Genomic DNA, 56,537 nt, shown 5'->3' with positions numbered 1-56,537 from the left:
ACCACGCCCACGACATCCACAGCCCCACCTGGGACCCCGCCCAGTACCTGCGCCACTCCGGCCACCGCGCCCGCCCCTTCACCGACCTGCTCGCCCGGATCCCGGCCCTGCCCGCACGGCCGCCGGGGGACGCCCCCCGCATCGCCGACCTCGGCTGCGGCCCCGGCAACGTCACGGCGCTCCTCGCCGACCGCTGGCCCACCGCCCGCATCACCGGCTACGACAACGCGCCCGAGATGCTGGACAGGGCGACGGTGGAACACGCGGGCCCCACCCCGGGCGGGGGCCTGCTCGACTTCGTCCGCGCCGACGCCCGGACCTGGACGCCCCAGGAACCCTTCGACCTGATCGTCAGCAACGCCACCTTCCAGTGGGTGCCCGGCCACACCGGCCGCTTCGCCGACTGGATCGCGGCACTGCGGCCCGGCGGCACCTTCGCCTTCCAGGTCCCCGGCAACTTCTCGGCCCCCAGCCACCGGCTGATGCGCGCCCTCGCCCACGCCCCCCGCTGGCGCGACCGCCTCGGCGACGTCCTGCGGCACGAGGACGCGGTGCGAGAACCCGCCGCCTACCTGGAGGAGCTGACCGGCCTCGGCTGCACCGCGGACGTGTGGGAGACGACGTACCTGCACCTGCTGCACGGGCAGGACCCGGTCCTGGACTGGGTGAAGGGGACCGGACTGCGCCCCGTCCTCACCGTGCTCGCCGACGACCCCGAGGCCCGCGACGCCTTCCTCGACGAGTACCGGACCGCCCTGCGCGAGGCCTACCCGGCCGGTGCGCACGGCACCCCGTTCCCCTTCCGCCGCATCTTCGCCGTCGCCACCAAGGAGGCGTGAACCGTGCTCGCCGCGATCGACCACGTCCAGCTCGCCGCCCCGCCCGGCTGCGAGGACGCACTGCGGGCGTACTACGCCGGTGTCCTCGGCATGACCGAGATCCCCAAGCCGCCCGTCCTGGCCGCCCGGGGCGGCTGCTGGTTCCAGGCCGGCACCGTCCAGCTCCACCTGGGCGTCGAAGAGGACTTCAGGCCCGCGAAGAAGGCCCACCCGGGCCTGCGGGTCACGGGCATCGAGGCGTACGCCGCCCGCCTGGCCGCCCGCGGCGCCCCGGTCACCTGGGACGACAACCTGCCGGGCCACCGGCGCTTCTACTCCGAGGACCCGGCGGGCAACCGGCTGGAGTTCCTGGAACCGGTCAGGCCGCCCGCCCCAGGTGCGTGACCAGAATGTGGATCGTCTCGTCGTCGATGACGTAGAGGACGCGGTAGTCGCCCACGCGCAGGCGTCGGATGTTGACACCGTAGGCCGTGGAACCGGCGGGGCGTGGAGACTCGGCGAGCGCATCGACGGCCTCGTACACGGCGGCGAGGCCGGTGGGATCTTCCTTCAGGAAACGGACAGCCTGGTCGGTGGCGGCGGGTTCCCAGATGATGCGGTAGGTCACGGGCGCAGCCCGAGGATGCGTCCGACCTCTTCGTGGGGGATGCCCGGTCCCAGCGTCCCGGAAGCCTTGCGCAACTGGTAGTCCGCGACAGCCAGGGCGTCCTCGAGATCCTCTATCACCTGCGGGGACACCAGCAGCGCCGCCACGTGCCCGTGGTCCGTCAGGGCGATGGTCTCGCGGCTGTGGGCGGCCCGGCGGACCAGGTCACCGAGCTGGGAACGGGCGGCGCTGATCGCAATCTCAGTCATGCCCTGCATGGTTCCACAAGGTGCATCTTGTGGTCTATTGATGTCACCCGATGGGGTGCTCTCAGCTCTTGCGGTGCCCTATCAGCCGCGGCTTCGGCTCCAGGCCGTCCAGACCGTGCCAGGCCAGGTTCACCAGGTGGGCGGCTACCTCCGCCTTCCTCGGGCGGCGCACGTCCAGCCACCACTGGCCGGTCAGCGCGACCATGCCGACCAGGGCCTGCGCGTACAGCGGCGCAAGCTTCGGGTCGAAGCCGCGGGACTTGAACTCCCGGCCCAGGATGTCCTCCACCTGGGTGGCGATGTCCGAGATGAGGGACGCGAAGGAACCCGTGGACTGCGGGATGGGCGAGTCACGGACGAGGATGCGGAAACCGTCCGTGTACTCCTCGATGTAGTCCAGCAGGGCGAAGGCCGCCTGCTCGCACAGCTCCCGCGGGTGGCCGGCCGTCAGCGAGCCGGTCACCATGTCCAGCAGCCGCCGCATCTCACGGTCCACCACCACCGCGTACAGCCCCTCCTTGCCGCCGAAGTGCTCGTACACCACCGGCTTGGACACCCCGGCCTTCGCCGCGATCTCCTCCACCGACGTGCCCTCGAAGCCCTTCGCCGCGAACAGGGTGCGACCGATCTCCAGCAGCTGCTGGCGGCGCTCGGCACCGGTCATCCGGGTGCGACGCGCACGCCGCGGCTTGTCATTGCTGGGGGTGCTGGAGTCGGTCGCCACGGCGTCAATCATGCCGCCTCGGCGGTTTCCCTCCGGCGCCGGGAGCCGCCTTCACCGGTGTTGCGCCGCGAATCGATACGCGAGCGTGACGGCCAGCGCACGTCGTACGCCCAGCCCAGTCGCTCGCACCAGCGGATGATCCGCGCCGAGGAGTCGAGCTGGCCGCGCTCCACGCCGTGCCGGGCGGAGGTCGGGTCGGCGTGGTGCAGGTTGTGCCACGACTCGCCGCAGGACAGGATCGCCAGCCACCACACGTTGCCCGAACGGTCCCGCGACTTGAACGGCCGCTTGCCCACCGCGTGGCAGATCGAGTTGATCGACCACGTCACGTGGTGCAGCAGGGCCACCCGGACGAGTGAACCCCAGAAGAGCCCGGTGAACGCGCCCCACCACGACATCGTCACCACACCGCCGATCAGCGGCGGCAGCCCCAGCGACACGACCGTCCACAGCACGAACTGGCGGGAGATCCGCCGCATCGCCGGGTCCTTGACCAGATCCGGCGCGTACTTCTCCTGCGGGGTCTGCTCCTCGTCGAACATCCAGCCCACATGGGCCCACCACAGGCCCTTCATCAGCGCCGGGACCGTCTCCCCGTACCGCCACGGCGAATGCGGGTCGCCCTCGTGGTCGGAGAACTTGTGGTGCCTGCGATGGTCGGCCACCCACCGCACCAGCGGGCCCTCCACCGCCATCGAGCCGGCGATGGCCAGCGCGATCTTCAACGGCCGCTTGGCCTTGAAGGACCCGTGCGTGAAGTGCCGGTGGAAGCCGATCGTGATGCCGTGGCAGCCGAGGAAGTAGAAGAAGACCAGCAGACCGAGGTCCAGCCAGCTCACCCCCCACCCCCACGCCAGCGGCACGGCCGCCAGCAGCGCGAGGAACGGGACGGTGATGAACAGCAGCAGCGTGATCTGCTCGATCGAACGCTTCTGCTCGCCTCCCAGAGTGGCGGAGGCCAGCGCGCCGACGGCCGCCTCCGGGGCGTCGTCGATCACATCGGAGGAGCTTGAGGTCATGGGCGTCCCCTGTGGGGTCGAGGGTCGAGACAGGTGCCGGGGGCTTCGCAACCGTTCAGCTCCCTACGGTTCCGTAACCTACGGCGACGTAAGTATGGCAGTGCGTCGCCGCGCGGCAAGAGCCCCTGGCCTGCGCGTCCCACCCGGCACCTAGACTTGGTCCCGGTCGGACAGCGCGGTCCGCTGATGAAGATTCCTTCCCGGATGCCCGGCCCGTATGCGGCACCCGCCGCGCGGCACCCGTCCGGGTTCCCTCTCAGAAGAGCTTCCACACTGCAAGGAGCCGCACCTGTGAGCAGTGCCGACGACCAGACGACGACCAGCAGCGAGCTGCGCGCCGACATCCGCCGACTGGGTGACCTCCTGGGGGAGACCCTGGTGAGGCAGGAGGGCCCCGAGCTTCTCGACCTCGTGGAGAAGGTGCGCCGCCTCACCCGTGAGGACGGCGAAGCCGCCGCCGAACTGCTGCGCGGCACCGAACTGGAGACCGCGGCCAAGCTGGTCCGCGCCTTCTCCACCTACTTCCACCTCGCCAACGTCACCGAGCAGGTGCACCGCGGCCGCGAACTGCGCACCCGCCGCGCCGCCGAGGGCGGCCTGCTGGCCCGCACCGCCGACCAGCTCAAGGACGCCGATCCCGAGCACCTGCGCCAGACCGTCCAGCACCTCAACGTCCGGCCGGTCTTCACCGCCCACCCCACCGAGGCGGCCCGCCGCTCGGTCCTCAACAAGCTCCGGCGCATCGGCGCCCTCCTGGAGACCCCGGTCGCCGAGTCCGACCACCGCCGCCTGGACACCCGCCTCGCCGAGAACATCGACCTCGTCTGGCAGACCGACGAACTGCGCGTCGTACGCCCCGAACCCACCGACGAGGCCCGCAACGCCATCTACTACCTGGACGAACTCCACGCCGGCGCCGTCGGCGACGTCCTGGAGGACCTCACCGCCGAACTGGAACGCGTCGGCGTCAAGCTCCCCGACGAGACCCGCCCCCTCTCCTTCGGCACCTGGATCGGCGGCGACCGCGACGGCAACCCCAACGTCACCCCCGCCGTCACCTGGGACGTGCTGATCCTCCAGCACGAGCACGGCATCAACGACGCCCTCGACACCATCGACGAGCTGCGCGCCTTCCTGTCCAACTCCATCCGCTACAGCGGCGCCACCGAGGAACTCCTCGCCTCCCTCCAGGCGGACCTGGAGAACCTCCCCGAGATCAGCCCCCGCTACAAGCGGCTCAACGCCGAGGAGCCCTACCGGCTCAAGGCCACCTGCATCCGGCAGAAGCTCGTCAACACCAAGCAGCGCCTGGCCAAGGGCACCCCGCACGTCGCCGGCCGCGACTACCTCGGCACCGCCGAACTCCTCGCCGACCTGCGCCTGATCCAGGACTCGCTGCGCGAGCACCGCGGTGCCCTCTTCGCCGACGGCCGCCTCGGCCGCACCATCCGCACCCTGGCCGCCTTCGGCCTCCAGCTCGCCACCATGGACGTCCGCGAACACGCCGACGCCCACCACCACGCCCTCGGCCAGCTCTTCGACCGGCTCGGCGAGGAGTCCTGGCGCTATGCCGACATGCCCCGCGAGTACCGCACCAAGCTGCTCGCCAAGGAACTCCGCTCCAGAAGGCCGCTCGCCCCGACCCCGGCCCCCGTCGACGAGGCCGGCGCCAAGACCCTCGGCGTGTTCGAAACGGTCAAGCGCGCCCTGGACGTCTTCGGCCCCGAGGTCGTCGAGTCCTACATCATCTCCATGTGCCAGGGCGCCGACGACGTCTTCGCCGCCGCCGTCCTCGCCCGCGAGGCCGGCCTGCTCGACCTGCACGCCGGCTGGGCCAAGATCGGCATCGTGCCGCTCCTGGAGACCACCGACGAGCTGAAGGCCGCCGACACCATCCTGGAGGACATGCTCTCCGACCCGTCCTACCGGCGCCTGGTCGCGCTGCGCGGCGACGTCCAGGAAGTCATGCTCGGCTACTCCGACTCCTCCAAGTTCGGCGGCATCACCACCAGCCAGTGGGAGATCCACCGGGCCCAGCGCCGGCTGCGCGACGTCGCCCACCGCTACGGCGTACGGCTGCGCCTCTTCCACGGCCGCGGCGGCACCGTCGGCCGCGGCGGCGGCCCCACCCACGACGCCATCCTCGCCCAGCCCTGGGGCACCCTGGAGGGCGAGATCAAGGTCACCGAGCAGGGCGAGGTCATCTCCGACAAGTACCTCATCCCCTCGCTGGCGAGGGAGAACCTGGAACTGACCGTCGCGGCCAGCCTCCAGGCCTCCGCCCTGCACACCGCCCCCCGCCAGTCCGACGAGGCGCTCGCCCGCTGGGACGCGGCCATGGACGTCGTCTCCGACGCCGCCCACGCCGCCTACCGCAGGCTCGTCGAGGACCCCGACCTGCCCGCCTACTTCTTCGCCTCCACCCCCGTGGACCAGCTCGCCGACCTGCACATCGGCTCCCGGCCCTCACGCCGCCCCGACTCCGGAGCCGGACTGGACGGCCTGCGCGCCATCCCGTGGGTGTTCGGCTGGACCCAGTCCCGGCAGATCGTCCCCGGCTGGTTCGGCGTCGGCTCCGGCCTGAAGGCGCTGCGCGAAGCGGGCGTACGGCAGGAGGGCGAGAGCGTGCTGGAGGAGATGCACGAGCGCTGGCACTTCTTCCGCAACTTCATCTCCAACGTCGAGATGACGCTCGCCAAGACCGACCTGCGCATCGCCCAGCACTACGTCGACACCCTCGTCCCCGACGAGCTGAAGCACGTCTTCGACGTCATCAGGGCCGAACACGAACTCACCGTGGCCGAGGTCCTGCGCGTCACCGGCGAGCGTGAACTCCTCGACGCCCAGCCCGTCCTCAAGCAGACCTTCGCCATCCGCGACGCCTACCTCGACCCGATCTCCTACCTCCAGGTCGCCCTGCTCAAGCGGCAGCGCGACGCGGCGGCAGCCGACCAGGACGCCGACCCGCTGCTCTCACGGGCCCTGCTCCTGACGGTCAACGGCGTGGCGGCCGGCCTGCGCAACACCGGCTGACCACCCCGCACACGAGGGTGCCCCCGGCCCGCACGGGCCGGGGGCACCCCCCTGTCCTCACCGCCCGCGGCTCACAGCGCCACGAACGCCGCCGTCAGCAGGGCGGTCCCCGCCCCCGCCAGCACCCACGCCGCCCGCACCCGTCGCAGCCCGCCGGCCACCACCACCGAGGCCAGCAGCAGGGCCCCGCCCAGCGGCGCCCACGCGTACAGGACCCCGGCCGCACCCGAGCGCAGCACCTCGTCCGTGCCCGGCTTCACGACGACGTCGTACGTCTGCCCCCTGCGCACCGCCACCGTGTGCGCGATCTCCACCCGGCGGGCCGCCGACCCCGCCGACAGGGGCGTGTACGGGCCGCTGCACATGTCGTCCCCGCACCGCGTGACCTCGACCCTCCCGCGCTCGCGCCCCTTGGTCAGCATCACGTACGGCGCACTGCTCCAGGACGCCCACACGCCGGCGACCAGGATCAGCACCGCGACCGCCCCCATCGAGACCACCCGCCCGAAGCGCAGCGCGGCCCGGGAGGCCTGACGGGCCTGGCCCGAGGCGCGGGCCTGACGGGAACGAGGAGCACGGGCGGCGGCAGGCATGGCCGGGATCATTGGCCATGAGCCCGCACGCGGTCAACTCCCGCTGACGCGGGCGCGGCACAAGTCAGGAGTTGTACGCGCTTTGCGCCCGCTCCAGACCCTCCGCCAGCAGACACTCCACCGAGTCCGCCGCCCGGTCCACGAAGTAGTCCAGCTCCTTGCGCTCCGCCGACGCGAAGTCCTTCAGCACATAGTCCGCCACCTGCATCCGGCCCGGCGGACGCCCGATCCCGAACCGCACCCGGTGGTAGTCCGCGCCCATCGCCTTCGTCATCGACTTCAGCCCGTTGTGCCCGTTGTCGCCACCGCCCAGCTTCAGCCGCAGCGTGCCGTAGTCGATGTCCAGCTCGTCATGGACCGCCACGATGTTGCCGAGCGGCACCTTGTAGAAGTCCCGCAGCGCGTTCACCGGACCGCCCGACAGGTTCATGAAGGACATCGGCTTCACCAGGACCACCCGGCGGCTGCCCGGCCCCGGCGGACCGATCCGCCCCTCCACCACCTGCGCCTGCGCCTTGCTCGCCCGCTTGAACCGGCCGCCGATGCGGCCGGCCAGCAGATCCACCACCATGAAACCGACGTTGTGCCGGTTCATGGCGTACTCCGGTCCGGGATTGCCGAGGCCCACGATCAGCCAGGGCGCGCTCGCGGAAGTCGCCGGGGTGGTCACGTCCATCTCTCCTTGATACGCGCCGGCCGCCGCCCCCAGAAGGAAGCGGCGGCCGGCGAACTGCGCGGGGGTGCGGGATCAGGCCTCCGCGGCCTCTTCGCCCGCTTCCTCGCCCTCGGCGGACTCCTCGGCCTGCGCGGCCAGGACCTGAAGGACGACCGCGTCCTCCTCGACGGCCAGGGTCACGCCGTTCGGGAGCGCGATGTCCTTGGCGTGGACGGAGGCACCGGCCTCCAGACCCTCGACGGACACGGTGACCTGCTCCGGGATGTGCGTGGCCTCGGCCTCGACCGGCAGCGCGGCCAGGACGTGCTCCAGCAGGTTGCCGCCCGGGGCCAGCTCGCCCTCGGTGTGCACCGGGATCTCGACCGTGACCTTCTCGCCGCGCTTGACCAGCAGCAGGTCGACGTGCTCCAGGAAGCCCTTCAGCGGGTCGCGCTGCACGGCCTTCGGGATCGCCAGCTCGTTGGTCTTGCCGTCGATGTCCAGCGAGATCAGAACGTTCGGCGTACGCAGGGCGAGCAGCAGCTCGTGGCCCGGCAGCGTCAGGTGCAGCGGCTCGGAACCGTGGCCGTACAGCACACCGGGAACCTTGTTCTCACGGCGGACACGGCGGGCGGCGCCCTTGCCGAACTCGCTGCGGGTCTCGGCGGAGATCTTCACCTCGGACATGCTCTTCACTCCTCGTAGAAGTAGGGGACAGTGGTCACCCGGCCACACGAACGGCCTGCTACGAAGAGCGCGTCGATAACGGACCGCCGTATCCGTCCGAGAACGGCTACGGCCTCCCTCGCCGAGCAACTGCAGCAGTCTACTCGGCAGGGGAGGCCGAACCCAAAACGATCTCCAGCGGTCGGCGGAGCCGACAGAACGATCGTTACTGCGCGGTGAGTTCACAGCACGGCGGACGCCACCGTGCAGCGAGCGTCACCGTGCAGCGAGCGTCACCGCGCGGTGAGCATCACTGCTCGTCGAACAGGCTCGTCACCGAACCGTCCTCGAACACCTCACGCACCGCACTCGCGATCGTCGGCGCGATCGACAGCACCGTGATCTTGTCCAGCTCCAGCTCGCTCGGCGTCGGCAGCGTGTTCGTGAACACGAACTCGCTCACCTTCGAGTTCTTCAGCCGGTCCGCAGCCGGACCCGACAGCACACCGTGCGTCGCCGTCACGATGACGTCCTCCGCGCCGTGCGCGAACAGCGCGTCCGCCGCGGCGCAGATCGTGCCACCGGTGTCGATCATGTCGTCCACCAGAACACAGATCCGGCCCTTCACGTCACCCACGACCTCGTGCACGGTGACCTGGTTCGCCACGTCCTTGTCCCGGCGCTTGTGCACGATCGCCAGCGGCGCCCCCAGCCGGTCGCACCAGCGGTCCGCCACCCGCACCCGGCCGGCGTCCGGAGAGACCACCGTCAGCTTGTTGCGGTCCACCTTGCTGCCCACGTAGTCCGCGAGCAGCGGCAGCGCGAACAGGTGATCCACCGGACCGTCGAAGAAGCCCTGGATCTGGTCCGTGTGCAGGTCCACGGCGAGGATCCGGTCCGCACCCGCGGTCTTCATCAGGTCCGCCACCAGACGCGCCGAGATCGGTTCACGCCCACGGTGCTTCTTGTCCTGCCGCGCGTAACCGTAGAACGGCACGATGACCGTGATCGAACGGGCCGACGCACGCTTCAACGCGTCGATCATGATCAACTGCTCCATGATCCACTTGTTGATCGGAGCGGTGTGGCTCTGGATCAGGAAGCAGTCCGCGCCACGGGCCGACTCCTGGTAACGGACGTAGATCTCACCGTTCGCGAAATCGAACGCCTTGGTCGGGACGACCCCGATCCCCAGCTGGTGGGCGATTTCCTCGGCAAGCTCGGGGTGGGCGCGGCCGGAGAAGAACATCATCTTCTTCTCGCCGGTCGTCTTGATCCCGGTCACAGCACTGTCTCCTCAGAGGGTGTACGCAGCTGGGTGTCGAGAAGACCTCGTCAAACCGTGCAACCGTGCGCGAGAGGCCGTCTCAGCTGGTGGGGTGCGGGTGTGCACTTATCACGGTACGCCGTGTTCGGCGCGCCCGTTTCCGGTCAGTCTTCGCTCTCCGTCTTCGGCGAGGCCGCCTCGGCCGCCTTCGCGGCCGCGCTCCCGGGCCGCTTGCGCGCCACCCAACCCTCGATATTCCGCTGCTGGCCACGGGCCACGGCCAGCGAACCGGGCGGCACATCCCGCGTGATCACCGAGCCGGCAGCCGTGTAGGCACCGTCCCCGATCGTGACAGGAGCCACAAACATGTTGTCCGAACCCGTACGACAGTGCGAACCCACCGTCGTGTGGTGCTTGTCCTGACCGTCGTAGTTCACGAACACACTCGCCGCACCGATGTTCGAGTGCTCACCGATCGTCGCGTCCCCCACATACGACAGGTGCGGCACCTTCGTACCCTCACCGATCCGCGCGTTCTTCGTCTCCACGTACGTACCCACCTTGGACTTCAGCCCCAGGCGCGTCCCCGGCCGCAGATACGCGTACGGACCCACCGACGCCTCCGGACCCACCACGGCCCCCACCGACACCGTGTTGTCCACCCGCGCCCCCGCACCCACCCGGGTGTCCGTCAGCCGGCTGTTCGGCCCCACCTCCGCACCCTGAGCCAGGTGCGTCGCCCCGTGCAACTGCGTCCCCGGATGCACCACCACGTCCTGCTCGAACGTCACCGTCACATCCACCCACGTCGTCGCCGGATCCACCACGGTCACACCCGACAGCATCGCGGCCGTCAGCAACCGCTCGTTCAGGATCCGCCGCGCCTCCGCCAGCTGCACCCGGTTGTTGATCCCCGCGATCTCCCGGTGGTCCCCCGCCACACACGCACCGACCCGGTGACCGGCCGCCCGCAGGATCCCCAGCACGTCCGTCAGGTACTCCTCACCCTGACTGTTGTCCGTGCGCACCTGACCCAACGCCTCGGCGAGCAGCCGCCCGTCGAACGCGAACACCCCGGAGTTGATCTCCCGGATCGCCCGCTGCTCCTCGCTCGCGTCCTTGTGCTCCACGATCGCGGTCACCGCGCCGCTGCCGCCGTCGCGCACGATCCGGCCGTACCCGGTGGCGTCCGGGACCTCGGCGGTCAGCACGGTCACGGCGTTGCCGTCCGCGGTGTGCGCGGCGGCCAGGCTCGCCAGGGTGTCACCGGTCAGCAGCGGGGTGTCCCCGCAGACCACGATCACGGTCCCCTCGACGGCACCGCCCAGCTCCTCCAGGCCCATCCGGACCGCGTGCCCGGTGCCCTTCTGCTTCTCCTGCACGGCGGTACGCGCCTGGGCGTCGGCCTCGGCGAGGTGCGCGGTCACCTTCTCGCGCGCGTGACCGACCACGACGACCAGGTTCTCCGGCTTCAACTCACGCGCGGCGGCCAGCACATGACCGACCAGGGAACGGCCGCAGATCTCATGCAGGACCTTCGGTGTGGCCGACTTCATACGGGTGCCCTCACCCGCTGCGAGGACGACGACGGCTGCCGGGCGAATGGCGCTCACGGGATGCCCTTCGGCTCTTGGGTGGGGTGGACATCCGCAGGATACCGGGGCCGTTGAGGGGGGAGACGAGAGCGGGTCCCGGCTGGTGCAGCCAGGACCCGAACCGAGTGTGCTCCCCCGCCAGGACTCGAACCCGGACAGATGGCACCAAAAGCCACAGTGCTGCCAATTACACCACGGGGGACCATATCGGCTAAACCGGACATTCAGTCAGGTTGCCGAGTGGCACCTCCTACTATGCCGTACCAGGCGCCCTCCATGCGACGGTACAACTCGGCGCTCTGCCGAACGTAGATCATCAGGCAGCCGCGGTAGGCCTCGCCGGTGTTCTTGCGGGCGGTGCGGGGGTTGTGCTTTTTGAGAGTTGCCCCGCTGAATGACGTGACGTCCACCCCAGCGACATCGGCCCAGAATCTCTCAGCGGCTGCGACGTTCGCGCTCTCGTGGATGCTCACGCGTAGGGTCAGGCGTTCGCGCTCTACCTCCAGCAGGTCGAGCCAGCGGAGGAAGAGCCGGATCACGTTCGGGTCGCTATTGATGAACTGCAATCTCTCGCGACGGCTGTACGGCTTGTCCTTTGCGCCTTCGGCCCAGTAGAGGACGACGCCTGCCAGGAAGACTTCCCGGTCGGACAGGTCGCCGACGGCCTCCTTGGCGGCGGCCTTCGTGCGTCGACGTTCCTCTTCGCGGCTTTGCAGGGCTGCCTCCCAGCCCCGCTTGGCGATGGCCGCCGCCTCCTCGCTACTGCGTTTGCGCTCCGGCTTCGGCAGGTCCCGTACCCACAGTGAGATCGAGCTCTTCGAGCATCCCAGCTCCGTCTGGATCTGGTCGTACGTCCAGCCCCGGAGGCGTAGTCCCCGCGCCCTGTCGCGCAGGTCGTCCTTCGCGTTGGGGCGTTTCGTCCATTCCGGGGCCGGTTCGCCCTGGAGGAGGCGGTTGAGGATGTCGTTGTTGTCGACGTGCAGCCGATCGCGGATCTGCCGTCGGCTGAGTCCCGCCCGCCGCAGCGCGACAGCCTGCTTCCGCAGGCCCTCGAAGTCGGCGTATGTGCCGTGTGGATGTGCCATGTGCATACCGTCCGGCCGGAATGCCGCGTTCCGCGCTCGAACGATCGATGTTCACCAGTTCGAGGGAAATCGACTTGTTTCGATACTCTTCGGTCACCGTTCGTGATCAAGGCCTGTAGGCGAAACTCGCCGGAAAAGCCCCGACGGGCGCCCGTAGGCTGGACGCATGACCACGACGGGGGAAGCGCGCGCCACGGCTGTGACCGGGCCGTGGTGGTGGGCGCGGTGGCGCGGTGCGCTGTTCGACGGGAGTCTGGCGCTGGCGTCGGCGGCCGAGTGCGCGGCGGAGGGGGTGCCGTTCGCGCGGGACGCCGGGATCCCGGTGGCCGCCGGTGTCGTCTTCGGGCTGCTGTGCGGGACGGTGCTGCTGGTGCGGCGGCGGTGGCCGATCGCGGTCGTGCTGGTCGCGATCGCGGTCACGCCGGCCCAGATGGGTTTCCTGATGGGGATCGTCGGGCTCTACACGCTCGCCACCTGTGAGCTGCCGCGCCGGATCATCGGGGCGCTGGCCGGGATGTCGCTGGTCGGCACGATGATCGTGACGTTCGTGCGGGTGCGGCAGGACATGGCGCGGGGTGATTTCACCCTGGGTGACTGGTTCGTTCCGTTCGCCGCGGTCACCACGTCGCTGGGGCTCACCGCGCCTCCGCTGCTGCTCGGTCTCTATGTCGGTGCCCGGCGGCGGCTGATGGAGTCGCTGCGGGAGCGGGCGGACAGCCTGGAGCGGGAGTTGCAGCTGCTCGCGGAGCGGGCGGAGGAGCGTGCCGAGTGGGCGCGCGGTGAGGAACGCACCCGGATCGCCCGTGAGATGCACGACGTCGTCGCGCACCGGGTGAGTCTGATGGTGGTGCATGCGGCGGCGTTGCAGGCGGTGGCCCGCAAGGATCCCGAGAAGGCCGTGAAGAACGCGGCGCTGGTCGGGGACATGGGGCGCCAGGCGCTGACGGAGCTGCGGGAGATGCTGGGCGTGCTGCGCAGCGGGGAGGGGCCGGGGGCCGCCCCGCCCGCGCGCGGACCGGCCGCCGTGCCGCTGGTCGCGGTGGGGGTGGCGGCGGCCGCGGCGGCGTCCCGTGCGGCGGATGAGCCGGGGAGCGCGGCGGAGGGGCCGTCCCTGGCGGAGCTGGAGGAGCTGGTCGGGCAGTCGGCCGCGGCGGGCATGGTGGTGGACCTGTCGGTCGAGGGCGAGGCGCGTCCGTACGGGGCGGAGATCGAGCAGACCGCGTACCGGGTGGTGCAGGAGGCGCTGACGAACGTCCACAAGCACGCGGCGGGCGCGAAGACGCGGGTGCGGCTCGCGCACCGGGGCTCGGAGATCGCGATGCAGGTGGAGAACGGGCCGCCGCCGGAGCCGGGTTCGGCGGCGGCGGCGCGGCTGCCGTCCGGGGGCAATGGTCTGGTCGGCATGAAGGAGCGGGTCGTGGCGCTGGGCGGTGTGTTCGTGTCGGGGCCGACGGAGGCGGGGGGTTTCCGGGTGTCGGCGGTGATTCCGGCGTAAGGGGGCTGGGGGCTGCCTGCCTGCCGGCCGGTGCCGCTTCCTCCCGGCGGTCGCCTGTCGGTCGGCGCCGCTTCCTCGCGGCTGCCGCCTGGCGACCGGTGCCGCTTCCTCGCGGCTGCCGCCTGGCGACCGGTGCCGCCTCCTCGCGGCTGCCGCCTGGCGACCGGTGTCCCTCCGGGCGGGTGCCGTCCGCCGGTCGGTGCCGCCGGGCGGCCCGCGCGGTCGCCCGGCGCCCCGCGAGTCCGTCTCCCGCCCGGTCGTCCGCCGCCCGACGCGTCCGCCGGCACCAGGTACCGCCCCCTTTCTCCCCCCGTGGGCGTGGCGGCGGTGCTGCCCGGGGCGCCGGGTTGCCGGATGGCCGGGTGGCCGGGGGTGGTGGGGTGGTGGGGTCAGCCGGCGGTCAGGCGGACCGGTGCCAGGCCGGAGAGCAGGGCCGACAGGGCGTGGTCGATGTCCGGGCCGAGGTACCAGTCGCCGGTGTGGTCGAGGGCGTAGACGCGGCCCGAGGTGTCGATGGCGAGCAGGGTCTGGGTGTCGCTCTCGGCGCCGAGGGGGCACACGTCGGTGTCGAGGGCGCGGCCGAGGTCGCCGAGGGTGCGGGCCATGTGGAGGCCGTGCAGCGGGTCGAGGTCGAGCGTGGCGGGGGCGATCTGGCGGCCGGGGCCCGTGGGGGTGATCCGCAGGCCGCCGAATTCGGCCCAGGCCTCGACGGCGGCGGGGAAGACGGTGTGCCGGTGGCCGGCCGGGGAGGCGTGCTCGCGCAGGGTGTCGGCCCAGATCTCCGCCTGCTTTATGTCCCAGCGCCCGGGCTGCCAGCCGGCGGTGCGCAGGGCGGCGTCGACGGGAGCGGCGAAGCGGGCGGGGGGTCCCTCGGGACCGGCCGGGGGTGCGGGTTTCACCGAGGGGTTGGCGGTGCGCTTGGCAAAGGCGCGGCGGTCGGCTTGCATCGGCCCTTCGTTCGTCCTGTCGTCTCGTGCGGGTGTCGGGGTGCGGCCGCGGGGCGGGCGCCCGTCAGGCCTTGCCGCCGGCGGGGTCGACGATGTAGACGCCGAAGTGGGCGCTGAGCGCGGTGCAGGCGCGGCACGGGGCGGCGAAGCTGCCGTGCAGCGGGTCGCCGTCCTCGCGGATGCGGCGGGCGGTGAGTTTGGCCTGTTTGAGGGCTTTGCGGGCTTCGCCGTTGGTCATGGGTTTGCGGGAGGCGCGTTTGCTGCGGGTGGCGTCGACGGCGCTGATGTGCCGGGAGATGAGGATGGTCTCGGCGCAGCGGCCGGTGAAGCGGTCGCGCTGGGCGCTGGTGAGGGTGTCCAGGAAGTCCTGGACGAGCGGGTGCAGGGCGGGGGGTTCCTCGCTGCGCGCGGCCGTGCCGGTGAGGGTGGCGCCGCGCACGGAGAGGGCGGCGGCGATGGTGGGGAGTATGCCGTCGCGGCGGTGACGGAGGACCGGCGCGTGCGGCGCCTCGCTGCTGCTCCAGCCGATCCGCGGGTCGCCGGAAGCGCTGGTGTGCGGTCCCGTCTGCGTCGCGTTCATGATCATCGTCCCCTCCCGAGCATCCCCCCGAAGGACACAGAGTGCCAAATCGCGTGGCCCGTGGGGAAGCTGGGGCGGTGCGACACGCCCGGTTCTGGGCGGTGTGTCACCGCGGGGTGACGTCCGGTCACGGTCACGGGTGAGCCGGTGGCGGGGCGCCGGCCGGGGCGGGTGCGGGCGGCGGGCGGTGGCCCGGTGACCGGTGCCGTCGTACCGCATAGGCTGTCGGCACGCCGCGCTCGCGCGGTCGACGCGTTGGAGAGTAGTAGTCGATACGGGTCTCGGTGAGCGGAGCAGGAAGCCGCCGGCCGCGGGCCGTACAGAGTGCCGCAGGGGGCAACCGCCATGACGACAGGTCGGCTCGGGCTGGGGGTACCACCCGGCCGCCAGGCCGGAGGGCAGGCCGCACCGCCGAACGCGGCCTACGCCGGGCAGACCGTGCACTTCCCGGATCCGGTCCGGGCGGCCCGTCACCCCAGGGGTGTGCGGGTCGACGAGCGCGGTTACCCCGATTTCTCGCCGTACGCGCGCGCGGCGGCGCAGATCGCGGACCCGCCGGAGGGCTTCGGCGTGGACGAACTGCGGCTGACGGACTACGTGTCGGCGAACGCGGCGCTGGCGGCGACCGGCCACGACCTGTGGGACACGGTGCCGAGCGTGGCGACGCCGCACGGCTGGACGTGGCACCACGTGGCGGGCACCCGGCGTCTGGAACTGGTCCCGGTGGAGGTGAAGGCGCTGTTGCGCCACCACGGCGGGATCGCGACCGCGAATGTCGACCGGGCCAAGCGCGGCACCCGTCCGTTGCAGGAGACCCGGCCGGCTCATTTCGGACTGCCCAAGTCGGGGCCGGCGGTGACGGAGCAGCAGGTGCAGGGCGTCGAGGAGGACCTGGGCTACCGGCTGCCGGGTGCCTACCGCTCCTTCCTGAAGGCGGCGGGCGGCTGCGCCCCGGTGGGCACGGCGCTCGACGCGGAGCTGGGACTCCTGGTCGACCAGCCCTTCTTCACGGTCCGTGAGGAGGCGGCGGTCAATGATCTCGTCTACGTCAACAAGTGCCTGCGCGATCACCTCACCAAGGACTACCTGGGCGTCGGTTTCGTGCAGGGCGGTCTGCTCGCGGTGAAGGTGAAGGGTGACCGGCTGGGGTCGGTCTGGTTCTGCGCGTACGACGATGTGCGGGACGTGGATCCGGCGTGGCCGCAGGCGGAGCGCGTGGAGCGGCTGCTGCTGCCGTGCGGTGAGGACTTCGACGCGTTCCTGTCCCGGCTGGCGGGTTCGCCGCCGGAGCTGGAGACGGTGGCGAATCTGATGGTGGACGGCGGGTTCGCGCAGGCCGTCCCGGTCTCGTCCGTGTCCGCGGTGGGGGAGTGAACTCGGCGATGGTGACGTTCGCGCAGGCGCAGGAGCGCGCCGAGGAGTGGATCAACGGTGACGTGCCGGCGTACCAGCACCGGGAGGTGCGGGTACGGGAGTTCGAACTCGGTTTCGTGGTGTGGGCCGAGGACCGTGCGGAGGGTCCGCGTTCGGACGGGGGCAGGCAGCGGCTGGTCCTCGCCCGGGACAGCGGCGAGGCCACGCTGTGGCCCGCGCTGCCGGTGGGTGAGGTGATCCGCCGGTACGAGGAGGAGTACGGCCGTCCGGAGCCGGCCGCGGACACGCCGGCGCCGCCGGCCCGGGTGGACCTGAACCAGACGTCGTTCCTGCTCAGTCCGCCGGAGTGGCTGCAGGAGGCGGCGGACCGGATGGGTATCCCGGACCGCCGCGTCCAGGACGGCGGCACGGCGGGTGGCGCCGCGGGTGCCACGGGTGCCGGTGCGGGTACGGCGAGCGGCGCGGGCGCCGGGGCCGGCGCGACGGTCGGTGGTACCGGTGGTACCGGCGTCGCAGGTGCGGGTTTCGCCGGTGGGTCCGGTGCGGGTGCCGCCGGTGGGTCCGGCGCCGGTGCGGCGCGCGACGGGTCGCTGCCGGTGACGCAGGCCGGGGTGCCGGCGGGCGGGGCGGGCACGGCGGGTGGTCCGGCCGTGGCGGGTGCGCCCGGTACGCCGAGTGCGCCCGGTACGCCGAGTTCACCCGGTGCGCCGAGCGTGCCCGGTGCGCCGAGTACGCCCGTGGGAGCGACCCCGTGGGCCGGGACCGACACCAACGCGGATGTGGGGGAGGACCGTTCCGTACCGCTTCCCGCGACGGTGTTCGCGCCGCCGCTGAGCGAGTCCGACGACGGCGCGCCGCCGGCCACCGCGCCGGACGCCAAGACCGCGCTGATGGCGGGCGGCAGCCGCCTTCCCCGTACGGCGGTGGCACCGGCGCTCGACGGGACCGCCGCCCCCGGCACGTCCGCCCCGGCGGGCGCTCCCGGCGCGCCCCAGCCCGGCACGCCCGCGCCCCCGCCCGGTGCGACACCGCCGCCCGCGCCGGGCAGCGTCCCGCCTCCGCCGGGCAGCACACCGGCTCCGGTCGCTCCGCCGCCGCCCCCGGCCGGGGCGCCGTACGGCTACCCGCAGACGCCCGGTGCTCAGGGCGGCCCCGCCGCTGGGTCCCCCGGCGGCGCGGCCGGTTCCGGGCAGCCGCTTCCCCCGCACGCGGGTGACATCGCCGACGCCGCGACGAGCAAGGCGCCGCCTGCGCCGAGCCGTGGGCGGGGCGCCGCGCCCATGCCCCCGCCGCCGGGCGCACCCGGCACCCCCGGAGCGCGGCCGGCCCCCGCGGCCCCGCCGCCCGCCGCGCCCGCCGCGCCGGGTGGCGCGGGCGGGTACGTGCCGACGCAGCTCGTCTCGTCGCTGGGCCCGGACGGCCCCGGGGGCCCCGGCGTCCCGCAGGCGCCCGGAACGCCCCCTGCCCCGGCGGCCCCTGGCGCTCCCGGCGGTACGCCTCCGGGTGGTGTCCACCATGCGGCCACGATGCTCGCCGACCCCGGGCGGGCGGGTGGCGCTCCGCCGCCGCCGGGACCGCCCGGCGCCCCGGGCGGCACCCCTGGTGTTCCCGGCCCGCCGCAGCCACCCGGCGCTCCCGGTGCCCCGGGCGCTCCGGGTGCGGGGCAGGGCGGGGTGCACCAGGCGGCGACCATGCTGGCCCCGCCCCCGTCCGGTGGTCCCGGCGTGCCTCCGCCGCCCGCCCCGCCCGGCGTCCCGCAGCCCCCGCCCCCGCCTCCGGGTGCGATGCCCCCGTCCCCGCCCGGTGCGATGCCCCCGCCTCCGCCGGGCGCGATGCCGCCGCCTCCGCCGGGCGCGATGCCGCCGCCTCCGCCCGGCGCGATGCCGCCGCCTCCGCCCGGTGCGATGCCGCCGCCCGTCGCGGGGCAGCCCGTGCCCGGTCAGCAGCCCCCCGCCTACGGTTACCCGCCGCAGGCGCGGCCGACGGTCGGTCCGGGCTACCAGGCCGTGCTGCGCTACCGCGCGCAGGACGGCTCCGAGCAGCAGCTGATCCGGCGTTCGGCGCCGGGCACGCCGCACCCGGAGTGGCAGATCTTCCACGAGCTGCGTGCGATGAACGTGCCGCCGGACCAGGTGCTGGAGCTGCACACGGAGCTGGAGTCGTGCCAGTTGCCGGGCGCGTACTGCGCGCGGATGATCGGGGAGCAGTGGCCGCAGGCGCGGATCACGTCGATCGCGCCGTACGGCACCGACCACGCGAGCCGTCAGCAGGGCATGGCGCAGCTCCTGGCGCACCAGGGCGAGCTGCACCAGGTGGCCGACGGGCCCGCCCGTCCGGCGCCGGTGCGGGCGCCGCTGCCGCCGGTGCAGCCCGCGCCGCCCCTTCCGCCCGAGGGCATCGCCCAGGAGCTGGCCGCGGCCTTCGGGCCCGGCGTGTTCCGGTTCGAGCAGGCGGCGGTCTCCCGCCAGGGCGTGCCGCCGGTCGTGGCGCACACGCTGGTGGCGGCGGGCCTGCCGCTGGACATGGGCCCGTTCTTCTGGGCGCAGGCCCAGCCGGGACGCCCGGTGCCGACGCTGGCGGAGCTGGCGGCCGAGCGGGGGGTGCGGCCGGCGCCGGACGCGGGCTCGTACCTCGTCATGGGCAGCGACTTCGGCAAGGCGCTCTGTGTGCAGTACGGCACGGCGAACATCGTGGCCGTGCCGGTGGAGGCGGGCCTTGGCGGTACGTCGGTGCCGCCGCAGTTCGTGAACACCGGTCTGCCGGAGTTCGCGCGCTGCCTGGCCCTGCTCGGCCGGATGTGGCGGCTGCGCTACGGCCTGAACCAGGAGCAGGCGGGCCGCTGGACCGTCGACTTCCAGGCCCAGCTCGCCTCGCTCGACCCGGCGGCGCTCGGCTCGCCGGAGAGCTGGTGGTCGGTGCTGCTGGAGCAGATGTGGGACGGACTGCTGTGACCCGGTGAGCGTCCGGCGCAGGGAGGCCGGGCCCGGTCGAGTGACCGGGCCCGGCCTTTTTCTGTCCCCTCTTCTGCGCACCGTCGGCCGGATGTGCATCCGGAGTGTCGCGTTATGAACATTTCGTCCCTATAGCTGAGGATGTGCCCGCAGTCATCGTGTCGCATCCATTCGGCGGTGTCCGGCGGTGCACGACGGAGAGGGGTTCAGGATGGGCAGCACGGCGTCATCGGTCTCGCTCCACCGCTTCGCGGTCGTCCGGGGGCGCGGCTACCGGCCCGAACAGGTGGACGCCTGCGCGGCCGCGCTCTTCGCGGACCGGGACGCGGCCTGGGAGCGGGCCGCGCGGCTGACCGTGCTGGCCAAGAACATGGAGGCGGAGCTGGCGGCCCTGCGGGAGACCGTCGCGGCCCTCGGCGAGCAGACCTACGAGTCGCTGGGCGAGGGCGCGCGGCGGCTGTACGAGCAGGGGCGGCGGGAGGCGGGTGCGGTGCGCGAGCGGGCGCGCCAGGAGGCGCACGCGACGGTGGAGTCGGCCCGCGCGTACGCGGACCGACTGCTGCGCGACGCGCGGGCGTACGCGGACGCGGTGCGCGCCGAGGCCGACGAACGGGCCCGGCAGCGGCTCCTGGCGGCGCGCTCGGAGGCCGACGCGCTGCGGATCGCGGTCCGCAGCGAGGTGAAGGCGCGCCGCGGCGAGGCGCTGGCCGCGCTGCGCGAGGTGCGCCAGCGCACCTGCGGGATGCTCGCCGAGCAGTCCCGCGAGCACGCCGCCCGGCTGGGGGCGGCGGAGCGGGAGGAGCGGGCGCGGCTGGCCGCGCTGGAGGCGGACCACGCCCGGCGGCTGTCGGCCGCCGAGGGGGCGCTGGCCGCCGCGGAGCAGGCGCTCGCGCAGGCGCAGGAGGCGGCGCACCGGGCGCCGGAGGAGGCGCGGGCGTACGCCGCGGAGGTGCTGGCCGGGGCGCGGCTGCGGGCGGAGCGGATCGCCCGGGAGACGGAGCAGGTGCTGGTGGAGCACGGGGAACTCTGGGACGACGTACGGGCGCAGATGGACACCGTGCGGAGCGACATCACGGCGCTGACGGGGCGTGCGTCGGCGGAGTAGCCGCGGGCCGATGTCCCACTCCGGGCCCGCCCGCCCTCTTGTCCGTGGAGTCCGCCGCAGCCGCGCGGACCGGACAGGGCGGGGGAGACCCCTATGGACAGCGGCGGGCCCACGGAAGAGACGAACATCGCCGTCTTCGGCGCGAACAGCGCTAACGGTTCTAACGGCATGAACAGCGCGAACAGCGCCAACGCGATGAACGGCGCGAACGGTCCGACCGGGCGGCTGGTCGCCGCCCGGGCAACCGCGGCGGGGCACCGGGTCACCGCCGTCACACGGCACCCCGGGGCGCGGTGACCACCGGATCGGCACGGCCCGCCCGCCCGGCCGGTGCACGGCGCGCCCCGATCCGGCCGGGGAACTGCTGCGGCAGGCCGGCGAGGACCGCCACGCGGGCGCGTTCGTCGATGTGCGCACCACCGTGGGCACGCCCACCCTGGGCGTACTGCCGCGCAAGGAGGCGCTGGGCAGGCGGAACCGACGGCCGTCGGCTTGACCCTGACGCGGCGCGAGGGTGGAGGCTCCGTGGGCCGGTGGGTGGAGACAACCCTGAGACGGACTCCACCTGGCGGCGGACAGCCCCTAGGGGGAGGTCCGTACTTGAGGTCGGGGAGGGTTCGTACTGTCGGAGGACGAGACGGCCGCGCGCCGTCCTTAGTCTGGCTTTACGCCGCTGGGGGGCGGTGGACCGCACCGACGGGGGTGGGGTTTTCCCCAGCGGAAGACTGCGCTGAGCACCAGCGCGCCGGGGGGCACGCGCACAGCAGACTCGTCGTCGTGACGGGAGCACCGCTCCAGCACAGCGCACCCGCGGACACCCGCGGCGCGCGGACAACCCGCGGCACACGCTCCACACCGTGCGCCGCGCACGGCGGGGACCGCCCCCGCACCCGGCTCAACCGCCCACCGCCCCGCATCCCGCTCGAAGCATGACCGACATAGGAGACTTACCGTGACAACGGCTGTGACCATTCCCAGGCACGGGGGTACTGGAAATCCCACGGCCGTGGCCGCGCGGGCGCGGCAGGTCGTGAAGGCGTACGGATCCGGGGAGACCCGGGTCGTCGCCCTCGACCACGTCGACGTGGACATCGCCCGCGGCCAGTTCACCGCGATCATGGGCCCCTCGGGGTCCGGCAAGTCCACGCTGATGCACTGCCTCGCCGGACTCGACACCGTGACGGGCGGTCAGATCTACCTGGACGACACCGAGATCACCGGGCTGAAGGACAAGAAGCTCACGCAGCTGCGCCGGGACCGGATCGGCTTCATCTTCCAGGCGTTCAACCTGCTGCCGACGCTGAGCGCGATCGAGAACATCACCCTGCCCATGGACATCGCCGGCCGCAAGCCGGACCGTGCCTGGCTGGAGAGGGTGGTCGAGACGGTCGGTCTGGCCGGGCGGCTCAAGCACCGGCCCAACCAGCTCTCCGGCGGCCAGCAGCAGCGCGTCGCCGTGGCCCGCGCCCTGGCCGCCCGGCCGGAGATCATCTTCGGCGACGAGCCGACCGGCAACCTCGACTCGCGGGCCGGCGCCGAGGTGCTGGGCTTCCTGCGCCGCTCCGTGGACGAGCTGGGCCAGACCATCGTGATGGTGACGCACGACCCGGTGGCCGCCTCCTACGCCGACCGGGTGCTGTACCTCGCCGACGGCCGGATCGTCGACGAGATGTACCAGCCGACGGCCGACCAGGTCCTGGACCGCATGAAGGACTTCGACGCCCGGGGGCGTACGTCATGACCGTGCTGAGAACCTCCCTGCGCAACTTCTTCGCGCACAAGGGACGCATGGCGCTCTCCGCGGTCGCCGTGCTGCTGTCGGTGGCGTTCGTGTGCGGCACGCTGGTGTTCACCGACACCATGAACACGACGTTCGACAAGCTGTTCGCGGTGACGGCGGCCGACGTGACCGTCTCGCCGAAGGACGCGAAGAACGACGACAGCCCGCAGAGCGGTGTGCCCGAGACGCTGCCGGCCGCCACGCTGGACCGGGTCCGGCACGCCGAGGGCGTCAAGTCGGTCGAAGGCGGGGTCAGTTCGGCGAACGTGACGGTCGTCGACAGCCACAACAAGAACATGGGCTCCTCCAACGGCGCGCCGACGATCGCCGGCAACTGGGGCCCGGGTGAGCTGAAGTCGATGGAGATCACCTCCGGCCACGCTCCGCACGGGACGGGCGAGGTGATGGTCGACGCGGACACCGCCGACAAGCACGGCCTGAAGCTCGGCGACGAGCTGCGCACCATCGCGCAGGCCGGTGATCTCAGGGCCCGGATCGTCGGCATCGCCGCCTTCAAGGTGACCAACCCGGGCGCCTCCGTCGTCTACTTCGACACCGCCACCGCCCAGCGCGGCCTGCTCGGCGCGACCGGCCGGTTCACCCAGGTCGAGGTCACCGCGGCCCCCGGCGTGCCGGACGAGCAGCTGAAGCGGAACGTGGCGCGCACCCTGGACGGCGCCGGGACCCGGGCCACCGCGTACAAGATCCAGACGGCCGAGGAGAACGCCGACGAGAACCGCAAGAGCGTCGGCTCGTTCATGGACGTCATCAAGTACGCCATGCTCGGCTTCGCCGGGATCGCCTTCCTGGTCGGCATCTTCCTGATCATCAACACCTTCAGCATGCTGGTCGCCCAGCGCACCCGGGAGATCGGCCTGATGCGGGCGATCGGCTCCTCCCGCAAGCAGGTCAACCGGTCGGTGCTGGTCGAGGCGCTGCTGCTGGGCTTCGTCGGCTCCGTCCTCGGGGTCGGCGCGGGCGTCGGCATCGCGATCGGCCTGATGAAGCTGATGAGCGCGGCGGGCATGGACCTGTCCACCGACGACCTGACGATCAAGGCGACCACCCCGGTGGCCGGTCTGGTCCTCGGCGTCGTCGTCACCGTCCTGGCCGCCTACCTGCCGGCCCGCCGCGCCGGCAAGGTCTCCCCGATGGCCGCGCTGCGCGACGCCGGCACGCCGGCCGACGGCAGGGCGGGCTGGGTGCGCGCCCTGATCGGCCTGGTCCTCACCGGTGCGGGCACGGCCGCCCTGTACGCGGCGGCCACCGCCGACAAGGCGAGCGACGGCTCGGCGGTCCTCGGCCTCGGCGTGGTGCTGACCCTGATCGGGTTCGTGGTGATCGGTCCGCTGCTGGCGGGCGGGGTGGTCCGGGTGATCAGCGCGGTGCTGCTGCGGGCCTTCGGTCCGGTGGGCCGGATGGCCGAGCGCAACGCGCTGCGCAACCCGCGCCGCACCGGCGCCACCGGCGCGGCCCTGATGATCGGCCTCGCCCTGGTCGCCTGTCTGTCGGTGGTCGGCTCCTCGATGGTGGCCTCGGCCACCGACGAGCTGGACAGGACGGTCGGCGCGGACTTCATCGTCCAGGGCAACCAGCGCATCGTCCCGCAGGCCGAGCAGGCCATGCGGCAGACGCCGGGCCTGGACCACACCACCCGCTACAAGGTGCTCGACGCGACCCTGACCTCCCCGGACGGCAAGCGCGTCGACGACAACGTCACCGCCGCCGACCCGTCCTACGCCGACGACGTGCGCCGCACGGTCACCGAGGGCTCGCTGAAGGACGCCTACGGCCCCGACGCGATGTCGGTGGGCGCCGACTACGCCAAGGAGCACGGCATCCACGCCGGCGACACCCTCACCGTCGCCTTCAAGGGCGGCAGGACGGCCCACCTGAAGGTCGCCGCCGTCACCAGCGACGACACGGCCATCGACAAGGGCGCCCGCTACCTGTCCATCACCACCATGGAGAAGTACGTCCCCCAGGACCGCGTCCCGCCGAACATGATCATGTTCGCCAAGGCCAAGGACGGTCAGGAGAAGCAGGCGTACGCGGCCCTGAAGAAGTCCCTGGAGCAGTACCCGCAGTACCAGGTGCGTGACCAGACCGACTACAAGCAGGAACTGAAGGACCAGGTCGGCCAGCTCCTGAACATGGTCTACGGCCTGCTCGCCCTCGCGATCATCGTGGCGGTGCTCGGTGTGGTGAACACGCTGGCCCTCTCGGTGGTCGAACGGACCCGGGAGATCGGCCTGATGCGGGCGATCGGCCTGTCCCGCCGGCAGCTGCGGCGCATGATCCGCATGGAGTCCGTGGTGATCGCCCTGTTCGGCGCGCTGCTCGGCCTCGGACTGGGCATGGGCTGGGGCGCCACCGCCCAGAAGCTCCTCGCGCTGGAGGGCCTGGGTGTCCTGGACATCCCGTGGCCGACGATCACCGCGGTCTTCGTCGGCTCGGCCTTCGTGGGCCTGTTCGCCGCGCTGGTCCCGGCCTTCCGCGCCGGCCGGATGAACGTACTGAACGCGATCGCGACGGACTAGCGACGCGAGGGACCCCTCGTGAACGGGGGTCACGGGGAAATCCGCCCGGGGGCGGGAGGCCATGGGGCTTCCCGCCCCCGGGTGCGTGTGTCCGGCCGGTCCGGGGCCTGCTGCCCCGGGGGAGAGTTCGAGGACGAAGGCCGGCCAAGCCAAGCGGGGGCCGGGGCACGGCAGCCCCCAGGACGGGAAGGGGCGGCGGGCACGCCCCCGGTCCAGCCCCCCCGGTCCAGCCACCCCCCGGGTTACCGGACACGCGTTCGATACCCGCGCGTTATCCACAGGCCCGACCGCTCCCGCCCCGGCGTCGTACGCTGAAGGAACCCCCGGCCCGCACTCCGAGCCGGGCCCTTCGCGTTGCCCACCTCCGGACGGAAGCCCCCTCCATGAGCCTGCACGGTCTGCTCGACGCCGTCGTCAAGGACCCCGCCCTCGCGGAAGCGATCACCGCGGCCACGGACGGCAATCGGATGCACGTCGACCTCGTCGGCCCGCCCGCCGCCCGCCCCTTCGCGATCGTCGCCCTGGCCCGCGAGGCCGCCCGCCCGGTGCTCGCGGTGACGGCGACCGGCCGCGAGGCCGAGGACCTGGCGGCCGCCCTGCGCTCGCTGCTGCCGCCGGAGGGCGTCGTGGAGTACCCCTCCTGGGAGACGCTCCCGCACGAGCGGCTCAGCCCGCGCAGCGACACCGTGGGCCGCCGCCTCGCCGTCCTGCGCCGCCTGGCCCACCCCAGGCCCGACGACCCGGAGACCGGCCCGGTCTCCGTCGTCGTCGCTCCCATCCGTTCGGTGCTCCAGCCGCAGGTCAAGGGCCTGGGCGACCTGGAGCCGGTCGCCCTGCGCACCGGGCAGACCGCCGACCTGAACGGCATCGTCGAAGCCCTCGCGGCCGCCGCCTACGCGCGCGTGGAGCTGGTGGAGAAGCGCGGCGAGTTCGCCGTGCGCGGCGGCATCCTCGACGTGTTCCCGCCCACCGAGGAACACCCCCTGCGCATCGAGTTCTGGGGCGACGACGTCGAGGAGATCCGCTACTTCAAGGTGGCCGACCAGCGCTCCCTGGAGGTCGCCGAGCACGGCCTGTGGGCCCCGCCCTGCCGCGAGCTGCTGCTCACCGAGGACGTCCGCACGCGCGCCCGTGCCCTGGCCGAGCAGCACCCGGAGCTGGGCGAACTGCTGGGCAAGATCGCCGAGGGCATCGCGGTGGAGGGCATGGAGTCCCTGGCCCCGGTCCTCGTCGACGACATGGAGCTGCTCCTCGACGTGCTGCCCAAGGGCGCGATGGCCGTGGTGTGCGACCCGGAGCGGGTGCGCACGCGCGCCTCCGACCTGGTGGCCACCTCCCAGGAGTTCCTCCAGGCGTCCTGGGCCGCGACCGCGGGCGGCGGCGAGGCGCCCATCGACGTCGGCGCGGCCTCCCTGTGGTCGATCGCGGACGTGCGGGAGCGGGCGCGCGAGCTGGACATGATGTGGTGGTCGGTGTCGCCGTTCGCCGCCGACGAGGCGGCCGAGGACACCGACACCCTCAAGCTGGGCATGCACGCCCCCGAGACGTACCGCGGCGACACCGCGAAGGCGCTCGCCGACACCAAGGGCTGGCTCGCCGACGGCTGGCGCACGGTCTACGTCACCGAGGGCCACGGCCCGGCCGCCCGCACCGTGGAGGTGCTGGGCGGCGAGGGCATCGCGGCCCGCCTGGACGCGGACCTCGGTGAGATCTCCCCGTCGGTGGTGCACGTGGCGTGCGGCTGCATCGACAACGGCTTCGTCGACGCGGCCCTGAAGCTGGCGGTCCTCACCGAGACCGACCTGTCCGGGCAGCGCACCGCGACCCGGGACGGCGCCCGCATGCCGGCCCGCCGCCGCAAGACCATCGACCCGCTCACCCTGGAGGCGGGTGACTACATCGTCCACGAGCAGCACGGCGTGGGCCGCTACATCGAGATGGTGCAGCGCACCGTGCAGGGCGCGACCCGCGAGTACCTGGTGGTGGAGTACGCCCCGGCCAAGCGCGGCCAGCCCGGCGACCGCCTGTACATCCCCACCGACCAGCTGGAGCAGATCACCAAGTACGTCGGCGGCGAGGCGCCCACCCTGCACCGCCTGGGCGGCGCCGACTGGACCAAGACCAAGGCGCGCGCGAAGAAGGCGGTCAAGGAGATCGCCGCCGACCTGATCAAGCTGTACTCGGCGCGGATGGCGGCCCCCGGGCACTCCTTCGGCGCCGACACGCCCTGGCAGCGTGAGCTGGAGGACGCGTTCCCCTACGCGGAGACCCCGGACCAGCTGACCACGATCGCCGAGGTCAAGGAGGACATGGAGAAGACGGTCCCGATGGACCGCCTGATCTGCGGCGACGTGGGGTACGGCAAGACGGAGATCGCGGTGCGCGCCGCCTTCAAGGCCGTCCAGGACGGCAAGCAGGTCGCGGTCCTGGTCCCGACGACCCTGCTGGTGCAGCAGCACTTCGGCACGTTCTCCGAGCGCTACGCCCAGTTCCCGGTGAAGGTGAAGGCGCTCTCCCGCTTCCAGACCGACACCGAGGCGAAGGCCGTCCTCGAAGGGCTGCGCGAGGGCTCGGTGGACGTCGTCATCGGCACCCACCGGCTGTTCTCCTCCGAGACCAAGTTCAAGGACCTGGGCCTGGTCATCGTCGACGAGGAGCAGCGCTTCGGCGTCGAGCACAAGGAGCAGCTGAAGAAGCTGCGCGCCAACGTCGACGTGCTGACGATGTCCGCGACCCCCATCCCGCGCACCCTGGAGATGGCCGTCACGGGCATCCGCGAGATGTCCACGATCACCACGCCGCCCGAGGAGCGCCACCCGGTGCTCACCTTCGTCGGGCCGTACGAGGAGAAGCAGATCGGCGCGGCGGTCCGCCGCGAGCTGCTGCGCGAGGGCCAGGTCTTCTACATCCACAACCGGGTGGAGTCCATCGACCGGGCGGCGGCCCGGCTGCGCGAGATCGTCCCCGAGGCGCGCATCGCCACCGCCCACGGCCAGATGTCCGAGCAGGCACTGGAGCAGGTCGTCGTGGACTTCTGGGAGAAGAAGTTCGACGTGCTGGTCTCCACGACGATCGTCGAGTCCGGCATCGACATCTCCAACGCCAACACCCTCATCGTGGAGCGCGGCGACAACTTCGGCCTCTCCCAGCTGCACCAGCTGCGCGGCCGGGTCGGCCGGGGCCGCGAGCGCGGCTACGCCTACTTCCTCTACCCGCCGGAGAAGCCGCTCACGGAGACGGCCCACGAGCGCCTGGCCACCATCGCCCAGCACACCGAGATGGGCGCGGGCATGTACGTGGCGATGAAGGACCTGGAGATCCGCGGCGCCGGAAACCTGCTGGGCGGCGAGCAGTCCGGCCACATCGCGGGCGTCGGTTTCGACCTGTACGTCCGCATGGTCGGCGAGGCGGTCGCGGACTACCGGCGGCAACTGGAGACCGGCGGGGCCGAGGAGGAGCCGCCGCTGGAGGTCAAGATCGAGCTGCCCGTCGACGCGCACGTCCCGCACGACTACGCGCCCGGCGAGCGGCTGCGCCTGCAGGCGTACCGCTCCATCGCCTCCGCCAACAGCGAGGAGGACATCAAGGCGGTCCGCGAGGAACTGACCGACCGTTACGGCAAGTTGCCCGAGCCGGTGGAGAACCTGCTGCTGGTGGCCGGGCTGCGCATGCTCGCCCGCGCCTGCGGGGTCGGTGAGATCGTGCTCCAGGGCACCAACATCCGCTTCGCCCCGGTGGAGCTGCGCGAGTCGCAGGAGCTGCGCCTCAAGCGCCTCTACCCGGGCTCGCTGCTCAAGCCGGCCACCCACCAGGTGCTCGTCCCCCGCCCGAAGACCGCGAAGGTCGGCGGCAAGCCGCTGGTCGGCCGCGAACTGCTCGGCTGGGTCGGCGAGTTCCTGGCCTCGGTGCTCGGGTCGTAACACTCGATACGCCCTTTTCGCTCCTTTTGCCTCTGTGCGCCCCCAAGTGGGGCGCACACCTTCCTGGTTACCGTGGGCACAGGTAAGACAGGCCCGCACGCACCAGGTGCGGGCCACGCACGGCAAGGCAAGGGGAGGGCTCATGGGCGTGGAGAGGTACCGGGAAGCCGGGGAGCGGGGGCCGGGGCGCGCGGTGCGGCGTCCGCTCGTGCGCGGTGGTGCGGCGGTGTGCGCCGTAGCGGCCCTCGCCCTCGTCGCGGGCTGCAAGGGCGACGAGGTCCACGGCGCGGGGCCCGCGACGCGCAGCGGCGCGCCGGCTCCGTCCTCCGACGGACACTCCGTCAGTCCGCTGGCCAACCCGGACGGGACGAAGCCGGGGCTGGCGCCGCTGACCGGCGAGTCGGACCGGGCGGCGGCCCGCAAGCTCATAGGCACGGTGGCGACGAAGGGCCGCGGCCCCAAGACGGGGTACAAGCGCGACCAGTTCGGCTACGCCTGGATGGACTCCGTGAACGGCGTGCCCTTCGCGCACAACGGCTGCGACACCCGCGACGACGTCCTCAAGCGCGACGGACAGGACGTCAGCTTCCGCAAGGGCTCGAACTGCGTGCTGGTGGCGATGACCCTGCACGACCCGTACACCGGCAAGACGATCCAGTGGACCAAGGCGCACGCGGCCACCGTGCAGATCGACCACGTGATGCCGCTGTCCTACGACTGGCAGATGGGCGCCGCGCACTGGCCCAAGGAGAAGCGCGAGCAGATCGCCAACGACCCCCTCAACCTGCTGCCGGTCGACGGCCCCGCCAACTCCTCCAAGAGCGATTCGGGACCGGCGACCTGGCTGCCGCCGAACAAGGGCATCCGGTGCGCGTACAGCGTGCGGTTCGCCCAGGTCTCGCTCAAGTACAAGCTGCCGGTGACGACGGCGGACAAGCAGGCGATGCTGAGGCAGTGCGGCGGCTGACCCCGCCGGCCCGGCTCAGCGCGCCGCCCGCTTGAGAGCGCCGAGGAAGGCGCCGAAGGCGGGGGCGGGGAAGGTGAGGGTGGCCCGGGCGGGGGCTTTCGAGTCGCGGACGGCAGTGTGGGTGGGGGAGGTTGCGATCTCCACGCACTCGTTGCCGTCCCCCTCTCCGGAGTACGACGACTTTCGCCAGTGGTCGGGGCTGGTTCCGGCGGGCCTCACGGCAAGTCCTGCGCTTTCAAGGTGGCGAGGAAGGCGCCGAAGGCGGGGGCGGGGAAGGTGAGGGTGGCCCGGGCGGGGGCTTTCGAGTCGCGGACGGCGGTGTGGGTGGGGGAGGTTGCGATCTCGACGCAGGCGTTGCCGTCGCCCTCGCCGGAGTACGACGACTTTCGCCAGTTGTCGTGAGCGGCCATGGGTGCCTCACAGCTCCTTCGTCAGCCCGTGGATGAAGTCGCGGGATCGCTCGGGGTCGAGTGATACATCCTTCACTTTACGGAAACGCTTTCGATAGGCGTCCAGTTGGGCTTCGGAGTCGATGAAAACCGAGCCGTGGGGAGCGTCGCGTACCACCGTGTCCAGCTTGGGCACCGGGCCACCTGCGTACGTCATGGTGCTTGAGGCCCTGGAGAAGCCGTCCAGATCGAAAGGGATGACCCGCAGGGTGACGTGGTCCGCTTGGGAGAGATCGAGGAGCCGGTTGAGCTGGGCCTTCGAAGTGGCACGGTCTCTTACTCTGATGCGCAGCGCGGCCTCATGGACGATCACCTCGTAGGGCGTGCCGATCGCCTGGCGCGCCATGCGGTAACGGACACGCAGCTCAAGTTCCTCGGGCGTGAGTTCCGGCACCCGGGAGGAGAAGACCGCGCGTGCGTAGTCCTCTGTCTGCAAGAGACCAGGCACGAACAGGATGGACACCTCGCGCAGAAACGAGCTGTAGTGATCCAGCTCGGAAAGGTCCAGGAACGCGGTGGGCAGCAGTCCCCGGTACTCCTCCCACCAGCCGCGTGTGCGGTCCGTGGCCATCGCCACCAGCGCGTCGATGAACTCGGTGTCCGTGCAGGCGTAGTGGGACGCCATGCGACGGATCCGCTGCTCGCTGACGCCCGCGAGCGCGGACTCGATGTGAGTGATCTGGGCGGGGGCCACCCCGAGCAGGGCGGCCGCTTGGCGGGCGTTGAGACCTGCCGCTTCGCGGAGCCTGCGCAGTTCGGTGGCCAGCCGCAACTGACGCGCTGTCGGCTCGCGCCTCTTCACCATGGACCGGCCCCTTCAACGTGCCTCGCGGCATGACTCGTTCGGGGGTCAGATTACGCGACCCGCTTGCAGCGTCCCTAGATTTAGACCTACCGTCGGTGACGCGACGCTCACCCTGCGAAACCCCGGGGCCCCGGAAGCGCACCGCTCCGTCCTGCCATGACGGCTGCGGCAAGGCCACCGCCCGGACACCGCAGCGGAATCCAGGAACCGCACCCCTCACTCGACGGACGGAGTCCCCCCATGCCCGAAAACAGCCATGCCCCCGCCGATCCCTGGGAGTACTGCCTCTACCTCCCCAACGACCTCCGCGCCGTCACCGTCAGCCGCCGCACCCTCCGCCTCATCCTCACCATGCACGGCCTCATCCGGCTGGTGGACGTGGCCGAGCTGCTGGCGACCGAGCTGGTCTCCAACGCCGTACGGCACACGAAGGGGCCGGCCGCCCTGCGGGTGCGCTGGGCGGCGGGCGTGCTGCGGATCGGTGCCTGGGACGCGGACCCCGTCCCGCCGGAGCCGCCGGTGCCGCTGGAGAAGGTCGCCGAGTCGGAGGAGGGGCGCGGGCTGGCGCTGGTCAAGGCCTGCGCGGACCTGTGGGGGTGGCAGCCGCTGGCCAGGGAGGGCAACCGCGGCAAGGTCGTCTGGTGCGAACTGAACGCGGCCTAACGTCCGTACGGATACCCGTACGGCCCCGGCGCCGCGGCCCGCGGGGGCCCGTACGCGGGCGGAGCCCCCTGCGGTGACCGCTTGTCGAACAGGGCGAACAGCAGCATCAGCGCGGCCACGAGCATGCAGCCGATGATGACGAAGCCGAACAGCAGGTCGTCCTGCCCCTCGTCGGGCATGAGGGCGATCCAGGTCACCGTCACGCACTCGTAGAGCAGGAACGAGGCGAAGGCCCCCCAGTCCGAGCCCCGCCCCCGGCGGATCGCCACGTACAGGAAGGGCACCCACATGAGCATGCCCAGCGAGCCCCAGGCGAGGACCACCCAGGCGATCCGCTGGAACCAGCCGGCTTCGAGGCGTTTCTCCACGTCGATCTCATCCCCCCCCACACGGTCCGCCCCGGTCGGGCGCGGACACAGCAGGGGGCAAGATTAAGCCACGGGGCGGGGGGCGTGGCCCCGTCCGCCCCTGCGGTCAGGAAGCCGTCTTCAGGGACGCGACGATCCGCCGCGCCAGCTTCTTCGCCGTGGCCGCGCCGTTGTCGTGGCCGTCGGTGGAGAGCACGGTGACGACGTTGGCGCCCTGGCGGGCGGCGATCAGGGTGGTGCCGTTCTCCCAGGCGCTGTCGGTCAGCGTGACGGTGTAGGCGCCGTCACCGAGTCCCGTGGTGGTGCTGCCCGCGGCCTTCACCGTGCTGTGGGTGCCGGAGTCGGTGAAGGACGTGCAGGAGGCGGCGGTCTTCCGGACGGCCTCCAGCACGCTCGCGGCGGTGGTGCCCCGGTAGGCGTCGATCTCCTGGGAGATCTCCTGGGACGTGTCCTTGTCGACGTAGTCGCCCTGCGCGAACGACACCCCGGTGATACCGGTGACGTCGACCCAGCCCGTGCCGTCCAGGTGCGCGCAGTCGGGCTTCGCCGGGCTCTTGGTGGCCGGCGGCGTGAACGTGTCTCCGGTGTCCCGCGTGCTCGACGGGTCGGAGCTGAAACCGGACGGGAAGAAGGACGCCGGGGCGAGGGCCTTCTTCAGCTGCGTGCCGGTGAGCAGTCCGGCGTCGGGGTCCTTGGCCGAGGACGCCGCAGAGGCGGCCGGCGTGTCCTGGGAGGACGACGTGGCCTTGGTGTCCCCGGAGGAGCCGCAGGCGGCCAGGACCAGGGGGAGCGCGGCCACCGTCAGAACGCGGGCGGCGCGGGAGGGGAGGTGCATCAAAGTCCTTCGGAACGAGCCATGGGGGTGGCCACCGGACCCTATGACGCCCCTGGGGCCAGGAGATCATGGACAGGTCAGAAGCGGGCCAACACTCGGTCAAGACCGGCGAGTCGGCTGGAGGCCCCCGCCCGCCGCACCGGCGACGCGGCCGATTTTGCCGTCGCTTGGAGAAAACGAGGGGTGCCGGAGGGGAACTGTTTCCCGTTCGCACAAGCTGCGTCGGCTACCGTGCGATCCGCTTCAGGCGCGAGAACGCGGCGGCGCACCGACCGTGCGCGCCACGCCGGGGAGACCTGAAGACACTTCCAGTGGACGTACGCCGTGTGACCGCCGCCGTACGCGCTCCAGCACACACGTGCGCCTGTAGTACACGCGCACGCACCGAAACATAGGGGTGGGGATGGCCGAACACCGGCAGTCCAAGAAGCGCAGGTACATCACCTGGGCGGTGGCAGGGGCCGCGGTCGTCGCGGGCGGCGGGATCGCCGCGCAGACCTCGATGGCCGCCACGTCCTGGCCCGCGCAGAAGACCTTCACCGGCCGTGCCTTCGACACCTGCACCGCGCCCTCGCTCAGCGCCATGAAGGCCTGGCGCGCCGATGGCTACTACGGCGGCGCCGCCGTCTACATCGGCGGCCGCAACCGCGGCTGCGCCCAGCCCAACCTCACCGCCTCCTGGGTGAAGTCGGTCAGCTCCCTCGGCTGGAAACTCGTCCCGCTCTACGTCGGCGCCCAGCCGCCCTGCCAGAAGAGTTCCAGCCCCGAGAAGCTCACCGCCGCGACCGCCGCGTCCCTGGGCAGCAGCGACGCCAAGGACGCCGTGGCCAAGGCGTCCGCGCTCGGCATGAAGGCCGGCAGCCCCGTCTACCTCGACATGGAGCCGTACGCCGTCACGGACAAGGCGTGCAACGACGCCGTACTGGCCTACGTCCGCGCCTTCGACAAGCAACTGCGCGCCAAGACCTACCGCGCGGGCTTCTACGGCTTCACCAGCTCCAGCGCCAAGGCCGTCGCCACCGCGAGCAACAGGACCGACCTGCCCGGCAACCTCTGGTACGCGCTGTGGGACAAGAAGGACACCACCACCACGGACTGGCCCTTCGGCCGGACCCAGTACACCGACCACAGCCGCGCCCACCAGTACCAGGTGAACAGCAAGGAGACGCGCCGCGGCTACACCCTCACCGTCGACCGTGACGCGTGGGACGCCCCGGTGGCGATCACCGGCTGACCCCGGCGGGGCGGCGAACGCGGTCCCGGGAGCCGCGGAGGGTGACGCGGCGGTGCCCGAAGCCGCGGCGAATCGTTGGTCCAATGGCTTGGCCGGAGCACGGCCGCTGCCTACCATCGATCACCGCAAGACTTTGTGCGCCCGCCCGTCGCCCGGCCACCGCCCCGGTGGGGGCGCCGCGCGCCGCACCTGTTGTTGCAATCTCCAACGGGAGGTTCCCTTGCACCGCCGCCGTCGCACCGCGCTCGTCCTGTCCGCCGCGATCGTCGCGGCGGCCCCCCTCCTCACCGCCTGCGGAAGCGAGGCGCACCCCGGCGCCGCGGCCGTCGTGGGCGGGGAGCGCATCACCGTCGCGCAAGTACAGAGCCGGGTCGACGAGGTGCGCCGGGCGCAGCGGGCGGCGGTGGCCGACGAGACGCAGTACGAGCAGGTCGTCGCCCGGACCGGCACGCTCAACCGGGACACCCTGCACCAGATGGTGCTCGACCGGGTGCTGGACCGGGCGGCCGGTGACGCGGGCGTCACCGTCACCCGCCGCGAGGTGCAGACGGCACGCTCCGGTCTCGAACAGCGGGCGGGCGGCGCCAAGGCGCTGGAGACGGGCTGGCTCCAGCAGTACGGGGTGGCGCCGCAGCGCCTGGACGACAGCCTCCGCCTCCAGATCGAGGCGCAGAAGCTCGCGGCGAAGCTGAACACGGACACCAGCAGGCCGGCCTTCTGGAACGCCCTCTCCGCCGCGTCCGGCGCGCTCCACGTCGACCTGAACCCGCGTTACGGGAGCTGGGACGTGCAGAAGGGCGGGGTCGCGGCGAAGACGCCGTGGCTGCGGGACGTCTCGGCGCCCGCCACCCAGCAGGCCGCCTGACGCCCGGGGGCGTGACACCAGACGGCCTTGATGCCCGGGGGCGTGACACCAGACGGCCTGAACCCCCGGGGGCCTGACGCCCGACGGCTGGGGCGGCCCGGCCGGGACGGACAGCCCCCCGGCAGCCCTTCGCCGTGGGGTCGGCCGGGCGGCCCTTCGCCGTCGGGTCGGCCCGGACGGCCCGGTCGTCGACCGGCCCCAGCGGCCCGCTCGTCGTCGTACCGCGCCCCGTCGGACCGGCCCCGGCGGCCCCTGCGGGAGCGGGTGCGCGGTGGCGCAGGTCCGGGATCTCCCCGGCCTGTGGACAACTCCTCGGCGCGTCCGTGGCGTGCGTTACGTTCGAAGGGTGAACACGACCTCCGCCCGCACCGCCGAGACGGCCCCCGCCGGCCGCATCGTCCTGCTCACCACCAGCCACCGGGTCGCCCCCGGCCTGCTGTCCTGGCCCGCCTGGCAGGCGCTGCGCACGGCCGACCGGGTGCTGTGCGCGGACGGGACGCATCCGCAACTGCCGTACCTGCGCGAGGCGGGCGTCACCGTGACCGAGGCGTCCCCGACCGCGGAGGACCTGGTCGGTGCCTGCGCCGGCGGCCGCACGGTCGTGGTCGTGGCCACGGGCGAGGGCGAACCGGCCCTCACCGACGGCCTCGCCCGGCTCGCCGGCTCCGGCCGCCTCGCCATGCCGGAGCTGGAGCTGCTCCCCGCCTCCTACGACCTGCCCGGCGCCCGCCTGCTCGACCTGGTGCAGGTGATGGACCGCATCCGCGCCGAATGTCCCTGGTCGTCCCGGCAGACCCACCAGGGCCTGGCGAAGTACGGCATCGAGGAGGCCTACGAGCTGGTCGAGGCGATCGAGGACGGTGACCGGCACGAGCTGCGCGAGGAACTGGGGGACGTGCTGCTCCAGGTCGTCTTCCACTCCCGTATCGCCGAGGAGGACCCCGAGGAGCCCTTCTCGGTCGACGACGTCGCGGGCGGCATCGTCGCCAAGCTGATCCACCGCCACCCGCACGTCTTCGGTGAGGAGAGCGCCGAGACCCCCGAGGACGTCAAGGAGCACTGGCTGCGCACCAAGGCGGAGGAGAAGCGGCGCGCCTCCGTCACGGACGGCGTCCCCGTCCACCAGCCCGGCCTCGCCCTCGCGGCGAAACTCGCCTCGCGGGCACGCACGGCGGGCCTCCAGGTGCCCCTGCCCCGGGGCGAGGGCATCGGCTACGAACTCCTGGCCCTGGCCGCCCGCGCCGAGACCGATGGGGTCGACCCGGAGGCGGCACTGCGGGCGGCGGCCCGCGCGTACAGGGACGCGATCAGGAAGACGGAGGGCGCCTGAGAGCGCCGGGAGAAGGGGGGCGCGGACCCGAGGCGTCCGCCCGCCCCGCCCGGCCGCCCTCCGCCCAGGCGGCTACTGTCGCCCCATGCACGACCAGCCGGACACCCCCTCCTCCGTCCCCGCCCCGCCCCCGCTGTTCACCTGGGAATTCGCCAGCGACCCCTACCCGGCGTACGCCTGGCTGCGCGAGCACGCCCCCGTGCACCGCACCCGGCTGCCCAGCGGTGTGGAGGCCTGGCTGGTCACCCGGTACGCCGACGCCCGGCAGGCCCTCGCCGACTCCCGGCTGTCCAAGAACCCGGCCCACCACGACGAGCCCGCGCACGCCCGGGGCAGGACCGGCATCCCCGGCGAGCGCAAGGCCGACCTGATGACGCATCTGCTGAACATCGACCCGCCGGACCACACCCGGCTGCGCCGGCTGGTCAGCAAGGCGTTCACGCCCCGCCGGGTCGCCGAGTTCGCGCCGCGCGTGCAGGAACTGGCCGACGGCCTCATCGCCTCCTTCGCCGCGCGCGGCACCGCCGACCTCATCCACGAGTTCGCCTTCCCGCTGCCCATCTACGCCATCTGCGACCTGCTCGGCGTCCCCCGCGAGGACCAGGACGACTTCCGGGACTGGGCGGGCATGATGATCCGGCACGGCAAGGGCCCCCGGGGCGGTGTGGCCCGTTCGGTGAAGAAGATGCGCGGCTACCTGGCCGAGCTGATCCACCGCAAGCGCGAGGCGCTGCCCGCCGAACCCACCCCGGGCGAGGACCTCATCTCCGGTCTCATCCGCGCCTCCGACCACGGCGAGCACCTCACCGAGAACGAGGCCGCCGCGATGGCCTTCATCCTCCTGTTCGCCGGTTTCGAGACGACCGTCAACCTCATCGGCAACGGCATGTACGCCCTGCTCACCCACCCCGGCGAGCGGGAACGGCTGCAGCGTTCCCTCGCCGGCGGCGACCGGGGACTGCTGGAGACCGGGGTGGAGGAACTGCTGCGTTTCGACGGGCCGGTGGAGCTGGCGACCTGGCGGTTCGCCACCCGGCCGCTCACCCTGGGCGGGCAGGACATCGCCGCCGGCGACCCGGTCCTGGTCGTCCTCGCCGCAGCCGACCGCGACCCGGAGCGGTTCGCCCACCCCGACACCCTCGACCTCGGCCGCCGCGACAACCAGCACCTGGGGTACGGGCACGGCATCCACTACTGCCTGGGCGCCCCCCTCGCGCGCCTGGAGGGACAGACCGCGCTGGCCACCCTCCTCACCAGGCTGCCCGACCTGCGGCTCGACGCCGACCCGGCGGACCTGCGCTGGCGCGGCGGCCTCATCATGCGCGGGCTGCGGACCCTGCCCGTGCGCTTCGGGGCCGTACACCCCGGCACTGACGGCCACGAAGGTGACACGCGCTCAACTATGTGATCGTCACGTGATCTGTGCGGCATTAACTTGTGACAAGTGATCGTCACCGGCTACTTTCACCCATCAGTGTGACGCCGGGGCCTTCCAGCCTCCCGCCACGCCGGTCACTGTTGTCGTGCGAAAGGTCTCCGCATGCTCTCCGGGAACGGTCGTCACCGTCGCCCCCGTCAGGCTCCGGCCCTCATCGTCGCCGCCGGAGTGACCGGATCGGCCATCGCCATCCCCCTGGTCGCCGCCTCCGGCGCGAGCGCGGCCGACGGCACCACCTGGGACAAGGTGGCACAGTGCGAGACCGGCGGCTCCTGGAGCGCCGACAACGGCAACGGCTACTACGGCGGCCTGCTGCTGACCCAGGACGACTGGGAGAAGTACGGCGGCCTGTCCTACGCGGCCAGCGCCGACCAGGCCAGCCGCTCCCAGCAGATAGCCGTGGCCGAGAAGATCCTCGCCGACCGCGGTCCCGGCGCCTGGCACACCTGCGGGCTGCTCTCCGGGCTCACCAGGAGTTCCGGCGCGGCGGACGTCGACACGGGCGTGGGCGGCGACTCGTCGTCCTCGAAGTCCGGCTCGGACGGGACCACTGCGGGCTCCTCCGGCTCGACCGGGTCCTCGGGCACCTCTGGCTCCTCCGGTTCCTCCGGATCGTCCGGTTCAGCCGACGGCGCCGACGACTCCGAGGGGCGCGGCGGGGCGGACGGTTCGGGGCCGTCCGGCGTGAACGACCCGGGTCTGCCTGACGGCACGCAGAGCGGTACGGGCGACTCGTCCGGTTCGTCCGGCTCTTCGGCGCAGACCCCCAAGGGAGTCGGCTCCGCCCACGGGAGCGGCGCACCGGGCGACTCCGCCACGAAGCCCTCCACTTCGCCCTCTTCGCCCACCAAGACGGGCAACCCGCCCAAGTCCGGCACCTCCCACGGCCCGGACGCGTCCGACACCACCCCGTGGCCGGACGGCTCCGGCGGCGGGGACGAGTCCGGCTCCCCGGACAACTACGGGCAGAGCGTCGGCTCTTCGGCCCTCGTCGACACCGGTGCGCTCGGAGGCGGCCGCCACCGCGGCGGCAGTGCCGACGAAGGGGCCGCCGAGGGCCGTACGGGCGCGACGGGCGGCCGGCACGCCTCGCGCGAGGGCGGCGCCGCCCACGCCTCGTCCGCCGCCTCCTACACCGTCCGCACCGGCGACTCCCTCACGTCCATCGCCGACTCCCTTGACCTCCACGGCGGATGGCACGCGCTCTACGACGCGAACAAGGGCTCCATCGGCGCCGACCCCGACCACATCGTCGCCGGTCAGAGCCTGGATGTCCCCGCTGAAAACGCCCGAAAGTAGGCGGAGTTCACGTCACGCTTCGCGTCGAATGTCCCATTCGGTGAAAGTGTGGGATGAGTCTCAGAAGCCCTGATCGTCTTTGAAATCCGGCCGATCACCTGTCTACGGTCATGACCGCTCGCCACCGCGAGCCCCGGCTGCCGCAACGCCGAATCCTGCCAGCGGCCGTACGGGAACAGTCGTCGCTTCGAGCGCCGAAGGCAGGAGCGGGGGACCCAAGGTAAGTTGCCGCGCCGGTCGGACGACCGGAGCGGCTGGGGGTGAAGCCGTGCCTCCCCAAGGGCACGGCCGGGCAACTCAACCGGCCCGAACCCGACAGCTCACCTCGCAGGCGTCGGTGAGGGGATCCTTCCATGCTGTTTTCCGGCAAGGGCAAGCATCGTCGTCCGTCCAAGGCCACCCGCGCCATCGCACTCGCCGGTGTCGCCGGTGTCGCCGTCGCCGGCCCGCTGATGGCGGCCGGCAACGCCTCCGCCGCCACCACCTCCGAGTGGGACGCGGTCGCCCAGTGCGAGTCCGGTGGCAACTGGTCCATCAACACCGGCAACGGCTTCTACGGCGGCCTGCAGTTCACCAACTCCACCTGGGCCGCGTACGGCGGCACCGCCTACGCCTCGCGCGCCGACCTGGCGAGCAAGTCGCAGCAGATAGCCGTCGCCGAGAAGGTGCTCGCGGGCCAGGGCAAGGGTGCCTGGCCGGTCTGCGGCAAGGGCCTGTCCGGCGCCTCCTCCAGCGGCGGCAGCAGCTCCTCGTCGTCCTCCTCCTCCTCCTCTTCTTCCTCCTCCTCGTCGTCCTCGTCGAGCAGCAGCTCCAGCAGCTCCAAGAGCAGCACCTCGACCCGTTCGACCGAGCAGCGGGCGGCCGACCGCTCCGCGACGCGTCCGGCCCCGAAGAAGACCGTCACCACCCCGACCGGCAAGAAGGTCAAGAAGGGTGACGGCGAGTACAAGGTGACCGCCGGCGACACCCTCAGCTCCATCGCCACCGAGCACGGCGTGCGCGGCGGCTGGGAGAAGCTGTTCCAGCTGAACAAGGACATCGTCGACGACGCCGACCTCATCTACCCGGGCCAGCAGCTCCACCTGAAGTGACAGCGAGCCGCTAGCCGTACCCCAGGCCCTCCCCAGGCGCGGCCTCCACGATGGAGGCCGCGTGGGGCCGCCCCCGTCCCCACGGGCTCCCCGCCCCGGTGCGTGTTCCCCCGTACGCACCGGGGCGGGGCTTTTTCACTTCCCGTTCGCGTCCCCGCCCCTCCGCCCTTTGTTCCGTGCTGGAACAATGTGTACCGTCACCCTGTCCACGGGACGGTCGGTCGGTCGGTCGGCGGCCCGGGACGGTTAGGCTCTAGTCGCAAGGCACAGCCGCAAGGCAGACCGCCCCGCACTTTCAGCGTCACATCCACGAAGGAGATGCTCGTGCCGTCCATCGACGTCGTCGTAGCCCGGGAAATCCTGGACTCCCGAGGCAACCCCACGGTCGAGGTCGAGGTCGGCCTCGACGACGGCAGCACGGGTCGTGCCGCCGTTCCGTCCGGCGCCTCCACCGGCGCCTTCGAGGCCATCGAGCTGCGCGACGGCGACCCGAACCGCTACCAGGGCAAGGGCGTCGAGAAGGCCGTCCTGGCCGTCATCGAGCAGATCGGCCCGGAGCTGGTCGGCTACGACGCCACCGAGCAGCGCCTGATCGACCAGGCCATGTTCGACCTGGACGCCACCGACAACAAGGGCTCGCTCGGCGCCAACGCCATCCTCGGCGTCTCCCTCGCCGTCGCCCACGCCGCCTCCGAGGCCAGCGACCTCCCGCTCTTCCGCTACCTGGGCGGCCCGAACGCGCACCTGCTGCCGGTGCCGATGATGAACATCCTGAACGGCGGCTCGCACGCCGACTCCAACGTGGACATCCAGGAGTTCATGATCGCCCCGATCGGCGCGGAGTCCTTCTCCGAGGCCCTGCGCTGGGGCACCGAGGTCTACCACACCCTCAAGAAGGTCCTGAAGGGCAAGGGTCTGGCCACCGGCCTCGGCGACGAGGGCGGCTTCGCCCCGAACCTCGGCTCCAACCGCGAGGCCCTCGACCTCATCCTCGAGGCCATCAAGGAAGCCGGTTACACCCCGGGCGAGCAGATCGCCCTGGCCCTCGACGTCGCCGCCTCCGAGTTCTACAAGGACGGCGCGTACCTCTTCGAGGGCAAGGAGCGCTCCGCCGCCGAGATGACGGAGTACTACGAGGAGCTGGTCGCGGCCTACCCGCTGGTCTCCATCGAGGACCCGCTGTTCGAGGACGACTGGGCCGGCTGGAAGATCATCACCGACAAGCTCGGCGAGAAGGTCCAGCTCGTCGGTGACGACCTGTTCGTCACCAACCCCGAGCGCCTGGCCCGCGGCATCGAGGAGGGCGCCGCCAACGCCCTGCTGGTGAAGGTGAACCAGATCGGTTCGCTCACCGAGACCCTGGACGCCGTCGAGCTGGCCCAGCGCAGCGGCTTCAAGTGCATGATGTCGCACCGCTCCGGCGAGACCGAGGACGTCACCATCGCCGACCTCGCCGTCGCCACCAACTGCGGTCAGATCAAGACCGGCGCCCCGGCCCGCTCCGAGCGCGTCGCCAAGTACAACCAGCTGCTGCGCATCGAGGAGATCCTCGACGACGCCGCGGTCTACGCCGGCCGCAGCGCCTTCCCTCGCTTCAAGGGCTGAGCAGCGGCTCAAGGGCTGAACAGCCGCTTCGAGGGCTGAACCGCACCACGGCCGAGCCGGGCCGCGAAGAGTGAGGCTCAGCCAGTCGCCCGTACGTCCCCGTACCCGGTCCCGTACCGTGTCCGGGGACGTACGCGCGTGTGCGGCGCGTACGAGACGACCGACGGGAGGCGGGACGATGGCCGTGAAGGACCGGGACCGGTTCTCCACCGCGACCAGGCTCAGGCTGCTCGGCGAGCAGACCGCGGCCCGTGTCTACCGCTCCCAGACCCGGCGCCAGGCCCGCCGCTCCCGGCTCACCGGGCGCGCCGCGCTGCTCGCGCTCGTCGTGTGCTCGATGGTGGTCGCCCTCGCCTACCCGATGCGGCAGTACGTCGCCCAGCGCGCCGACATCGCCGACCTCGAGCGGCAGAAGGCGCAGGCGCAGCAGCGGGTCGAGCAGTTGCGCGACCTGAAGGCGCGCTGGCAGGACGACGCCTACGCCCAGCAGCAGATCCGGCGCAGGCTGCACTACGTGCTGCCCGGCGAGACCGGTTACACCGTGGTCGACCCGGGGCCGGTCAAGCAGTCCCGCGCCGAGCAGGGGACGGCCCGCCGCCCCTGGTACACCAACGTCTGGTACGGCGTCGACAAGTCCGACGCCGCCCGCCAGTGAACCGACAGAGAGACATCCCGACAGGCATGGAAACGCCCCCGCCGCCCACCCCGCGCACCGCACCGACCGACGCGGACGTCGAGGCTTTCAAGCAGCAGCTCGGCCGCCCGCCGCGCGGGCTGCGCGCGATCGCGCACCGCTGCCCGTGCGGGCAGCCGGACGTCGTGGAGACGGCCCCGCGGCTGCCCGACGGCACACCCTTCCCGACGTTGTACTACCTGACGTGCCCGCGGGCCTCCTCCGCGATCGGCACGCTGGAGGCCGACGGCGTGATGAAGGAGATGACCGAGCGGCTGGCCACCGACCCGGAACTGGCGGCGGCCTACCGGGCCGCGCACGAGGACTACATCCGGCGCCGGGACGAGATCGAGGAACTGACGGGCTTTCCGAGCGCGGGCGGCATGCCGGACCGGGTCAAGTGCCTGCACGTCCTGGTGGCGCACTCGCTGGCCGCCGGCCCGGGGGTGAACCCGCTGGGCGACGAGGCCATCGCGATGCTGCCCGAGTGGTGGCGCAAGGGCCCGTGCGTGACGGTGCCCGAGGACCATGAGGAGGGTGACCGGTGACGCGGGTCGCGGCCATCGACTGCGGTACGAACTCCATCCGTCTGCTCGTCGCGGACGCGAATCCGGAAACGGGCGAACTGGTCGACCTCGACCGGCGCATGACGATCGTGCGGCTCGGTCAGGACGTCGACCGCACCGGCCGGCTCGCACCCGAGGCGCTGGAGCGCACGTTCGCGGCCTGCCGCGAGTACGCGCAGGTCATCAAGGAGTACGGCGCCGAGCGGCTGCGCTTCGTGGCGACCTCCGCCTCCCGGGACGCGGAGAACCGGGACGAGTTCGTGCGCGGCGTGGTGGACATCCTCGGAGTCGAGCCGGAGGTGATCTCGGGCGACCAGGAGGCCGAGTTCTCCTTCACGGGTGCGACGAAGGAACTGACGGGGCGTGACGACCTCGCCAAGCCGTTCCTGGTGGTGGACATCGGCGGCGGCTCCACGGAGTTCGTGGTGGGCGAGGAGCACGTGCGGGCGGCGCGCTCGGTGGACGTGGGCTGCGTCCGGATGACCGAGCGTCACCTGGTCCGCGAGGGCGCGGTGAGCGACCCGCCCACCGAGGAGCAGATCGCGGCGATGAGGGCCGACATCGAGGCGGCCCTCGACCTCGCCGAGGAGACGGTCCCGCTGCGCGAGGCGCACACGCTGGTGGGTCTGGCCGGGTCGGTGACGACGGTGTCGGCCATCGCGCAGGAGCTGCCCGAGTACGACTCGACGCGCATCCACCACTCCCGCGTCTCCCGTGACCGGGTCCGCGAGATCACCACGTCCCTGCTGCACTCCACGCACGCCGAGCGCGCGACGATCCCGTCGATGCACCCCGGCCGGGTCGACGTCATCGGCGCGGGCGCCCTGGTGCTGCTCGCCGTGATGGAACGTGTCGGAGCGCGGGAGGTCGTCGTCAGCGAGCACGACATCCTGGACGGGATCGCTCATTACGCGGCGAGCGAGGTGCGTTGAGGGCCGGTGCCCGACGGTCTCGGTGCCGGGCGGGGCGTCACAGGTCGCGGTAGACGTCCCGCCGGTCGCCCACCTTGACGACCAGGATGACGAGTTCACCGTCGTTGATCTGGTAGGCGATCCGGTAGCTTCCGACCCGGAGCCGGTAGAGGCCCGACGGGCCGGTGAGCTTCTTGACGTCGGCGTCCTGGCGGTACGGGTCGTCACCGAGTGCGGTCAGCGCGGTCAGGATACGCATGGCGTCGGGCCGGCTGATGGCCCGGAACTGCCGCTGCGCCGCCGTGGTGAACCGGAAGGCGTACTTCACGCCGCCTCGCCGTCTCGCTCGGTGAACAGGTCCGCCAGCAGTTCCGCCATGGTCACGGTGCTGCCTCCCTCGGCCAGCACCGCTTCGGCCTCGCGCGCCAGCATCACGTCGGCCGCTTCCTCCAGCGCTTCGAAGTCCGAGACCGGCACCACGGCCGCCACCGGGGTGCCGTTGCGCGTGATGACAGTCGGGACGCCTTCCTCAGCCCGCTTGATGTGGTCGGCGAGATGCGCGCGGGCTTCCCGCACGGTCACGGTGTTCTCAGTGTTCTCAGTCATGAGGTCAGTGTACGCGTGCACGTGTACACGCGGCATCTGTCGGGAGTCGCGTTCGTGAGCGATCCTCGACGGGATCGCCCGGTCGGTGGCGTGACCGGCCGGTGGCGCGAGCCCTCGCACAAGGGCCGGCGCCGCCGGCCCTTGTGCGGCCGGAGCCACGAGCCCCCGAGCGGCCGGTGGCGGAGCCCCTCGCCCGCCCCCGCCCGCACCCCCTTCGCCCGCCTTCCGGCGGCGCCGGCTGAGCAGGCCGGACGGCGTACGAGCGGCGGGGAAGGGCCCGGCGGGGCCCGCGGTGACACCCTGTCGGAAAACTTCGTGAAGTTCTTCACAAGGAATTGCCCCACGCACCCTCACCGGAGGGGTGCGGTCGGCCCCCACGGGGGCTCAGCGGGGAGGTGAGGGTGCTCAGGGGAGCACTCCGGGGGAGGTGTGGACCGCCAGTGGGAGGCTGCTTCACCGGGGCGCCGTCGGGCCGGAGCGGCAGCTCACGCGCCCTTGACAACGGTTCGAACCGGATCCTGGTTCCCTCGCGTCACCATGATCTCGGTCACGCGGGCCGCGCAGTTTAGCACAGGCACTTGCGAACCTTGTGAAGGGGCGCACGAGGTACCCCCCGCCGACGGGTGGATACTCGATGCCATGAGCACCACGGAGCGTCCCAGGATCCTCGTAGTAGGCGGTGGGTACGTAGGCCTGTACGCAGCTCGGCGCATTCTCAAGAAGATGCGCTACGGAGAGGCGACCGTCACGGTCGTCGACCCCCGGTCGTACATGACCTACCAGCCCTTCCTCCCCGAAGCCGCCGCCGGCAGCATCTCCCCGCGTCACGTCGTCGTCCCGCTGCGGCGCGTGCTCCCCAAGGCGGAGGTCCTCACCGGTCGGGTCACCACCATCGACCAGGACCGCAAGGTCGCCACGATCGCCCCGCTGGTCGGCGAGGCGTACGAGCTGCCCTTCGACTACCTGGTCATCGCCATGGGCGCGGTCTCCCGCACTTTCCCGATCCCCGGCCTCGCCGAGCAGGGCATCGGCATGAAGGGCATCGAGGAGTCCATCGGCCTGCGCAACCACGTCCTCGAGCAGCTCGACAAGGCCGACTCGACCACCGACGAGGAGATCCGCCGCAAGGCGCTCACCTTCGTCTTCGTCGGCGGTGGCTTCGCCGGTGCGGAGACCATCGGTGAGGTCGAGGACATGGCCCGGGACGCGGCCAAGTACTACACCAACGTGTCCCGCGAGGACATGCGCTTCATCCTGGTCGACGCCGCCGACAAGATCCTCCCCGAGGTCGGCCCCAAGCTCGGCCAGTACGGCAAGGAGCACCTGGAGAGCCGCGGTGTGGAGATCTACCTCTCCACGTCCATGGACTCCTGCGTCGACGGCCACGTCGTGCTGAAGAACGGCCTGGAGGTCGACTCCAACACCATCGTGTGGACGGCCGGCGTCAAGCCCAACCCGGTGCTCTCCCGCTTCGGCCTGCCCCTCGGCCCCCGCGGTCACGTCGACTGCGCGCCCACCCTCCAGGTGCAGGGCACCGACTACATCTGGGCCGCGGGCGACAACGCCCAGGTCCCGGACCTCGTCGGCCGCAAGGCGGGCAACGAGAACGCCTGGTGCCCGCCCAACGCCCAGCACGCGCTGCGCCAGGCCAGGGTCCTCGGCGACAACGTGGTCTCCGGCATGCGGGGCTTCCCGCAGAAGGACTACAGCCACGCGAACAAGGGCGCGGTCGCGGGTCTCGGCCTGCACAAGGGCGTCGCGATGATCGTCATGGGCAAGATGAAGATCAAGCTCAAGGGCCGTCTCGCCTGGTACATGCACCGCGGCTACCACGGCATGGCCATGCCGACCTGGAACCGCAAGATCCGCGTCTTCGCGGACTGGACCCTCGGCATGTTCCTCAAGCGCGAGGTCGTCTCGCTGGGCGCCATGGAGAACCCCCGCGAGGAGTTCTACGAGGCCGCCAAGCCCGCCCCGGTCGCCGCCGCGCCGAAGACCGAGGAGAAGGCCAAGGCGTCCTGACGCCGGGCCGACGCAGTCCCTTGAGCCGTCCTCGCCGAGCCGCCCGTCCCGGGTGCCGAGTCCCACCTCGTACCCCCGGGTCCCGCTCCTGAGCCGCGCTCCCCGAAGGGGCCGCCCGCCATCCGTGGTGCGGGCGGCCCCTTCGGCGTTCCCGGACACGCCCGGCCCGGCCGCGCGCGTCCGGATGCGGTGCGGGGAAAGCCGTGCCCGGCGTCTCGCGCGCGTGCGCCGCACTCCGGATGCCGGACTCGGCACACCGAAATACGTGGCCGCTGCATCTACTTTGCCCAGTCGTAACCCGCTTGCGGGACTGCGCGGTGGCCCTCGTGGTGTTTACGTGGTGGATGACATCCGGCGTTCGCCGTCACGGAGGTGTGCACCATGCCCGACGCCGCGCTGCGGCTCACGAGACTGCTCGAACAGGTGCTGGGAACACCGCTCCCGGTGCGCATCCGCGCCTGGGACGGTACGGAGGCGGGGCCACCCGCAGCGCCCGTTCTCGTCGTACGCAACCGGCGCGCCCTGCGCCGGCTGCTCTTCAAGCCCGGGGAGTTGGGCCTGGCCCGCGCCTGGGTCTCCGGCGACCTGACCGTGGAGGGAGACCTCTACACCGCCCTCGGCCTGCTCTCCGGTCTCATCTGGGAGCGCGGTGAGGACGCCCGCGGCCTCACCCAGGCGCTGCGCGACCCGTCGGTGCGCTCCGCGGTGGCGGGCCTGGTGAGGATGGCCGGTCTCCCGCTGCCGCCCGCCCCGCCCGCCGAGGAGGTCCGCCGGCCCGGCCACCTGCACACCAGGCGCAGCGACAAGCAGGCCATCAGCCACCACTACGACGTCGGCAACGACTTCTACGAGATCGTCCTCGGCCCGTCCATGGTGTACTCCTGCGCCTACTGGCCGGCCCCCGAGCCCGGCGCCACCCTGGAGGAGGCGCAGCGCGACAAGCTCGAACTCGTCAGCCGCAAGCTGGACCTGAAGCCCGGTCAGCGCCTGCTGGACGTGGGCTGCGGCTGGGGCTCCATGGCCATCCACGCGGCCCGCGAGCACGGCGTGAGCGTCGTCGGCGTCACCCTCTCCCAGGAGCAGGCGGCGTACGCCAGGAAGCGGGTGGCCGACGAGGGTCTGACCGACCGGGTGGAGATCCGCGTCCAGGACTACCGGGACGTGTCCGACGGGCCGTACGACGCCATCTCCTCCATCGGGATGGCCGAGCACGTCGGCGCCGCCCGCTACCTGGAGTACACCACCGACCTGTACGCCCTCCTCAAGCCCGGCGGGCGGCTTTTGAACCACCAGATCGGCCGCCGCCCCCAGCGCGACGAGTCGGCCTACCGGGTGGACGAGTTCATCGACGCCTACGTCTTCCCGGACGGCGAACTCGCCCCGATCGGCACCACGGTCACCCAGTTGGAGCGCGCCGGTTTCGAGGTGCGCGACGTCGAGGCGATCCGCGAGCACTACGCGCTCACCCTGCGCCGCTGGGTCGCCAACCTGGAGGCGGACTGGGACCGCGCCGTACGGCTCACCAGCCCCGGCCGCGCCCGCGTCTGGCGGCTGTACATGGCGGCCTCCGCGCTCGCCTTCGAACGCAACCGCATCGGCGTCAACCAGGTGCTCGTGGTGAAGACCCCCGAATCCGGTGACTCGGGGATGCCGCTGCGGGCCCGCACGTGGGGGGCGCCGGACACGCCGTAGCCGCCGCGGCACGCCGAGGGGCCCGTTCCACCGGCGGTTTCCAGCGGTCGTTGCAACACGTGGTCGTGTTGATCAGGCCGTGAGCAGTTTATGCAGGCGCTCGGCTGGGGTTTCCCAGCCGAGCGTTTTGCGTGGGCGGCGGTTGAGCTGGTCGGCGACGGCGGCCAGGTGCTCGGGGGTGTGGACGGACAGGTCGGTGCCCTTGGGGAAGTACTGCCTCAGCAGGCCGTTCGTGTTCTCGTTGGAGCCGCGCTGCCAGGGGCTGGCGGGGTCGCAGAAGTAGACCGGGATGTCGGTGGCGAGGGTGAACTCGCCGTGCCGGGCCATCTCGCTGCCCTGGTCCCAGGTCAGGGACCGCATCAGCTGGGCGGGCAGGGTCTGGACGGTGGCTGTCAGAGCGGCAAGGACGGCCTCGGCGCTGTGCTCGCCGGGCAGGTGCAGGAGCATGACGTAGCGGGTGGCGCGTTCGACCAGGGTGCCGATCGCGGACCTGCCGTCTTTGCCGATGATCAGGTCGCCTTCCCAGTGGCCGGGCACGGCCCGGTCAACGGCCTCGGCCGGGCGTTCACTGATCATCACCATCGGTGTGGTGAAGCGTGTCTGGCGGCAGTTGGCCTGTCGCTGGGGCCTGCGCCGGGCGCGGCCGGATCGCAGGGCGCCGGCGATCTCACGCCGCAGCTGCCCCCTGCCCTGGATGTAGAGCGCCTGATAGACGGTCTCGTGGACCACGTGCATCTCCGGCCGGTCGGGAAACTTCTGCCGCAGAGCCTGGCATATCTGCTCCGGACTCCACTTCTCGTCCAGCATCGCCTGGACGGCCTCACGCAGCTCAGGGTTCTGGAGGATCTTGCGGGGCTTGGGGCGGGGCCGGCGGGCATCGGCGCGGGCCTGGGCGGCGTGTGGGCGGTAGGCCCCGCTCGCGGGGTGGCGGTTGCGGCGGATCTCACGGCTGACCGTGGACGGGCTGCGGCCCAGCTCCGCGGCGATCGCCCGCACGGTGGCCTTCTCCCGCAGCCGGTCGGCGATGTGGATCCGCTCGTCCTCGCTCAGGTACCGGGAAGGGCCGGAAGCCGGTACCACCAGATTGATCGGTGGTACCGGCTTCCGGTTCCGCTCCCAGCGGCCGTTACGCCACTTGTTGCCCGTCCTGCGGTCAACGCCGACGATCCGGCACGCTTCGGTGTTGCTGTAGCCCTGCTGCACGAGCCGGGAGTATGCCTCCCGCTCACGTGACAGCTTCCTGGGACCCTGCGGAGTCCGGTCCCCTCGAACCTCGAAGTCCATCGCACCCCTTGAACTGGGGTGTTGCAACGAACACTAGAACCCAAGACCCGGAACGGGCCCCTCGGCGTGTGTGCGCGCCGGATCACTCCGACTTGATGGCCTGCAGCATGTTCAGACGGGCCGCGCGGCGGGCCGGCCACAGGGCCGCGAGGACGCCGACCGCCGCCGCCAGCAGCAGGAAGACGGCCATCCGCCCCCAGGGCAGGATCAGTTCGTACGTCGCCATCTTGCTGCCGATCAGCTCACCGGCCGCCCAGCCGAAGAAGACGCCCAGGCCGATCCCGAGGACCCCGCCGAACAGGGCGATCACCAGGGACTCCAGGCGGACCATCCGCTTGATGCCCCTGCGGTCCAGGCCGATCGCGCGGAGCATCCCGATCTCCTGCGAGCGTTCGAAGACCGACATCGCCAGGGTGTTGATGACGCCGAGGACCGCCACGATCACCGCCATCGCGAGCAGGCCGTAGAGCATGTTCAGCATCAGCGTGAAGGACTTGGCGATGTCGTTGGAGATGTCCTTCTTGCTCTGGACCTGGATCGCCGGGTTGGAGCCGAGCGCCTCGACCAGCTTGTCCTTGGCGGCGTCGGAGGCGCCGTCGGCGGTCTTGACCATGACCTGCATGTCGGTCGCGTCGCTCTGGTGCGGGGCGAGCACGGCGTTGTCGAGCATGATGCCCTGGATCATGTCGTTGCCCTCGTAGACCCCGGCGACCGTGAGCTTCTGCTGCTTGCCGTCCTCGTAGTGGACGGTGAAGCCGGAGCCCGCCGTCCAGCGGTGGGCCTTCGCGGTCTTGTCGTCGACCACGACCCGGCTGCCGCCGACCGTGAAGGAACCGTCCCGCACCTTCAGCTCGGTCAGCTTGCCGATGGCGGCGCCGTTGACACCGGTCAGGTACTCGGTCTCGCCGCCGATGCGGGAGGGCGCTTCGCGCAGCGGGCTGGTGGCGATGACGCCCGGCGTGCCGCTCAGCTTCTTGTCGACGTCCGGGGAGAGGCCGTTGCCGTTGGCCATCGACACCACGTAGTCGGCGCGGATCGCGGACGACGCCATCTTGTCGATCGCCTGCTGGAGACTGCCCGCCATCACCGTCATACCGGTGATCAGGGTCAGCCCGATCATCAGCGCGGACGCGGTGGCCGCCGTGCGGCGCGGGTTGCGCACCGAGTTCTGCCGGGCCAGCTTGCCGGAGACACCGAAGACGCGCAGCACGGGCGCCGCGGCGGCGATCAGCGGACGGGACAGCAGCGGCGTCAGGATGAACACGCCGATGATCAGCAGCACGGCGCCGAGCCCCATGGGGGCCTGGGCCGAGTCGGAGTCCATCGTGGTCGCCCCGAGGACCACCGCGACGCCGGCCGCGGTGAACAGGGCACCCAGGGTGTTGCGCAGCACCAGCGACTTGGTGGTGGCCTGGGCGTGCAGGCTGCTCATCGCCGCCACCGGCGGGATCTTCGCGGCGCGGCGGCCGGGCAGCCACGCGGCCAGCATGGTCACGAGGACGCCGACGGCGAGGGCCGCGACGACCGTGCCGGGCGTGATGACCAGCGGTCCGTCGGGCACGGTCGCGCCGAACGACCCCAGCAGCGACTTCAGCCCGGCGCCGATGCCGATACCGGCCAGCAGACCGGTCACGGCGGCCACCGCGCCCACCACGAACGCCTCGATCAGCACGGACCGGGTGACCTGGCGGCGGGAGGCGCCCACCGCGCGCAGCAGCGCCAGCTCCTTGGTGCGCTGGGCGACCAGCATGGTGAAGGTGTTGGCGATGATGAAGGTGCCGACGAAGAGCGCGATGCCGGCGAAGACCAGCAGGCCCTGCTTCATGCTGCTCATCGACGAGGAGATCATCGACGCCTGGTCGTCGGCGAGCTTGCGGCCGGTGGTGGTCTCCGTCCTGCCCTTGGGCAGCGCCGCGTCCAGCTGGGCCTTCAGCGCCGTCTGGCTGACGCCCTGCTTCGCCTTCACGTCGATCTCGTCGTACGTGCCCGGCTTGCCGAACAGCTTCTGGGCGGTGGCCGTGTCGAACAGGGCGAGGCTGCCGCCCGCGGTGACGTTGCCGTCGTCGGTGGTGAAGACGCCGGCGACGGTGGGGGTCAGGACGGGGCCGTCGACGGAGATGCGCACGGTGTCACCGACCTTGTAGCCGGCCCGGCGGGCGGTCTCGGAGTCGATGAGCACCTGGTCCTTGCCGTGCGGGGCGGTGCCGGAGGCCAGCGGGTACCGGGGGTCCTCCGTGCCCCAGTAGTTGCCCCCCTCGGACTGGAAGCCGCTGCCGATCAGCTTGCCGTCCTTGCCGGCGATCGCGGTGAAGCCCTTGACCACGCCGAGCGCCGAGGCCGCGCCGGGCACCCGGGCGCTCTTCTCCAGCACGGCCTGGGTGAGGTCGGGCGTCGTGCCGACCCGGTCGCCCCTGCTGTCCTGGTGCTTGGCCTCGACGGCCACGTCGACGTGGTCGAAGCCCTTGGCGGAGCTGTTCTGGAAGGCGTCGGAGATGGTGTTGGTGAAGACCAGGGTCCCCGACACGAAGGCGACGCCGAGCATCACGGCGAGCACGGTCATGAGGAGCCGGGCCTTGTGCGCGAGAACGTTGCGCAAGGCGGTGCGGAACATGGGTTGTCTCAGTCCAGGTGTACGAGGTGGGGGGTGCGGCGGGGGCGGTCGGCGCCGGGCGCCGTGTCAGCTGGTGCGGCCCTTGGCGTCGAACTGCTTCATGCGGTCCAGGACGGCGTCCGCCGTCGGCCCGTACACCTCGTCCACGATCCTGCCGTCCGCGAGGAACACCACCCGGTCCGCGTACGCCGCCGCCACCGGGTCGTGGGTCACCATCACCACGGTCTGGCCCAGTTGGCGCACCGAGTTGCGCAGGAAGCCCAGCACCTCGGCGCCCGAGCGCGAGTCGAGGTTCCCGGTGGGCTCGTCACCGAAGATGATGTCCGGCTTGGAGGCCAGCGCCCGCGCGACGGCGACCCGCTGCTGCTGGCCGCCGGACAGCTGCGAGGGCCGGTGGCCCAGGCGCCCGGACAGCCCCACCATGTCGATGACCGAGTCCAGCCACTGCTTGTCCGGCCTGCGGCCCGCGATGTCCATCGGCAGCGTGATGTTCTCCAGGGCCGTCAGCGTCGGCAGCAGGTTGAACGCCTGGAAGATGAACCCGATCTTGTCCCGGCGCAACTTGGTGAGCTGCTTGTCCTTCAGGGAGCCCAGTTCGGTGTCGCCGATGCGCACCGAGCCGGAGGAGAAGGTGTCCAGGCCCGCCACGCAGTGCATCAGCGTGGACTTGCCGGACCCGGAGGGGCCCATGATCGCGGTGAACTCGGCCTGCGCGAAGTCGACGGAGACCCGGTCGAGGGCGACCACCTGGGTCTCGCCCTGTCCGTAGATCTTCGACAGATCCGTGGCGCGCGCGGCCACGGCGGTGGCGCGTCCGGCGATGGAAGAGGTGGTCACGGGCGGGTGCTCCTGTCGGGACGACGGTGTTCTCGGGACGTTCTCCATCGTCCCCGGCGATCCCGTCCGTGAAGTCAGCCGCTGTTCCGGTTCCGGGGGGCGACTGCGGTCGGACCGCGGGCGTCCGTGTCATACCTGGGGATGACTCCGGACCCTGAGAACGCCGCGGACGCTCCCACCCGCGAAGAGGGAGGTCAGGAACAGGTGGAGCGTCCTTGTTCGTACGGTGAAATTCCGTCATTCCGCATACAAGGCCGCCCGTCGGCCGCAAGGCTGTTGGCAAGTGCCGATGGCGCCTTCCGAGTGCTGATGCACCCTCAGACGTCAATAAAATAAGACAACATCGGTCCGCCTGTCCGGTGTCCGAAGGACGCCTCCCGATAGGCTCGGGATCTCAGCGCGGAGCCCATGGCCTGCCCGGATGGTGGAATGCAGACACGGCGAGCTTAAACCTCGCTGCCCCTCGCGGGCGTACCGGTTCAAGTCCGGTTCCGGGCACAACCTCCTCGATGGCTCCTTTGCACACGTGATGTCTCGAAGGTGCCGTTCTCTCCGCGCCGGCTCCTTCGATTCCGCCGGCTCCGTCCGAAGCGGGGGGCCCGGACTCTCGCGGAGATGCCGGCTCCGGCCGACGCCCCGGCTTCGAGGGACGCCCCAGCTTCGAAGGACGCCCCGGCTCCGGCGCGCGGGAACGCGTCCGCGCCCCCGGCTCTCCCCTTCACCCCTCTTCCTTCCCCTTCCTCCTCCCCCTTCCTTCCTCTCAGGGGGCCGTGCCCTTGCCGCCCGATCGCGTCCGCGGTCATTGACATCGGGTGGGTCCGGGCGGAGACTCAGGCAACTTCGTGAAGGAAAGTTCACCTCACGAACAAGCCGAGAGGAACGCCCGATGCGCACCACTGTCGGCATCATCGGAGCCGGCCCGGCCGGCCTGCTCCTGGCCCGGCTGCTCCACGGCGCCGGGATCGACTCGGTCGTCCTGGAGAGCCGTGACCGCGCCTACGTCGAGCAGCGCCAGCGCGCCGGGATCCTCGAGCAGGGCACCGCGGACGTGCTGCGCGCGGCCGGTGCGGGGGAGCGGATGGACCGGGAGGGGCTGCGGCACGACGGCATCGAGCTGCGGTTCGCCGGGCGCCGCCACCGCGTCGACTTCCCCGGCCTGACCGGCGGGCGGTCGGTGACGGTGTACGCCCAGACGGAGGTCTGCAAGGACCTCATAGCCCTCCAGCTCGCCGAGGGCGGCCCGCTGCTGTTCGAGGCGGAGGCGCTGGCCGTGGAGGGCGCGCAGAGCGACCGTCCCGCGGTCCGCTTCCGGCACGAGGGACGCGAGGACGTCCTGGAGTGCGACTACGTCGTCGGCTGCGACGGCCACTGGGGGGTGGCGCGCAAGGCCGTGCCCGCCGCGCTCTCCCAGGTGTTCGAGCGGACGTACCCCTTCGGCTGGCTCGGCATCCTCGCCGACGTCGCCCCCTCCCACGACGAACTCGTCTACGCCCGCCACGAACGCGGTTTCGCCCTGCTGTCCATGCGGTCCCCCTCCGTCTCCCGCCTCTACCTCCAGGTGCCCGCCGGCACCGACCCGCAGGTCTGGGCGGACGAGGCGATCTGGGACGAGCTGGAGCGCCGGTTCGAGACCGGTGACGGCTGGCGGCTGGCCCGCGGACCGGTCACCCAGAAGTCGGTGACCCCCATGCGGTCCTACGTCCACGAGCCCATGCGCCACGGCCGGCTCTTCCTCGCCGGGGACGCCGCCCACATCGTCCCGCCGACCGGCGCGAAGGGGCTGAACCTCGCCGTCGGCGACGTCGTCACCTTCGCGCGGGCACTGATCCACGAGCGGGAGACCGGCTCCGCCGAGCTGCTGGACGCCTACTCGCGGACCTGTCTGCGGCGGGTCTGGCAGGCCGAACGGTTCAGCTGTGACATGACGGCCATGCTGCACCGCTCGCCGGAGGCCACCGCCTTCGAGGAGCGCCTGCAACTGGCGCGGCTGGAGCGGATCGCCTCCTGCCGGGCGGCCGGGACGGACCTCGCCGAGGGCTACACCGGCTTCCCCCTCGGCTGACGTCGGCCGCCGCAGGGTCCGCCGTCCGGGCCCGGTGATCTCAGGCTGGTTCCGGACAGGTCGCGGGCCGGTCATGAATGGTCCCGGCCGTCGCCGGGAATCACCCGCCCGCGTAGCGTGTTCCGCAGCAGGACGAGGGAAAGATCCTTCCCAGGTAGTAGGGTCGATCCTTTGCCGTTCCATTACTCTTGAGCCAAGGCCGCGACGTGCGGCCATGGAGGAGTGAGATGAGGAGCAGAAACCCGGTCTTCTCGCGACGGGGGTTCAGCCGCGACAACGGCTACGCGGGCTTCAACACCGCGCCGCAGGCCGGGGGCCCCGCAGTCGGCACGCAGGGCGGCCCGTACCCGCAGGGCGATCCGTACGCCCCGCAGAGCGGCAACCCCTACGCGCAGAACCCTTACGCTCAGAACCCCTACGCCCAGCAGGACGTGCAGTACGGCGCGCCGCCGCAGGCCCCGTCCGCCGCCGGCCGCATGACGATGGACGACGTCGTCACCCGTACGGCGTCCACCCTCGGCGTGCTGGTCGTCACGGCCGCGCTCGCCTGGGCGCTGCTGCCGGTCGACGACGCGCACATCAGCCGTTCCTACGGCCTCGGGGTCGGCGCCGCGCTGATCGCGATGGTGCTGGGCTTCGTCCAGTCCTTCAAGCGCAAGGCCTCGCCCGCGCTGATCCTGAGCTACGCGGCCTTCGAGGGCGTGTTCCTCGGCGTGGTCTCCAGCGTCGTCGACAACCGCATCGCCAGCGGCGCCGCCATGCAGGCCGTGATCGGCACGATGGCGGTCTTCGCCGCCGTCCTGGTCGCCTACAAGGCGGGCTGGATCCGCGTCAACCGCCGGTTCTACGGCTTCGTGATGGCCGCCGCGCTCGGCTTCGTGCTGCTGATGGTGGTCAACACCCTGTTCGCCGTGTTCGGCGGCGGTGACGGCCTCGGCTTCCGCAGCGGAGCCCTCGGTGTCGTCTTCGGCGTCATCGGCGTCCTGCTCGGCGCCTGCTTCCTCGCCCTGGACTTCAAGCAGGTCGAGGACGGCGTCGCCTACGGCGCCCCGCGCGAGGAGGCCTGGCTCGCGGCCTTCGGCCTCACGCTGACGCTGGTGTGGATCTACATGGAGTTCCTGCGGCTCATCGCGATCCTCAACAGCAACGACTAGCCCCTCACCCGCCGCGCCGCGGGGAGACGGTACGCGCAAGGGCCCCGGCTTCCTTGGGTTCAAGGGGTCGTCGCAACACCACTCGGTTTTAGGTGGTGAGTAGATCACGAAGACGCTCGGCTGGGGTATCCCAGCCGAGCGTCTTGC

49 protein-coding genes, 2 tRNA genes and 1 riboswitch (1 of these 52 running past the window's edge) are annotated in these 56,537 nt (G+C 71.8%); of the genes, 28 read left to right on the top strand and 23 right to left on the bottom strand.

The genetic code is table 11. The annotated features are described in order from the left end of the window. On the top strand, window positions 1-839 hold the 3' portion of the coding sequence (locus ABZ719_RS20715; protein WP_366726641.1) for a trans-aconitate 2-methyltransferase. 10 nt of this gene lie to the left of the window's left edge; the window shows 839 of its 849 coding nt (coding positions 11-849); its start codon lies off the left edge, out of view; the stop codon is at window positions 837-839. 3 nt (window positions 840-842) lie between these two features. Further along, window positions 843-1,223 (top strand): VOC family protein, encoded by a 381-nt coding sequence (locus ABZ719_RS20710; protein ID WP_366726640.1) that lies wholly within the window; start codon window positions 843-845, stop codon window positions 1,221-1,223. Here the strand turns inward: ABZ719_RS20710 and ABZ719_RS20705 are convergent. The 4 genes from ABZ719_RS20705 to ABZ719_RS20690 form a co-directional block, all read right to left on the bottom strand. Continuing rightward, window positions 1,198-1,446, bottom strand: coding sequence for a type II toxin-antitoxin system RelE/ParE family toxin (locus ABZ719_RS20705; protein WP_366726639.1), 249 nt, complete (start codon window positions 1,444-1,446; stop codon window positions 1,198-1,200). The genes ABZ719_RS20710 and ABZ719_RS20705 overlap by 26 nt on opposite strands. Continuing rightward, window positions 1,443-1,694 (bottom strand): type II toxin-antitoxin system Phd/YefM family antitoxin, encoded by a 252-nt coding sequence (locus ABZ719_RS20700; protein ID WP_366726638.1) that lies wholly within the window; start codon window positions 1,692-1,694, stop codon window positions 1,443-1,445. The genes ABZ719_RS20705 and ABZ719_RS20700 overlap by 4 nt, the downstream gene beginning before the upstream one ends. A gap of 61 nt (window positions 1,695-1,755) precedes the next feature. Then, on the bottom strand, window positions 1,756-2,430 hold the full coding sequence (locus ABZ719_RS20695; protein WP_366726637.1) for a TetR/AcrR family transcriptional regulator: 675 nt from the start codon (window positions 2,428-2,430) through the stop codon (window positions 1,756-1,758). Further along, window positions 2,427-3,437, bottom strand: a complete 1,011-nt coding sequence (locus ABZ719_RS20690; protein ID WP_366726636.1) for an acyl-CoA desaturase — start codon at window positions 3,435-3,437, stop codon at window positions 2,427-2,429. The genes ABZ719_RS20695 and ABZ719_RS20690 overlap by 4 nt, the downstream gene beginning before the upstream one ends. A gap of 291 nt (window positions 3,438-3,728) precedes the next feature. Between ABZ719_RS20690 and ppc the strand changes: the two genes are divergently transcribed. Further along, entirely contained in the window at window positions 3,729-6,470 is a 2,742-nt protein-coding gene (ppc, locus tag ABZ719_RS20685) for a phosphoenolpyruvate carboxylase (RefSeq protein ID WP_366726635.1), read from the top strand. A 71-nt stretch (window positions 6,471-6,541) separates the two neighbouring features. On the opposite strand, the gene ABZ719_RS20680 is transcribed toward ppc, so the two are convergent. From ABZ719_RS20680 to ABZ719_RS20650, 7 genes are all read right to left on the bottom strand, one after another. Beyond that, window positions 6,542-7,075 (bottom strand): hypothetical protein, encoded by a 534-nt coding sequence (locus ABZ719_RS20680; RefSeq protein WP_366726634.1) that lies wholly within the window; start codon window positions 7,073-7,075, stop codon window positions 6,542-6,544. A 52-nt stretch (window positions 7,076-7,127) separates the two neighbouring features. Continuing rightward, complete coding sequence (gene pth / locus ABZ719_RS20675; protein WP_366726633.1) at window positions 7,128-7,739, bottom strand: aminoacyl-tRNA hydrolase; 612 nt, start codon at window positions 7,737-7,739, stop codon at window positions 7,128-7,130. Between the two features lie 72 nt (window positions 7,740-7,811). Further along, complete coding sequence (locus ABZ719_RS20670) at window positions 7,812-8,405, bottom strand: 50S ribosomal protein L25/general stress protein Ctc (RefSeq protein WP_366726632.1); 594 nt, start codon at window positions 8,403-8,405, stop codon at window positions 7,812-7,814. Between the two features lie 289 nt (window positions 8,406-8,694). Continuing rightward, entirely contained in the window at window positions 8,695-9,669 is a 975-nt protein-coding gene (locus ABZ719_RS20665) for a ribose-phosphate diphosphokinase (protein ID WP_037852794.1), read from the bottom strand. Window positions 9,670-9,815: 146 nt separating this feature from the next. Then, window positions 9,816-11,264, bottom strand: a complete 1,449-nt coding sequence (gene glmU, locus ABZ719_RS20660) for a bifunctional UDP-N-acetylglucosamine diphosphorylase/glucosamine-1-phosphate N-acetyltransferase GlmU (RefSeq protein ID WP_366726631.1) — start codon at window positions 11,262-11,264, stop codon at window positions 9,816-9,818. Window positions 11,265-11,376: 112 nt separating this feature from the next. Continuing rightward, window positions 11,377-11,448 (bottom strand) — tRNA-Gln (locus ABZ719_RS20655). Between the two features lie 22 nt (window positions 11,449-11,470). Further along, window positions 11,471-12,331, bottom strand: coding sequence for a hypothetical protein (locus ABZ719_RS20650; RefSeq protein ID WP_366726630.1), 861 nt, complete (start codon window positions 12,329-12,331; stop codon window positions 11,471-11,473). Between the two features lie 166 nt (window positions 12,332-12,497). Between ABZ719_RS20650 and ABZ719_RS20645 the strand changes: the two genes are divergently transcribed. Then, window positions 12,498-13,826 carry a histidine kinase gene (locus tag ABZ719_RS20645; protein WP_366726629.1) on the top strand — a complete coding sequence of 443 codons (1,329 nt, stop codon included), beginning with the start codon at window positions 12,498-12,500 and terminating at the stop codon, window positions 13,824-13,826. A gap of 389 nt (window positions 13,827-14,215) precedes the next feature. Here ABZ719_RS20645 and ABZ719_RS20640 read toward each other — a convergent pair whose 3' ends face one another. Together ABZ719_RS20640 and ABZ719_RS20635 are read right to left on the bottom strand one after the other, a co-directional pair. Next, on the bottom strand, window positions 14,216-14,773 hold the full coding sequence (locus tag ABZ719_RS20640; protein ID WP_366726628.1) for an SUKH-3 domain-containing protein: 558 nt from the start codon (window positions 14,771-14,773) through the stop codon (window positions 14,216-14,218). Between the two features lie 64 nt (window positions 14,774-14,837). Next, entirely contained in the window at window positions 14,838-15,353 is a 516-nt protein-coding gene (locus ABZ719_RS20635; RefSeq protein ID WP_199811517.1) for a YwqJ-related putative deaminase, read from the bottom strand. 345 nt (window positions 15,354-15,698) lie between these two features. Here ABZ719_RS20635 and ABZ719_RS20630 point away from each other — a divergent pair, with 345 nt between their 5' ends. The 8 genes from ABZ719_RS20630 (at window position 15,699) to ABZ719_RS20595 (ending at window position 29,990) form a co-directional block, all read left to right on the top strand. Beyond that, a complete protein-coding gene (locus ABZ719_RS20630; RefSeq protein ID WP_366726627.1) occupies window positions 15,699-16,727 on the top strand; it encodes an SMI1/KNR4 family protein in 1,029 nt (342 codons plus the stop codon). 8 nt (window positions 16,728-16,735) lie between these two features. After that, on the top strand, window positions 16,736-19,678 hold the full coding sequence (locus tag ABZ719_RS20625) for an SUKH-4 family immunity protein (protein WP_366726626.1): 2,943 nt from the start codon (window positions 16,736-16,738) through the stop codon (window positions 19,676-19,678). Window positions 19,679-19,889: 211 nt separating this feature from the next. Continuing rightward, entirely contained in the window at window positions 19,890-20,783 is an 894-nt protein-coding gene (locus ABZ719_RS20620) for a cellulose-binding protein (RefSeq protein WP_366726625.1), read from the top strand. Window positions 20,784-20,876: 93 nt separating this feature from the next. Then, window positions 20,877-21,080, top strand: a complete 204-nt coding sequence (locus ABZ719_RS20615; protein WP_366726624.1) for a hypothetical protein — start codon at window positions 20,877-20,879, stop codon at window positions 21,078-21,080. Window positions 21,081-21,735: 655 nt separating this feature from the next. Continuing rightward, entirely contained in the window at window positions 21,736-22,524 is a 789-nt protein-coding gene (locus ABZ719_RS20610; protein WP_366726623.1) for an ABC transporter ATP-binding protein, read from the top strand. Further along, window positions 22,521-25,103 (top strand): FtsX-like permease family protein, encoded by a 2,583-nt coding sequence (locus tag ABZ719_RS20605; RefSeq protein ID WP_366726622.1) that lies wholly within the window; start codon window positions 22,521-22,523, stop codon window positions 25,101-25,103. Before ABZ719_RS20610 ends, ABZ719_RS20605 begins: the two co-directional genes overlap by 4 nt. A gap of 383 nt (window positions 25,104-25,486) precedes the next feature. Continuing rightward, window positions 25,487-29,023: a transcription-repair coupling factor gene (gene mfd / locus ABZ719_RS20600; RefSeq protein WP_366726621.1), complete on the top strand. Its 3,537-nt coding sequence runs from the start codon at window positions 25,487-25,489 to the stop codon at window positions 29,021-29,023. 193 nt (window positions 29,024-29,216) lie between these two features. After that, window positions 29,217-29,990, top strand: a complete 774-nt coding sequence (locus ABZ719_RS20595) for an HNH endonuclease family protein (RefSeq protein WP_366726683.1) — start codon at window positions 29,217-29,219, stop codon at window positions 29,988-29,990. A gap of 15 nt (window positions 29,991-30,005) precedes the next feature. Here ABZ719_RS20595 and ABZ719_RS20590 read toward each other — a convergent pair whose 3' ends face one another. From ABZ719_RS20590 to ABZ719_RS20580, 3 genes are read right to left on the bottom strand one after another with little or no spacing between them, the layout of a single operon-like run. After that, window positions 30,006-30,209 (bottom strand): DUF397 domain-containing protein, encoded by a 204-nt coding sequence (locus ABZ719_RS20590; protein ID WP_366726620.1) that lies wholly within the window; start codon window positions 30,207-30,209, stop codon window positions 30,006-30,008. Further along, window positions 30,206-30,400 carry a DUF397 domain-containing protein gene (locus ABZ719_RS20585; protein WP_366726619.1) on the bottom strand — a complete coding sequence of 65 codons (195 nt, stop codon included), beginning with the start codon at window positions 30,398-30,400 and terminating at the stop codon, window positions 30,206-30,208. The genes ABZ719_RS20590 and ABZ719_RS20585 overlap by 4 nt, the downstream gene beginning before the upstream one ends. A 7-nt stretch (window positions 30,401-30,407) precedes the next feature. Continuing rightward, complete coding sequence (locus ABZ719_RS20580) at window positions 30,408-31,244, bottom strand: helix-turn-helix transcriptional regulator (RefSeq protein ID WP_366726618.1); 837 nt, start codon at window positions 31,242-31,244, stop codon at window positions 30,408-30,410. Between the two features lie 240 nt (window positions 31,245-31,484). On the opposite strand from ABZ719_RS20580, the gene ABZ719_RS20575 reads away from it, so the two are divergent. Further along, entirely contained in the window at window positions 31,485-31,907 is a 423-nt protein-coding gene (locus ABZ719_RS20575) for an ATP-binding protein (RefSeq protein WP_366726617.1), read from the top strand. Here ABZ719_RS20575 and ABZ719_RS20570 read toward each other — a convergent pair. Then, window positions 31,904-32,275 (bottom strand): hypothetical protein, encoded by a 372-nt coding sequence (locus ABZ719_RS20570; RefSeq protein WP_366726616.1) that lies wholly within the window; start codon window positions 32,273-32,275, stop codon window positions 31,904-31,906. The genes ABZ719_RS20575 and ABZ719_RS20570 overlap by 4 nt on opposite strands. A gap of 106 nt (window positions 32,276-32,381) precedes the next feature. Beyond that, complete coding sequence (locus ABZ719_RS20565) at window positions 32,382-33,110, bottom strand: hypothetical protein (protein ID WP_366726615.1); 729 nt, start codon at window positions 33,108-33,110, stop codon at window positions 32,382-32,384. A 403-nt stretch (window positions 33,111-33,513) separates the two neighbouring features. Between ABZ719_RS20565 and ABZ719_RS20560 the strand changes: the two genes are divergently transcribed. The 10 genes from ABZ719_RS20560 to ABZ719_RS20515 all read left to right on the top strand — a co-directional run bounded on the left by ABZ719_RS20560 (window position 33,514) and on the right by ABZ719_RS20515 (window position 44,143). Then, complete coding sequence (locus ABZ719_RS20560; protein ID WP_366726614.1) at window positions 33,514-34,344, top strand: glycoside hydrolase domain-containing protein; 831 nt, start codon at window positions 33,514-33,516, stop codon at window positions 34,342-34,344. 220 nt (window positions 34,345-34,564) lie between these two features. Continuing rightward, a complete protein-coding gene (locus ABZ719_RS20555) occupies window positions 34,565-35,209 on the top strand; it encodes a SurA N-terminal domain-containing protein (RefSeq protein ID WP_366726613.1) in 645 nt (214 codons plus the stop codon). 346 nt (window positions 35,210-35,555) lie between these two features. After that, window positions 35,556-36,539, top strand: a complete 984-nt coding sequence (locus tag ABZ719_RS20550) for a nucleoside triphosphate pyrophosphohydrolase (protein WP_366726612.1) — start codon at window positions 35,556-35,558, stop codon at window positions 36,537-36,539. 85 nt (window positions 36,540-36,624) lie between these two features. Next, on the top strand, window positions 36,625-37,947 hold the full coding sequence (locus ABZ719_RS20545) for a cytochrome P450 (RefSeq protein ID WP_366726611.1): 1,323 nt from the start codon (window positions 36,625-36,627) through the stop codon (window positions 37,945-37,947). Between the two features lie 132 nt (window positions 37,948-38,079). Then, on the top strand, window positions 38,080-39,276 hold the full coding sequence (locus ABZ719_RS20540; RefSeq protein ID WP_366726610.1) for a transglycosylase family protein: 1,197 nt from the start codon (window positions 38,080-38,082) through the stop codon (window positions 39,274-39,276). Window positions 39,277-39,458: 182 nt separating this feature from the next. Beyond that, window positions 39,459-39,625, top strand: a riboswitch (cyclic di-AMP (ydaO/yuaA leader). A gap of 4 nt (window positions 39,626-39,629) precedes the next feature. Beyond that, a complete protein-coding gene (locus ABZ719_RS20535; protein WP_366726609.1) occupies window positions 39,630-40,367 on the top strand; it encodes a transglycosylase family protein in 738 nt (245 codons plus the stop codon). A gap of 318 nt (window positions 40,368-40,685) precedes the next feature. Next, window positions 40,686-41,972, top strand: a complete 1,287-nt coding sequence (gene eno, locus ABZ719_RS20530; protein WP_366726608.1) for a phosphopyruvate hydratase — start codon at window positions 40,686-40,688, stop codon at window positions 41,970-41,972. 178 nt (window positions 41,973-42,150) lie between these two features. Continuing rightward, window positions 42,151-42,627, top strand: a complete 477-nt coding sequence (locus tag ABZ719_RS20525; RefSeq protein WP_366726607.1) for a septum formation initiator family protein — start codon at window positions 42,151-42,153, stop codon at window positions 42,625-42,627. A gap of 26 nt (window positions 42,628-42,653) precedes the next feature. Then, the gene (locus ABZ719_RS20520; RefSeq protein ID WP_366726606.1) at window positions 42,654-43,193 is read left to right on the top strand and encodes a DUF501 domain-containing protein; all 540 of its coding nucleotides are present in this window, start codon (window positions 42,654-42,656) and stop codon (window positions 43,191-43,193) included. Further along, complete coding sequence (locus tag ABZ719_RS20515; protein ID WP_366726605.1) at window positions 43,190-44,143, top strand: Ppx/GppA phosphatase family protein; 954 nt, start codon at window positions 43,190-43,192, stop codon at window positions 44,141-44,143. The genes ABZ719_RS20520 and ABZ719_RS20515 overlap by 4 nt, the downstream gene beginning before the upstream one ends. Before the next feature lie 37 nt (window positions 44,144-44,180). Here ABZ719_RS20515 and ABZ719_RS20510 read toward each other — a convergent pair whose 3' ends face one another. Then, on the bottom strand, window positions 44,181-44,450 hold the full coding sequence (locus tag ABZ719_RS20510; protein ID WP_366726604.1) for a type II toxin-antitoxin system RelE/ParE family toxin: 270 nt from the start codon (window positions 44,448-44,450) through the stop codon (window positions 44,181-44,183). Further along, window positions 44,447-44,728: a type II toxin-antitoxin system Phd/YefM family antitoxin gene (locus ABZ719_RS20505; RefSeq protein ID WP_366726603.1), complete on the bottom strand. Its 282-nt coding sequence runs from the start codon at window positions 44,726-44,728 to the stop codon at window positions 44,447-44,449. Before ABZ719_RS20505 ends, ABZ719_RS20510 begins: the two co-directional genes overlap by 4 nt. 639 nt (window positions 44,729-45,367) lie before the next feature. Between ABZ719_RS20505 and ABZ719_RS20500 the strand changes: the two genes are divergently transcribed. Continuing rightward, window positions 45,368-46,750: an NAD(P)/FAD-dependent oxidoreductase gene (locus tag ABZ719_RS20500; protein ID WP_366726602.1), complete on the top strand. Its 1,383-nt coding sequence runs from the start codon at window positions 45,368-45,370 to the stop codon at window positions 46,748-46,750. Window positions 46,751-47,131: 381 nt separating this feature from the next. Continuing rightward, on the top strand, window positions 47,132-48,442 hold the full coding sequence (locus tag ABZ719_RS20495) for a cyclopropane-fatty-acyl-phospholipid synthase family protein (RefSeq protein ID WP_366726601.1): 1,311 nt from the start codon (window positions 47,132-47,134) through the stop codon (window positions 48,440-48,442). A gap of 72 nt (window positions 48,443-48,514) precedes the next feature. On the opposite strand, the gene ABZ719_RS20490 is transcribed toward ABZ719_RS20495, so the two are convergent. The 3 genes from ABZ719_RS20490 to ABZ719_RS20480 all read right to left on the bottom strand — a co-directional run bounded on the left by ABZ719_RS20490 (window position 48,515) and on the right by ABZ719_RS20480 (window position 53,174). Further along, window positions 48,515-49,726 (bottom strand): IS30 family transposase, encoded by a 1,212-nt coding sequence (locus ABZ719_RS20490; protein WP_366726600.1) that lies wholly within the window; start codon window positions 49,724-49,726, stop codon window positions 48,515-48,517. Window positions 49,727-49,808: 82 nt separating this feature from the next. Next, window positions 49,809-52,337: an FtsX-like permease family protein gene (locus tag ABZ719_RS20485; RefSeq protein WP_366726599.1), complete on the bottom strand. Its 2,529-nt coding sequence runs from the start codon at window positions 52,335-52,337 to the stop codon at window positions 49,809-49,811. Window positions 52,338-52,403: 66 nt separating this feature from the next. Next, window positions 52,404-53,174 (bottom strand): ABC transporter ATP-binding protein, encoded by a 771-nt coding sequence (locus tag ABZ719_RS20480; protein ID WP_037852858.1) that lies wholly within the window; start codon window positions 53,172-53,174, stop codon window positions 52,404-52,406. 415 nt (window positions 53,175-53,589) lie between these two features. Here ABZ719_RS20480 and ABZ719_RS20475 point away from each other — a divergent pair. The 3 genes from ABZ719_RS20475 (at window position 53,590) to ABZ719_RS20465 (ending at window position 56,390) form a co-directional block, all read left to right on the top strand. Further along, a tRNA-Leu gene (locus ABZ719_RS20475) sits at window positions 53,590-53,672 on the top strand. Window positions 53,673-54,060: 388 nt separating this feature from the next. After that, window positions 54,061-55,236, top strand: coding sequence for a 4-hydroxybenzoate 3-monooxygenase (locus ABZ719_RS20470; RefSeq protein WP_366726598.1), 1,176 nt, complete (start codon window positions 54,061-54,063; stop codon window positions 55,234-55,236). Window positions 55,237-55,463: 227 nt separating this feature from the next. After that, complete coding sequence (locus ABZ719_RS20465) at window positions 55,464-56,390, top strand: Bax inhibitor-1/YccA family protein (RefSeq protein ID WP_366726597.1); 927 nt, start codon at window positions 55,464-55,466, stop codon at window positions 56,388-56,390. Window positions 56,391-56,537 lie beyond the last annotated feature (147 nt).

Origin of the sequence: Streptomyces sp. NPDC006743, from assembly GCF_040703815.1 — a bacterium.
In the GTDB taxonomy this organism is placed as follows: domain Bacteria; phylum Actinomycetota; class Actinomycetes; order Streptomycetales; family Streptomycetaceae; genus Streptomyces.
This window is presented reverse-complemented; position numbering and strand designations above follow the sequence as displayed.

Bases quoted from the DNA above. Each gene is read 5' to 3' on its own strand.
- ABZ719_RS20505 (WP_366726603.1), bottom strand. From the start codon at position 44,728: ATGACTGAGAACACTGAGAACACCGTGACCGTGCGGGAAGCCCGCGCG.
- ABZ719_RS20535 (WP_366726609.1), top strand. From the start codon at position 39,630: ATGCTGTTTTCCGGCAAGGGCAAGCATCGTCGTCCGTCCAAGGCCACC.
- ABZ719_RS20700 (WP_366726638.1), bottom strand. From the start codon at position 1,694: ATGACTGAGATTGCGATCAGCGCCGCCCGTTCCCAGCTCGGTGACCTG.
- ABZ719_RS20470 (WP_366726598.1), top strand. From the start codon at position 54,061: ATGCGCACCACTGTCGGCATCATCGGAGCCGGCCCGGCCGGCCTGCTC.
- ABZ719_RS20560 (WP_366726614.1), top strand. From the start codon at position 33,514: ATGGCCGAACACCGGCAGTCCAAGAAGCGCAGGTACATCACCTGGGCG.
- ABZ719_RS20580 (WP_366726618.1), bottom strand. From the start codon at position 31,244: ATGGTGAAGAGGCGCGAGCCGACAGCGCGTCAGTTGCGGCTGGCCACC.
- ABZ719_RS20490 (WP_366726600.1), bottom strand. From the start codon at position 49,726: ATGGACTTCGAGGTTCGAGGGGACCGGACTCCGCAGGGTCCCAGGAAG.
- ABZ719_RS20645 (WP_366726629.1), top strand. From the start codon at position 12,498: ATGACCACGACGGGGGAAGCGCGCGCCACGGCTGTGACCGGGCCGTGG.
- ABZ719_RS20520 (WP_366726606.1), top strand. From the start codon at position 42,654: ATGGAAACGCCCCCGCCGCCCACCCCGCGCACCGCACCGACCGACGCG.
- ABZ719_RS20545 (WP_366726611.1), top strand. From the start codon at position 36,625: ATGCACGACCAGCCGGACACCCCCTCCTCCGTCCCCGCCCCGCCCCCG.
- ABZ719_RS20640 (WP_366726628.1), bottom strand. From the start codon at position 14,773: ATGCAAGCCGACCGCCGCGCCTTTGCCAAGCGCACCGCCAACCCCTCG.
- ABZ719_RS20540 (WP_366726610.1), top strand. From the start codon at position 38,080: ATGCTCTCCGGGAACGGTCGTCACCGTCGCCCCCGTCAGGCTCCGGCC.
- ABZ719_RS20615 (WP_366726624.1), top strand. From the start codon at position 20,877: ATGGACAGCGGCGGGCCCACGGAAGAGACGAACATCGCCGTCTTCGGC.
- ABZ719_RS20650 (WP_366726630.1), bottom strand. From the start codon at position 12,331: ATGGCACATCCACACGGCACATACGCCGACTTCGAGGGCCTGCGGAAG.
- mfd (WP_366726621.1), top strand. From the start codon at position 25,487: ATGAGCCTGCACGGTCTGCTCGACGCCGTCGTCAAGGACCCCGCCCTC.
- ABZ719_RS20680 (WP_366726634.1), bottom strand. From the start codon at position 7,075: ATGATCCCGGCCATGCCTGCCGCCGCCCGTGCTCCTCGTTCCCGTCAG.
- ABZ719_RS20465 (WP_366726597.1), top strand. From the start codon at position 55,464: ATGAGGAGCAGAAACCCGGTCTTCTCGCGACGGGGGTTCAGCCGCGAC.
- ABZ719_RS20635 (WP_199811517.1), bottom strand. From the start codon at position 15,353: ATGAACGCGACGCAGACGGGACCGCACACCAGCGCTTCCGGCGACCCG.
- ABZ719_RS20525 (WP_366726607.1), top strand. From the start codon at position 42,151: ATGGCCGTGAAGGACCGGGACCGGTTCTCCACCGCGACCAGGCTCAGG.
- ABZ719_RS20690 (WP_366726636.1), bottom strand. From the start codon at position 3,437: ATGACCTCAAGCTCCTCCGATGTGATCGACGACGCCCCGGAGGCGGCC.
- ABZ719_RS20630 (WP_366726627.1), top strand. From the start codon at position 15,699: ATGACGACAGGTCGGCTCGGGCTGGGGGTACCACCCGGCCGCCAGGCC.
- ABZ719_RS20575 (WP_366726617.1), top strand. From the start codon at position 31,485: ATGCCCGAAAACAGCCATGCCCCCGCCGATCCCTGGGAGTACTGCCTC.
- pth (WP_366726633.1), bottom strand. From the start codon at position 7,739: ATGGACGTGACCACCCCGGCGACTTCCGCGAGCGCGCCCTGGCTGATC.
- ABZ719_RS20495 (WP_366726601.1), top strand. From the start codon at position 47,132: ATGCCCGACGCCGCGCTGCGGCTCACGAGACTGCTCGAACAGGTGCTG.
- ABZ719_RS20625 (WP_366726626.1), top strand. From the start codon at position 16,736: ATGGTGACGTTCGCGCAGGCGCAGGAGCGCGCCGAGGAGTGGATCAAC.
- ABZ719_RS20500 (WP_366726602.1), top strand. From the start codon at position 45,368: ATGAGCACCACGGAGCGTCCCAGGATCCTCGTAGTAGGCGGTGGGTAC.
- ABZ719_RS20605 (WP_366726622.1), top strand. From the start codon at position 22,521: ATGACCGTGCTGAGAACCTCCCTGCGCAACTTCTTCGCGCACAAGGGA.
- ABZ719_RS20585 (WP_366726619.1), bottom strand. From the start codon at position 30,400: ATGGCCGCTCACGACAACTGGCGAAAGTCGTCGTACTCCGGCGAGGGC.
- ABZ719_RS20695 (WP_366726637.1), bottom strand. From the start codon at position 2,430: ATGATTGACGCCGTGGCGACCGACTCCAGCACCCCCAGCAATGACAAG.
- ABZ719_RS20565 (WP_366726615.1), bottom strand. From the start codon at position 33,110: ATGCACCTCCCCTCCCGCGCCGCCCGCGTTCTGACGGTGGCCGCGCTC.
- eno (WP_366726608.1), top strand. From the start codon at position 40,686: ATGCTCGTGCCGTCCATCGACGTCGTCGTAGCCCGGGAAATCCTGGAC.
- ABZ719_RS20620 (WP_366726625.1), top strand. From the start codon at position 19,890: ATGGGCAGCACGGCGTCATCGGTCTCGCTCCACCGCTTCGCGGTCGTC.
- ABZ719_RS20485 (WP_366726599.1), bottom strand. From the start codon at position 52,337: ATGTTCCGCACCGCCTTGCGCAACGTTCTCGCGCACAAGGCCCGGCTC.
- ABZ719_RS20670 (WP_366726632.1), bottom strand. From the start codon at position 8,405: ATGTCCGAGGTGAAGATCTCCGCCGAGACCCGCAGCGAGTTCGGCAAG.